A 42,080-nucleotide genomic window follows, 5' to 3' on the forward strand; every position below is an offset into this window, starting at 1 on the left:
GACCGAGAGTTCAGCCTTGTGACTGGAAACGTTATGTACGGGCTTTCACCGTGATTCACGTTTCAACGAATCGCACCGACCCAGCCCGTGAGAATTTTCAGATGCAGATTGAGGTTTTGTTAAGCCTGCGACCTCTAAGATTGTCAAAACCCGTGCCAGCACTCAGCATCTAATTCTACAATTTCTACCGTGACAGAGCGGGTGTGGCACTAAAAATCTAGGCGGGAAAACGCTTGTTTCCCTATCTAGGACTTGGAAGTGCTACCCGTAGAGTTGATTAAAAATAAAACTCTTATTCTCTATAATTTTTTCTAATTTGAATAATTAAATAAATCTTAAATACTATGAAACCAAATAAGTTCATAGCTAAAATATTTTAATATATTTAGGAGCGAGTTGTATGTTTCAGTATTTTGTAATGATTCCTTCCCTTCTTGAAGAAAAAGAGGTAGACAAAGACGTAGACAAAGAAAAAGTCAAGTCGATGCAAGTTGCTAAGTACAATTTTAATCTGGGCTTACAAGTAGGGGATGACATTGAGCTGATTCTTCACTACGGTGACGAATGCTTTTCGTTTGGAAGTAAGGTCGTGAAAATATTAAAAGTTATAGAAAATGACAAAGAAAGACTTGATGATATTTTCAAAATTGAGGCTCATGTAGAGATTTCGGACAAAGAAGATGTTATAAAAGTTCGAGAAATTCTTAAGGGGCTGAATTCATCGTCTCGCTCTGGTTTCCATCCAATGGGTTTTTCTAGCTAGTGAGGAGGGTAAATAGAATTTATCAGTTTGCGGGCAATCTTATGTTCAAAAATCTTGTGATTCGTCTAATCTTCACTGCCGGAGTTTTCTTTCCTTCTTTTCCTGGTGGGAGCGTTGCTACTCCGTTGCTCCAAGTTCAAAATCCCAACACATATCCAGAGGCTGACAAAAATGGAGACTACCACATTGTCAATGGAAAGAGTGGAGTCATGCCTTGGGTGTGGGAAGTCGTAGATCCAGAAGGTTTGAATGTTCGCTGGCAAGATAGGACTGGTCAAAGTAATCGAATGGATATGATTGATTTGCCTGTTGATAGGATTATGCCCACTGGAGAAAGATTTGATGCTGTTGGAATTTTTCTTGACCGACGGGGAAAACCTTGGCTATGGGTGGGAAGCCATTCATTCGGTCGAACTCGCTACTGGGTCAGAGCTAATACAAATTATGTCCGACCGATTCAAAGAATTAATCGCGACTTAAAGTGATTAATAACTGCTATAAATGTTTGATTTTTTTTAGAATCAGGGATAACGAATAAAACCCACAACACGTAAAGTGGATTATCCCCGCCTATAGCAAGGTTTTGGAGTGAGTAGGAAAATTACCCTTTCCCCGCCTAAACCCCTAGCGGGATTTTTTCGACGGGCTATTAAGTCTTTGCCGAAGTGAAAAAATTTAGAAGACCGTCGGAAAAATAGTCGCCACCCCTACCGATTTCTGCGGTGTAAGCACACCCACTGTTAGTAAGTACCGTAAGCGCTTACAGTCAGAGGGCGTTTTGCCCGAAATTCAAGAGCGACCGCAAACTCAACACCGGGAACATTGACACCCAAGCCAACCATAACGAGAAAATTCTCAAAATTGCCAGTGAGCTAGACGCAAGGGAAATTGAAGAAATTATTGAACTACTAAAGGCAAAGCTCTAAAAACGCACCCGGTTAGGCTTTTGTCAGAGAATAAAGATTAACTTGTCCACCACATCACTGGACAAGTTAATCTTTATTCGATCGCACTCTTTAATGCCAGCAACTGTAGAGAGCGGACTTTCAGATAGCCACTAAGCGAATTTAAGGCGATCGGGCGATCGACTAGACCCCCTTCCAGCGCCGGAGTAACCGTGCTGTACCAGTTTTAAGCCCTGGGTTAGGATATGGGAAGTTAATGGCGATTAACAATGATTTGGGATGTGAGCTCGTGATACCCGATTCTTAACAATACGGAAAACCCTAATTAGCTTCTTAAGAGCGAACGCTAGGATTAATAAATCTTTTTGCAAAAAGTAATTATGAGCAACATCACTCAAAATGAAGACTCCCTCGTAGAAAAACTCAAAGCGACTGATAGCAATAGTTCTGATATAATTTATAATGGTTTCAAAGCAGTCGCTAGCTCTATACCAGCACTCGGGCCGTTAGCGGAATTCTTTATCGATACCTATATTGGTCCTCCGACAACGAAAAGGATACGTAATTTTTTAGAAACTGTAGTTGAAAAATTAACTGAGCTACAATCTAAAGTTGAATCAGTTAATTGTGAAAATCCGGTTTTTTTGACAACTTTTCTCCATGCGTCTCAGATAGCTCGCCACACTCATAAGGAGCAAAAACTTGAAGCCTTGAGGAATGTAGTTCTCAATTCATCTATTCCCAGCTCTGTAGAGGATGATGTTTTAGCGATATTTCTCAACTGGATTGATGGTTTTACTGCACTTCATATCTCTACTCTAAAACATCTTCACTACTTAGATAAATATGCCATAAAAGAATTAGACACGTATTTTCCTATGTTGGAACAAAATAGAGCTATATATAATCAGGTTTTAAAAGATTTGGCAGATCGGGGTTTGATAAATTTAAGAGAAAATTACGTTACGAAAGAAGATGCGGATGGTGATATAGCCTTGCAAAGGTTGGGCATTTCTAGATATTCAACTCCTCTTGGTGCAAATCACATATCTCAAAGAAGGGGAGGAAAAGAGAGAGAACTAAAAACGGTTAGGCGCCAAGAAGATATTGATAAGCTCCTTAAAATGAATCGTTTATATGGTCAAGAAAGTAAAACCACAGAGTTAGGAAAGCAGTTTATGGAGTTTATTGAGTACCCGTCTATTCAAACTGAACTTATGTAAAATTTATGACTTTTAAATCGCTCTCTTTAAACCAGGATATTTCTCTTACTATACATTTATAGAAATGGTGGTGTTTAATGAAGCTGTAACAGTTTTGAGTCGTAAATAAGGAAAGTTGCGTATCCCCGCCTAAATTTTTAGTGGTTCACCCGCCCTGTCACGGCGGTAGCCGTAGAATTTAGGAGCTGAGTGCTGGCACCGACTCTGCTTACCTTTGAGCTGCCATCAAAATATTTGTAGCCAAGCTACAGCCACGTTGCACTCAAGCTGCACTCAAATGGTGTATTTTGACCGTCCCAAAACCGCTCAAGCCGATGCGGTGCGAGTAACAATTCAACCTCCCAGGGACTGACCTAGAAGGTTGAACAAACCACTTGGGGTTAAAGCTTGAGACAATTTTGTTATCCCTATCAAAACTGCAAGCTCATGAAAATTCCATCATGGCCCGCGTGGTTTCCTCATCCTATCTCATGGTTGAGAGGTTTTGGACTTACTTACGCTTTCACTTCTACGGTCAAAGGTCAGTTTCCTGTACAGTCGGCTGAAAGCCTTGCCCCCATTTTAATTGGGGGTTGGCTCTGGGTAGCGGTTCTATTTAGTTGGTTGCACTGGTTTTCTGTCTTTGTTGCAAATCTACTGCTGACACATTTACCTCAAAAACCTTCACTGGATAATTTTCGCCAGCGTTTAACTACTTGGTCGAACACAAAGCAGCCGCACTGGAAAGAAGGGTTAAATGCCTTCATTATTAGCTTCGTGACCTCTATTCTCGTAGTATTTGTTGTATTTTCAGTAGTTCCTGCACCTAGCAGACAGGAAGCCTACAACAACGACTCTTACGAACTGAGACAGTTCATGATTCACGTAAGGTTTACTCTAATTCCGATCGGAATGACCATAGTTTCCGCCTACCTCTACCAATACGATCTGTGGGCCCGTCAGCGAAAAGCTGCCAAGCAAGAAAGGCGATCGCAGAATTCCAGCGCACCTGCTGTAAAACAAAAAAGGCGATCGCCTGTTGCCAAAAACTTACCCGCTCCAAATCCCATAGAACAAGGGCTCAACCAACTGAGCGCCGATGCTGGGGCAACTCGGATGCGACCTGTAAGACCAGCAGCCCCCGAAGTTGCTGACTGGTACGTGTTCCGCTCGGGTAAAGCCGAAGGGCCGTATACCGCATTGCAACTCTGGGAGATTCAGAAAATTACAGCTCGTACAAAAGTTAGACGCGGAGAGGGTGACTGGCAACGCGCTGGTGAAGTTTCAGAACTGACCAAATATCTTACAAAACAATAGAGATAGCTTGCTTTTGGAGTCTAAAAAAGGGTTTGAGTGCTTTTACGCTTTGTTCTAATTGTCCGGCGATCCTAGTCGGTGTTGTTCTAATCCTGGTTAGTCAGCTAGCCGTAAAAGCGCCCTTTTCCGGTAGAGAGTCAGAATCCGTCGTTCGATCGTCAATCTCTGATTGACCAGTTTGGGTCACGGCTTCTATCAAATCCCGGAATTTTTCTTCCAAGTGCTATCGGGCTTCTCGTCCGAGTCGCGAGCGTTATCAAGATTTGAACCAGGCTCAGGATAATAAATTAAACTAGAGCTAGGTTAATAACTTCGTAATTTTCATGTTTAACTGCCATTTTGGCAATCTTAGGCTAAATGGCTAGGTTAGTCTGAAATTGTTAAATTACAGAGCAGGTTTACATTATGAAAGATACTCAACAACATCTACTTATTGAAGATATTGATTACTGCAACACAGTTTGTGAAGAAACCAAAGCTATTAGTGGCGGTTTTTTCAGGAAACTGGCTCCCACATTTTTCAAAATAGGTAAGGCAGTATACACGAGTGAAAACAAAACCGTTCAAGATGTAATTGAATTCATAAAGTTTGGAGTTTGATGTCAGAATGTCTGTCCCTCCCAACGAATCTGACTGGGGAAGGCTAACATCTCAGTCTATTTGCCCGCCGTTTCGTACAAAATGGCGAAAGAGGAAGCTGTGGCAGTGTTGGAAGATGCGATCGAGCGTGCCGCAGATGAACGGGATGCGAGCACCATCGGGAGGTCGCCTGCAGAATTCGTTAAGCTCGATCGTCCGCTCTAAGCGACGTGCTACCAACTGCCGATCAAACCTCACTGCTCTGCTTCAGGTTTAGGTTCCTTGGGTTTTTTCTCAAAGACTTGGATACTTGGCTCTAATAGCACAAAGCCGTTAGGGGTTGATTCACCCATTTTGCCACCGATAGCAGCCACCCACATGGGATAGTTGGCAGCAGCATCCTCAAGCTTCTTCCATATTTTGGGCTTAACACTAACGGACACTATCCGATCGTCACAGTCAAGCTCAAAGGTTTTCCAGTTGTCTTTGTTAATCTCTACGTTATTCGGTAGTTCGTTAATTTTGATAATAAGTTCAAGCTTGCCAATTGTCATAGATAGTTTCGTTGGTTTTCTGGTACTTTGTCAGCTTTGTTATATTTTCCAGCCTAGGGGTTGAAATCGCTACAGCTTCATCAGGATAATCTAATTTTCCCATCTATGACTCGAAACTGCTACGGCAAGGTCAGGATATAATAAATAACTTGTTGCGCTAGCAGGTTTTTGTGCTGGTAACTGGTTGGTAGAGGAAAGAAAGCAACAGCGAAGGTTGGTAAAATGGATGAAGTCGTCAAGAAAGTAGCTGCTTTGGGTTTACCAGGTATCATCCTGGTAGTAACGATGGCTGCGACAGGTTTGACAGGAGCGGCTGCAATCACAGCAGCTCTAGCATTTCTAGGTGGCCCGGCAGGAATGCTCGGAGGCATTGCCGTACTAGGTTTGACGGGATTGATTGCAGATGCCTTAACAAAAGTAGGGTTAGAGGACTTGCTAACAGCAATTTATTGCCAAAGGCGCTTATCTGAGCCACACGGGAAACTTTTAGATGAGATTGAGCAATTATCCCTGTTTGATGGCGATATCAAAGAAAGGCTCAAGCAAACAGTGACAGATGGATGTGGTTGTTCAGCAGCCAGCGCTGCAAACATTTCAGATGTTACTAGGGAGGCTCGCGCCATTTTAGAAGCTGTCCCAGGAATGACACCAGCACACCACAGGGATTTTAACAGCTCCAATCCGATTATCAGACTTAGGGATGGAACAGCGGTTAGGGCTTGGAAAAACCCCCTCGGCGTTGACCACATTTTTTTAGCCGATCCCGATGGCAAAATGATTTACGGTGGCTTCGTAGGCTGGATTCACAGCGAGGGTTTGAATCAAGCAATTTCGCAGATGAGAAGCAACTTGACTTGACATATCACTCGGACAAGAATGGCGAGATCCTTTGGCGGTCAGGAAACTGAAGAAAAATCAACCTAAACCAAGAAAACCACAATAACTCAAGGAAAGTCAACGTAAACCAAGAAAACCACAATAAATCAAGGAAAATCAGCCTAAAGCACGGTTTATCTACTGGTAAACCGGGCATAAACTATGAATGACCGAGGTACCGCATCAAGCCGATCGCCCCTGGTTGTCTCTTCAGTTTTTAAGCAGGGAAGAGACAGGCTAGCATTGATGATATTGCTAGTGGTTAGGGGGGCGCTAACCAAAACGGTTCCGGGCACAACTTCATTCCTTTCTTAAGTAGCCATTCGGGATTGACAAATTTAGAGTATGAGTTTTGTGGGGCAGGTTTCAAAAGGGAAAAAATTGAGGGGTATTCTTCGGCACTAATAAGATTGTATCGTTTGCCATCAGGAGAAATAAAGAAAATAGACCGATTTTCCACAGGTGTCACAATACAAACCAGGGTTCCGCTCTTTACCGTCAGTGGCCAGTCTTTCCCAAATTCTTTTTCTGTAATAAACCGCTCTCTTTTTTCCGTCGTGCAACCTCTCGCCAACAGCAACAAACCTATCGTCATGCACTTCTTAAAACTCATTTGATTTATCCCTCAATCCCTCTTTTTTTACTAAGTTTACAATGAATTAACAGGTTTTTTATTATTCAACTTTTGCTCATGCAGTTTGAGTTTGAGCATCCAAATGTTACAGTTCGGACATTCATTTGGTGCTTTTATAGTCTCGACAGGCAATATTAGTACGAGGGAGGACACAGCCGCCGCCCTTCTTCTATTAACACGTCCGTACTCATAAACGCGGGTGGATTCTTGGGGTCGCGTTTGGTAATAGGATAGATTGGAAGAAGATTTTTTCTTAATGGCGCGGGGTTGCCCTGAAGTAAATATTCTTTGCCATCTAGTGCAACAAAAAAAATAACGTCTCCGTTTTCTGAATAAAAACAAGCCACTTGACCGCGTGGCACTGTCAAGGGCCAAGCATCACCGAATTTCTTTTTTGACACAAACCGAAACCTGTCGTCTACACAACCTGTTACTAGCAGCAACAAACTCATTGCCACATATCTCTTCCAATTCATACACTTCACTCCGATACTTTTCTTTTTTGGGGTGCAAAAACTCTAGCTAGGATATAGCGGAGATACGGGCAAAATAGGACACGATATAAAGTTTTGTACTCAATCTCGAACCGAGTCTATAACTCAAGTTGTGCAACTTTTAAACAGCACCTATTTATTACCAATTGGGTGCTTTTTAAAAGTTGATAATTTACGGTCAACACAAATTTTTACTATTGGGGGCAGAGTCTCTTCCCGTCATCTATCAGCACTCCAAGATACCTCTTTGAGCGTGGGTTTACAGGATCTGGCAAGGTAATTGGATCAATCGAGGGATAGCCCGCAGTTATGGCGAAACCGTTGACGGCATATTGGTTTCCGTCAGGTGCAGTAAAAATGACAGCCTGGTCTACGCAAGATAATATGCCGTTCGTCACGGTAAGTGGCCACGTTTTTCCATACGTTTGTTGGTTAACGGTTATGCTTGTCTCTTCCGCGCAACCTGTCGCTAGCAGCAACAGAGACATTGCCATGCACTTCTTCCAACTCATTAGGCTTGTGTCCCAATTCCTTGCTTTTCTTAAGTCTGGCATAAGATAGTTTGGATGAGTTCGGATATACGTTCATGGGTAACAGCGTCGGCGGGGAGGCTAGTAACGATTGAATTTGCTGCTCGATCGGCTCAAAATGAGACTGGCAAAGCTAGGTCAGAGACAGAAGACGGAGCAACACTCGACAAGCCGCTTAAACTCTGCAAATTGCACCTCGCCGACAACCACGTAAGAAATTTATGTTATACCAATTCACTATGAATTCGTACCCAAGCTAAAGCCAACCTTACCCGTTCCGGTGATTATATAATCGTGAACTACCAACGCTCTGTTTTGGGTCAGGGTAAAAGCGGGCATATTTCTCCCCTTGCTGCCTATCACGAGCCAAGCGATCGATTTCTGATTGAAGACGTAGCCAGTTATAAATATCCGCCTGTATGGGCTTCTACTGAAAATCTTTGGAAAGCAATGAATACTACTGATTCAACTTCCAAAAAGACACGCGGCTATCTCGTTGTGCACCAATAAAATAGATAATTAGGCATTGCATAACGGGGCTTCAACACTTACTCAAAAATGGCAAGAGTGCGGGTGCGACCAAAAGGAATTGGAACATTATGCTATCTTTGATTTGAACTTTATCAGTTTTAAAAAGCATTATGCCTAAATTTTTTGCCATTGTTGTAGCAACCATTCCAGAGTATTACGACTACAAAATCGCTCATCCAGAACACGACCCAAATCAGCTAGCTTGGTTTCGCGAGCAACAGGAGAAAGGAATACTACTGTGCTGTGGGCCGTTTTTTCCCCATGATGGAACGGGACTTTGGATGATTCAGGCAGAAAGTGTGGAAGAGGCTCAAACAATTGTTAACAGCAGCCCGCGCGCGCGGGATGGTATGTTAGCAGAATCTACCAGAGTAGTGGAGTGGCAGGTGCATATTGGGCGTGAGCGTTTTGACGATAGTAAATAGGCAGGGGCTATATATGTTTTCCCATCACTATTGCATATCGTTACTGCTGATTGCCTGCGAGTTTGGCCAGCGAATCAAAAAGGCGATCTGCTAGCCTGTACCCGCTTAACGGTATGCCGCAGCAGTTCAAGACTTTAAAACGCCTTGAGTTGATTTTCCTACGCCGCCTGCTTGATAGAAAACGGCCATAATCCGGCTCATCGATTCACTGCAGACACATCGGTCTTGAGTGCCAGCATAACAGGAGTATTAGCCACTTGTTCAACTCTATCTGTCGTTAAATGTCGCTACCTGTGAAAAGACCTTTCCTTCAGGACTTACGAGCAGACAAAGGCATTCATAATAGGGGATCATTCTGAAGACCTCAAGTCGAGGTATAGATTGCTGGATATCACCAAATAAAGGGTATCAGACGAGTGCTGGCTTGTTGATACTCTTGATAGTTTTGGTACTTTTGAGACATTGACTCTTCTTTGGAGAAAATACGCTGTATGTAAAGTAGAGCAATTAAACTTGGTAGTAAATAAGACCAAATGGAACCCGCCACAACACTGAAACTTAGGTATCGCAGCAAATCACCAAAGTAGTTAATATTACGGGAAAAGCGCCAAATCCCATCACTAACTAAACCCGCTCCCTACTGCTTTGCCGTCAGTTTTTGAATGTCAGCCGTGGCATTGATTAGAGAGCCAAAAAAGAAGAGCGGCAGCGCAACAGCAGCGGCTGTCCAAGAGATAGGCTCCGGGTTGGTGAAGGCTACATATCCAGGGAAAGAGTAAAAAACACCGACAAATAATAGACTGAAGATGAAGCCAGTAACTCCGATCGGTTCGCTGAATATCTGTTGTCGCCGCAAGGGATAAAACCATTGCTCAACCAGCCACCACAGACAATAACTAATGTGTAAACAAAGATAGATGATTTGGCGCAGGTCTTTGATGCCAAAAATTAAGGCATAAGCAACCAATAATAAAATGGGTAGTGCCCTGAAGGAAAGGATCAAGATGATAAAACAAAACCGAATTCAAAAAAAAGTAGGTATCTAGAGTTGTAAACTAGCATTATAATGATGTACAAAACTCCCAATTGCAGCAATATGATTTTCCAATTTCTTAGAAAAGGATAAGCTCTTTCTCACCAATCGAGATACTCGTTGTCGAAGGGTGCAGTTAAATCGCTCGATATAGCTGGTACAACCACTATCTTTGTCTACACTATAATGACGTTTACTGGGCAATACAGAATCATAAGCACTCCAATGGTCAGTATAAATTACAGCACATTGACGGTAAACAGGTGGCATGGAATTCCATAAGGCACTCTTCTGATACTGCGCTACGATCTCCAATATGTACACCAACAATTTCCCTAGTCTGGGCATCCAATGCAAGCCAAACCCACTGCTGATTGCCTTTATTGTCAACAAACGACCATAACTCATCCATCTGAACATTCAGGCGCTTTTTTGGCTTGGAACTCACCTCCACTTGCTTCTTAACAACAACAGCTCGGGCATTTACGTACCGCTGCACTGTATCTTCTGATACTTGTAATACCCGAGCAATTCCGGCTTGAGAAATACGTTCAAGTAACATCCGCTGGATTAACTCCTGTTGTTCTTTCGTAATAGCTTTCCACGCGGGATTTAGAACAAATTGACGACCACATTCTCGACATTTGTAGTTTTGTTTACCAGGCCGAGTCTGACCGTTACGACTAACTTCTTCGGAGCCACAATTGGGGCAAGAATTAATTTCTACTGTCATATCACCAAAGGGAAACACTTCTCTCTAATAGTAGCTTAAGTTTACTCCATCCTTTCCTTCAGGGCACTACCATAAAATGGTGAGGACTTTTGCCGTATTAATCGCGGTCAGTTGGGTAATCCCAGAACGAGTTGAACTAGCTGTGTTCTCCATTGTTTTTCCAGAAATAAACGCCATTGTATGTTCAACAAAGGGCGAACGCTTGATTAAATGGGAGCGCACGCGCCTCTTAGTGGGAGTGCGATTGGGGGGATACTTTAGCCGCAACGTCCGGTTCAATGGGCGATCGCATAGCCGCTACTTTGACTCTTCGCCGTACTTAAGTTGTGGTCAAATGCCCCCCCTTACGGCTCTTAAAAACTGGGTCATCCCAGCCCGCATTACCTTTGAGTTTAATCAAATCCTGGCCTCAAAGCAGCAGTTAAAGTGAGTTTCCTGATGTAAGAAAGGGTAGAGAGTGCAGAGAGGGCTCCCCTTACTTGGTCGGGCCGCACTTCTAAGTATTTCTGCAATTGTTCTAAGTTGCGGTGGCCGCTGATTTCTTGAATAATCCGCAATGGAATACCCGCGTTGCTCATCTGAGTGAGTGCTGACCTTCTGAGGCTGTGGGTGGAAGCGCAGATGATGCCGACTTTTTCGCAGGTTTCTTGGAATAGGTGAGAGGCGGCTTCTGGGTTCGCGTGCTTCCAGCAGTGGTTGAGGTGGCGGCTGGGGAACAGGTAGGGGAGTGAGGGATGCTCGTAGGTTTCTAACAGCAGCCTCAACTCTTGAATAATCGGGATAGTGCGGGTGCCGAGCTTGCCTTTAGTGTTGCCCTTGCGGATAATCATTTCGGAGCGGATGACACCCGCCGGGGTGAAAACATCGATGACTTTCAAGCTGCACGCTTCGGCAATGCGGCAGGCGGTGTAGAGACAAACTCCAAAGAGGGCGCGGTCGCGGTCGCTCTGCAAACCTTCGTTGAACAAGAGTTCGATTTCCTCTTGCGTGAATATCTTGGCCTGCCCGTGTCCCTCTATTTTCATGCTTGGTGTATACTCGACCCGATACCACAAAGTTTGCCGCAAATACTGCATTACTGCATCGGTAGGCGGGGATTTCTTAATACGGCGGTTCAGAAGTGGGTAAGTTTTAGAAGGCGATCGCACTCCTGTTTATTGATATGTTTGGTAAGGATACAAGCGCTGCGTTTGAGGTGAAATGATGCCACTGAGAGCATTTTTTGCAGGCCGAGAGTTATTAGCCCCTCTGATGTCCGATGAAGAATGGCTCAATTTGAAAGCTCAGCGCCCAAAAGTTAGACTGTGCTGTTGTGACTCAACTGGATACTTACGCACGTCTAAGCTCGGCACCAAGCATTTTGTTCACGGCAAAGACAGGATTTGTAATTGGGCCCCGGAAACGTGGCAGCACCTATTAGCCAAGACTGAAATTGTTCGAGTCTGCCAGCAATTCGGCTACGACGCAAAAACGGAAGTTTCAGGCTCTGATTGGAGAGCGGATGTTTTAGCCACCAAAACAGACCGGGGAAAGTTAGTCAAGCTAGCTTTTGAGGTGCAGTGGAGTCCGCAAACTTTAGAAGAAACTGCTGCAAGGCAAGCCAAATATCAGCGGGATGGCATTCGCTGCTGCTGGCTGTTTCGTAAACTTCCTACATCTCCTGATTTTAGTTGCCAAGACTTACCTATGTTTAAATTGTGGCTGGAATCAAAGGATGCTCTAATGGTTGATGCCTCTACCAGAACCCTGACGCTTCCTGAATTTATGGCAGCTCTGCTATCAAGGCATTTTAAATTTGCTTCTCATTACCAAGTCTGTCAAACTCAGGAAGTTAAGGTAATTTTTTTTGCTGTGTTTTGTTGGAGATGCCAACAACAGCACTACCTTTATTACCTTCCCAACTTGTTTTATTATTCAAAGTGCGGTGAAAAAATATATGATGGAGTTTTTGGGTATCCCCATGACGAAAAAGATTATATATTTAGACCTGAACTTATTCAAGCAGTCAAAAACTATTTAAAAACAGAGGCAGGTCAAACAATCCGCATGGGAGAGATCAAGAAACGGTACAGTAAAACAGTCAGGCGCTCTTATATGTCGTTTGGATGCCAAAAATGCGATGCCATTTGGGGCGACAATTTCTATTTTGAGGCTATGTCCGAAGCTTGGTATGGTTATATTCCTAGCATCGAACATGAGCTGCAAATAAGCTTAAATCCTCCCCTTAATTTGAATTCACGACCTCATTGGTGCTATTCACCCACAGGTAGCTTTTGCGACGGTTGAAGGAGGAATAGTATTAACCACAAGTTAGAGGACTCGCCGAGCAACAGAGTCACACTGTCGGTAACACGCTGTGAGCCCAACTCCCACAGCAGAGCGTACTGTGATACAGACGTGAGTGACAATCACGCGGGAGTTAGGGAGGAGGCGTGAACCCACAAAGAAGGCAGTGAGCAAAAACGTGGTGTACTGAGCTTTTCCCTTCTGGGTACGAGGAAAGTTGAGAGTAAGGTAAGAGTGTATGAGTTTTTTCTTAAGGCGGAAAGTTTTTTGCCGGGTTAACCATTTAATATAGCCATAACCCAACAAAAATTAGGTTTATGGCCCGTGTTTTGGAAAGATTGCTGCAAATTGACTCGCTACTGCGGACAGCGCAGCGGCAAACAACAGCAACAATAGCTGAAGCCTTAGAAGTTAGCGAACGAACAATTCGTAGTGACTTGGCGTTCTTGCGCGATCGCTTTAACGCCCCACTAGAATACAGCCCCAAGCAGGGTCATTATTACACCGATTCGGAATGGCGGTTGCCGAGTATTTCCCTTTCCCAAGGAGAGCTGTTTGCTTTGACCTTGGGAGCTAGGATGCTAGAAACTTACGCTGGTTTTACCTATGCCGACGAGTTACGCTCTGCTGTCGAGCGATTGAGTGAGCGACTACCAGAGCAGACTTGGGTTGATATGCAACAAATCGCCGACGAAAGAGTTGTCTTTAGAACTGGAGCAGAGACTTATCCTGACCCAGGAATTTGGAAACGGCTGATAGAGGCGTGTCGTAACTCTCATCGGGTGTCGATGCGGTATTTCACCGCGAGTCGGAATGCTGAGTCAGAACGAGAACTAGACCCTTATCTTCTTCATATCTATAGAGGGACTAACCCCTATATCATTGGCTTTTGTCACAAACGCCAGGCTATTCGCTGGTTTCGGGTAGACCGTATTCGAGAGTTGCAGGTACTCAAAGAGAAATTTGTCCAAGACCCTAACTTTAATGCCAAAGAGCATTTAAGCAAGATTTTTCAAAGTGAAGTCGGAGGCACGCCAGTCCCGGTAACGATTTGGTTTGATGCCTCAACTGCTCCCTATGTCCGAGAACGCCGCTGGCATCCCACACAAGAAATTCAAGAACATCTTGATGGTTCGGTGACATTGCAATTAATTGTGGGGGGACTCAATGAGTTGAAACGTTGGATTTTGGGTTATGGGAAGGGGGCTGTGGTCAAGGAACCATCAAAGTTAGTAGAGATGATGCGAGAGGAAGTTGAGGGGATGAGCGAGCAATATATTAGAGGGCTAGAACCATGAATTTTTTGGAGATTCAATTTGCACTACGGGGTAAAACGTTGCCTGCGGATCATGGCTATGCGCTGTATTCCGCGATCAAGAAATTACTACAAGAAGCTGAAAATGAATCAATTCCAAAGGATTTACCGTCAGAGGTTCGCTTGTGCAGTATCCCCGGCATTCCTGATCGGGCTGGCATGATTTATCTGAATAGGGGTTCACGATTGAGACTGCGTTGCCCATCGGATCAGATGCAAATCTGGTATCGATTCCTGCAAAACCAAGTCTTTGATATTCGAGGTCATCTAATTCGATTAGTTCAGCCAAGAATTACTCTGCCGGAAGCAAGTGACACTGTAGCATCAAGACTGGTGACGTTTAAGTTAGATGCGATCGATCATGCGGATGTGCCCCGGTATTTTCTGGAGTCTTGTCAAAAGGGATTGGAACGATTAGAAATCAAGGGACAAGCATTTATTCCCAGTGATGCTAATGGCGATTTAGCGCGACGCACAATACAGGTAAAGGATAAGAAAATTCTTGGCTATGGTGTGGTAGTAGAAGGATTAAGCCAGGAAGATTCCCTAAAGCTGCAATGGCATGGACTAGGTGGGCGGCAACACTTTGGCTGTGGCTGGTTTTATCCCGTCAAAGAGGTGCCGGATGCCGCCTGAACTCAAACAGCAAAATCGGTTTCGGTTATTAGCAAAGTCATTTGAGAATGGCTGGAAGGGTTCCTACAGTCTGATTGGGCATACGGCAGATGTGGTGAATGCCATGACAACCCTAGTGGAAATTTTGGGCGATCGCCTGATTGTTCAGTTTGGGTTGACCTGCAAAGTCACATTTCTATTAGCAACGGCTCGACTGGCTGCTTACCTACACGACTGGGGTAAAGCAAATAATCACTTTCAGCAGATGGTTCGTGGCAAGCGCCAAGCATTGAATGAACCGCAAATGGTTCGGCATGAAGCGCTGTCGGTTTTATTGGCGCTGGAATTTCGCGAGTGGCTAGAACAGGGCGAGGGCGATTTTTTTACGGCAGTTGCAGCAGCAGGTGGACATCATTTGAAGCTTGGAGGAAAGGCTGGAAAGCTGGCACCGGACTTATTTGAAATTCGCGCCAGTGGAGACGATCACATTTATTTGTATACGGCACCACAATATTTCAAAGACATCCTTAAATACGGTGTAAAGAAACTGGGATTGCCACGATCACTGCCACAATCAGTGCGAAATTTACCCAGTAATTGGACGGTAGCTGATATTACCCAACGGCGCTCGCGGATTGAACGAGCCTTTGCCGATTGGGAACCAGAGGTGAAGCTATTGGCAGTGGTGAAATCACTGTTAATTGCAGCTGACTCTATCGGCTCAGCATCTGGACAAAACGATCGCAGGGATATCCAAAAAGTTTGGGAGGGCTTGAAAAGCACGCTCACTGAACCTGATTTACAGAATGTGATTAAGGAACGGCTTAAGGGTAATGCAATGCGTCCGTTTCAGGTTGACTTGGGTAATGCCTCATCACGAGTCACGTTAGCTAGGGCGGGGTGCGGCACAGGGAAAACCCTTGGGGCCTATAACTGGGCGAAAACCCATGCCGTAGGACGTAAGTTATTTTTCTGCTATCCCACAACAGGCACGAGTACCGAGGGATTTCTGGACTATGTGCAGGATGAAGTTGAATCGGTGCTGCTGCATTCGCGGGCGGATGTGGATTTAGAACTGGCGAGAACCCGCGAGGAAGAGGATAACGGCACTGAGCTTTTCATTGATGACGCAGGCAAACTGATGCAAGCGTTTGAAAATGAAACGGCAAAGAAGCTGGATTCCTTCAAGGCTTGGGGGGTGAAGGTGAGCATTTGCACCGTTGATACTGTGTTAGGTTTGCTTCAGTGCAATCGTCGTCCGCTGTACTGTTTCCCGGTGATAGCCCAAGCTGCTTTCGTATTTGATGAAGTCCATTGTTACGATGATGCTTTGTTTGGGGCATTGCTGCGGTTTCTGGAAATGGTGAAGGCTCCAGTGCTGCTGATGTCAGCATCATTTTTGCCGTGGCAGATTGCAGCAATCGAAAAAGCAGCCGGTGAAAAAGTCCCAATCATTCCGGGAGATGCAGAGCTAGAGCAATATAACCGTTATCAGTTTCATCTTGTGGAGGCGCCAGATTGGGAGCGAGTTGAAGCAGAGCTTGCTAAGGGTGGAAAGGTTCTGTGGGTCTGCAATCAAGTAAATGAAGCAATTGAGGTTTATCGAACAGCCAAAAGCAAGAACCTCAATGCGGTGCTTTATCACAGTCGATTTCGGTATAGCGATCGCGTTGAGCATCATCGGGCGGTGTTAGACGGGTTCAAAAAAGATGAGCCAGTGATTGCAATCGCCACTCAAGTTGCTGAAATGTCACTGGATTTGTCTGCCACGCTCCTAGTGTCGCAGCTTGCTGACCCAGCAGGATTGATTCAGCGGCTAGGACGTTTGAACCGGAATTACTGCGGTCATGCGCTGGATGCAATGTTTTATCCACCACCAAACCGATACCCCTACGAGCAAGAAGAAATTGATCAGGGCAGGATATTAATTCAGTCATTTGATGGAGAAGTGAACCAGGCGCAGCTTGCTGCGTGGTTAGAAAAAATGGGCATCCAAGGCAAGCCTAAAACCCACATGGTTTTATTAGATGGCAAGTGGCGTACCTATTCGGCTGCACTGCGAAAAGCAGGCTACACTGTAACGGCTTTGCTAGAGCAAGATATAGCAATAGTGGATTCAAACAAAGCAAGTGAGATTCCACGTTACACAGTGCCATTGGCTGCGAAAAAGACAAAGGACTGGCCACGACATAAAAAGGGATTTTTGATTGCGCCCAAAGAGGAATGGACTTACTCAAAAGAAATTGGCGCACAGGAGGTGAAGTAGAAAATGTCTGAATTTACACTATCAATCTTTGATCCGAATACATTGCTGCCCCATCGAGCGGGAATTGCAGGCTTAGCGCTGGCATTGTCAGTGATGCCGCGTGAGGATGCACCGTTAACTTGGGAGGTAACAGACGATGAGGTGAAGTTGGCATGGGATAAGGTCAGCGATCGCGATGCTGTGACGTGGCTAGTTCAGCAGACTTATCAAGTTACAGCCGACGGCTATCTAGATGTACCAGCTTTAAAGCTCGATAACCAGGGGCACTATACGTTTACTGAAGGAGTGTTGTCTACATTCTTGCAACACAACAGTAAGCAACGCAGTCGTGATTCTAATGCAGTGGCAAAGACCTTTCAGATTGATGAAGGGCAACCTGAAATTCGGGTAGAGTTTCGTTCATTGCTCAGTTGCTATTACACCGAAGATATTAAGGAGGCTTTCAATACCAAAGGTGCATTCAAAAAAGAGATTTCGCTCAAGGGGCATCACCTGCCTGGGTTGATTGAGTGTTTCGTCAATGGAGCCTATCAAGAGTCATCCACAGGATTTCTAGCGTTGCTATTTTTGCCCTTGGCGTGTGGCTATTACAAGCTACCGAATTTGCGCTCAGCCGTTGTGATTCCTGAAGTGCAAAACCTGAAGCAATGGGTGAAGCACAAGCAAGATTTTCCAGGGCGCACCTACCGTGATTTCCGTAGCAGTGGGGCGGGAGAATCAGCACTGAATTTTCTATGGCGAGAGCAGACCTTGGGCGATATAGGTCTAGCACAAGTAGATTACTGCGAGGTCTATCAACTAGGAAAGCAAACCTGGGATGACAATCAGAACTACCTTAAACAAGCAGTCTATCGTGTGCAAGTGGATGAGGACTTGTTGGCTCTATATCGGTCTGCCAAGGTGCTGTTCCCGCCGCAGGTGAAAAAGACTGACAAGGGAGAAACCTGGTTGGCGATTTCCAAGGTGCTGCCGTGGATTTGTGACAACTTAGTGACTGGAAATGCTTGGTATGGGGGATTCTATGAGTTTTGCAAGCGGAATGGTTTTTATGAACGCAAAGGATTAGTGAAAATGACAGAGTATCTCAATACTAGGGAACAGGTGCTGTTTGATGCCGTGCAAGGTGCATTTAGTGCGTATCTGCGTGGGCAAATTTTGCAGGCTGAAAAGCAAGGTCGTCCATTGGATTACGGACAAGTCACAGATAAACTGCTCAATCGTCTGAAACGCCCGAGCACCCAACGAGACTTTGCTCAAACCTTGGTTGATGTCTTGACTCAATATCGCAGCAAAGAAATGAGAGCTGTCGGACCACAAATTTATCACTGGCTTCATCATGACGAAGCAAATTGGCGACAAGCGCGAGATCTGGTGTTGTTAGCGATTGCAACCTATACCAGCAAAAAGGGGGATGCGCTGGATGGTGCTAAAGTACCGCTCGAAACGTCTTCAGAATCTGAGAGCTACGGCGATGATTTACTTGCCTCCTAACTTGTTCACAACTTATTTCTAAATCAAGGACTATCAATCATGTCTCAGCATTTGTTCGCAACCATTGTCACCTCTACTGCTGTTGCTGCCAATAATCGTGGGGAAGGCGATGGCAGCACCCTATCTACGTTGCAAAAAATTACCCGTGGCAACGATCAATACACGACTGTGAGTGCTGAAGCAATTCGCTGGGGATTGCGCGAATACTTGCAAAATTTGGATGCAGCCCAAGTAAATCGCACCTTCGATCCAGATAAAGAAGCCTATAACCTGAAAAATGAACGCTTCAGTGCTAAAGATTTCATTGATGATGATTTGTTTGGCTATATGGATGCCAAGAAAGGCAAAGATAACGAAAATGCGACGACAAAACGGCGTGGAGCATTGGAAGTAAGCCGTGCCATTAGCCTCGATCCTTTCTGGGGTGATATTGCTTTTGGGTCTAAGGGAGGTACAAAAGGTAAGACTTCGATCCACAGTTCAGAAGTGCATTGCACTGCTTATCAATACACGATCGCCCTTACACCCGAAAGTCTCCAGGATGCTAGTCGTGCAGCTTTGATACTTGATGCCATTGGCGCAGTACGGCATGTTGGCGGAAACCACGCCCGATTTCTCTACGACTTCCGTCCAGAATCGATTGTGATTCGAGTGACGCAAGATCCTAGCCCCTGGATTATGGATAGCTTTAAGCGGATGGGTGACACCGTAGGGTGTCCGAAGTTGCTGCGCTTGGTGGAAGTTGGTGATGTGGCAGCTAGTGAATTGATCGTGGCAGGTGAGATTGTGGATACCCTCTATGGGGAGCAGTTAAAGAAGTTGAATGTGACGGTTGTTCGTGGAGTTAAGGAAGCGATCGCTGCTGCTAAAGCCTTGCTCAAAACGGGGGTGGCTGCTTAATGCTGCTCTACCTTGAGTGCCCCTGCACCAGTTTTCCTCGCAGCTTTGCACGAGATTATAAAGAAACTTACTGCTATCCCCCCCCTTCAACGATTTATGGTTTCCTACTGTCCCTGATTGGTGAAGTAGATATGGCTGCTCATTTAGGTGTAAAGCTTGCCATTGGGCTAATTGGTAATGAACCAGCGATCTCTAGAGTTGTTCGCAAACAGCGACATCACAAATTTAGTCGCGCTCACTTAGGTACTTATCCAACGAGTAAATTCTCGAAACCTAATCACCATGAGTTATTAACCGACCTACAAGTTGTAGTCCAAATTGATTCTAGTGAAGATTCTGCCTCAGTCACATTAGAAGAAAGGGTAGCGATCGCTCTCTCTACTCCTGAAAAAATTACTCGATTTGGTGGCTTGAGTCTGGGGGAATCTTGGGCACTGGTTAATGGAATAAGACTTTACCGAGAAACAGATGGAATAATCCGATGGTTAATCAAGGATAATCGAGGTTTAATTAGCTTACCTGTTTGGATTGAACGTAAAAGGGGGCAGGGAAAATTTCAACGCTTTAGCTTGAGTTGTAATAGTTTCTCTGAAACCTGTTGGGTTCAGATTCTAGCGTCTCAACCGACCGCTCAATCTTCTGGTTTCAAGGCTTCTAAACTTAGTGAAAAGTCTGGGTAATGTATAAGTTATCAAGCATTGAGGGTAATCTTCAATTAAGTCTCAAAAAATTTGAACATTGAAAACTGAATATTTATCTCATTTAGGTCTTCAACCACCGCTATTCCTAAACCTTTGATGCCATTAGGCGTTGAGCACGTCGTCGTTCGACGGTATGGCGCTCCTCCAGGATTCCTACACCTTTGATGCCGTTAGGCGTTGAGCACAATACGACTTTCCGCAAGGCCAATTCGGACACAACATTCCTCACCCTTTGATGCCATTAGGCGTTGAGCAATGTGCCGAGAATTCTATTCAGGTATCTTACGCGCATTCCTAAACCTTTAATGCCGTTAGGCGTTGAGTACAAAACAACTAACATTCCTGGTTATCCTGTTATTATTCCTAAACCTTTGATGCCGTTAGGCGCTGAGCACACAGTGACGGGCGCTCCCGCAGCAGCGATCAAAAATTACTAAACCTTTGATGCCGTTAGGCGTTGAGCACGTCGTCGTTCGACGTTATGGCGCTCCTCCAGGATTCCTACACCTTTGATGCCATTAGGCGTTGAGCACACTAACTCGTGAAAGCATTTTGCTCCTTTGGTATTACTAAACCTTTGATGCCATTAGGCGTTGAGCACTATTTGTACTCGTCGATCGCCCCGATCGGAGTAATATTTCTAAACCTTTGATGCCATTAGGCGTTGAGCACCGGAGTCAGCGCCAGCAAATTTCGATCAAGTCTGACATTTCTAAACCTTTGATGCCATTAGGCGTTGAGCACTCGGCAAGAGCGATCGCATTTTTGGCAGCAGCATTTCTAAACCTTTGAGGCCATTAGGCGTTGAGCACAAGTCCGGCTGCAGCGGTGCGTGCAACTTCGTAGAATTTCTAAACTTTTGAGGCCATTAGGCGTTGAGCACATCGTTAATGCTTTGAAACCCTTTGTTATCATGGGTATTCCTAGACCTTTGATGCCATTAGGCGTTGAACACTTTACTTGCAACGGCGTACCCGGAGGATCGCAGATTCCTAGACCTTTGACGCCATTGGGCGTTAAGCACGATTTACCCGATAAAATCATTGATACTCGCGCTATTCCTAGACCTTTGATGCCATTGGGCGTTGAGCACGATTTACCCGATAAAATCATTGATACTCGCGCTATTCCTAGACCTTTGATGCCATTAGGCGTTGAGCACGCATTAGATGGACTGCATGGCTGGCTTTAGTGAATAAATTCCTAGAGCTTTGATGCCATTAGGCGTTGAGCACTTTGTGTTGTCGGGAAGTGCGATCGCCCTCTGGCTATTCCTAGACCTTTGATGCCGTTAGGCGTTGAGCACGTTGCGTCTGAAGTTGTCAACCCTTATAATTGCAAGGTTATTCCTAAACCTTTGATGCCGTTAGGGTTGAGCACATAACAGATTTTCAGCGCTTTCAGCTAGATCATATTATTAAACCTTTGATGCAATTAGGCGTTGAGCACGGTGGTGGCAAAGGCATGACGGCTACCCACGCAACATTCCTAAACCTTTGACGCCATTAGGCGTTGAGCACGATGCGCTCCTTCGATGTCTGGCACATCTACTAATTACTAAACCTTTGATGCCGTTAGGCGTTGAGCACTGATTTGGTATCACATCCACGGCATCGCCCATACTATTACTAAACCTTTGATGCCGTTAGGCGTTGAGCACCAAACCTTGAAAGACGGAAAACCTGAGACTCAAATTCCTAAACCTTTGATGCCGTTAGGCGTTGAGTACCACCGCGTTACAGCTAAGACAACTTATCAAGAGATTCCTAAACCTTTGATGCCATTAGGCGTTGAACACGAGCTGCGGGAAAGATTGAAGAGGCTGATGCAAAAATTCCGAAACCTTTGCTGCCATTAGGCGTTGAGTACGTACCAGTGAGCAAGAGAGGAAATCCGCTGTCTGAATCGGTTTCTTGGAGCCATTCCTGTAATTGAAGATGGTGCTGATTTCCACTTTTCCTCCGCCCTTAGTGACAAAAGAGCGATATATTTGACCTGCATATGAATTTTAGAGGGCTAAAAAAGGAGAAAAAAAGCGATTACCAACTTTTAGCACGCTATATAGAACCCATTTGAGATCTAAGAGGCCAGCCTCTTAATCATCAATCTAATAAAACAAAGATTCATCTTGGCAGTGGCATTATCTAAAGTTCTCTCGAAGTTTTTAATGAGAATTTTACACCTTTCCATCCAAGAATTCGAGCGCTCGATGACCCACCTGGCTTTAACTGGCACAAATCCCGATTGCCCTTGAGCTTCTTTTTGTTTTTTTGAGGGTTTTTCCGAGAGTTCAAACTTAATTTTGGTCAGAATCTGTGGGTAAATTTTCTTTAACTCAGCAGTCAAATGGTCGGGGTGATATCCGTGGTCTAGCAAGATAGTGACTTTGGGAACATTAACGGGTTTAGACTTGAAATAATTGATGTTTTTGCTTAACATTTCAATTAAACCTGCATCATCTGATAAGCTAGCTTTCGTGCAGTGAGTAAAAAATGGAAACCCAAGCGTATCAACCGCTAGATGTCTTTTAATACCATTGGTTGATTTGTAAAAACAATAACCTTTCGATGCAATACTGGCATTACAGGTATTTTTAACTGCCTGTGAATCGATAATCATTAATCTAGTCCACTTCGGTTTTTTTTTTACTTGCGATCGTACTTGAGAATGCAAGAGTTTCATCAATTCTTCAAGCACTCCTTGTTCTCGCCACTGCTTGTAATACCAGTATACGGTTGAATAGGGAGGTAAATCTTTTGGTAGGTCTGCCCAATTGCAACCATTCTTGAGCTGGTAGAAGATGCCATTGAAAATTTCTCTTTGAGTCCAGTTAGGTGGGCGAGTTTTCTTTTTCAGTGGCAATATTTGATTGAGTAAGGGTGACAAAGTTTCCCATTGGGCATCTGTGAGATTAGTAGAGTATGGCATTATCCGCTCTGAGTATTTTGATTGTAATTTTACATTAGCCGATCGCCCGTGACACGAGCCAATCGCCCGTGGCACGAGCCGATCGCCCGTGGCGCGAGCCGATCGCCCGTGGCGCGAGCCGATCGCCCGTGGCGCGAGCCGATCGCATCTCTACGGGCGATCGTCAAAAGATCTCAAATGGGTTCTATATAGGGTGCTTGCGTAAGTCCTGGGTGAATTTCTGGTGGTCTGGTGCATGGGCATTGTTAAGCTTTTTCATATACGAAGAAATCAGCTAGTGAACCAGTTTTTGTATTACCAATGAATGGATATTTATTTGGTATGTGCCTTATGAGCTTCCATTCTGGTTTCACATTAAACACCCATTTACTAAAATTCCGATGCTTAACGTGACTAGCTTGATATTCTAACTTTATTTCAGTGTTTGACGAATAAACTATGACATACCTTTTAGATGAATCAAACAGCCTATTCATATAAGTAAAAAATACCTGCTCCTCAACAAGATGATATATAACATCTAGAGACAAGGTTAGATCACCCTGCTCTTGAGTATATTCGCTCATCAACTTAAAAGTCTTTCTGGCATTCTTGGCAAACAAACTTTTACATATAAGTATGGCCTTAAAGCTTATATCAAATCCTATATAAAATGGATAGTTGGCCAGTTTTAACTGATTTCCATCCCCACATCCGTATTCAATCACTTGCTCTATACTGTTTTGCAGAACAAACTCATTTATAATCTCTGCCTTGAATTCAGCAAGCTTACCATAAGAACCATTTCCTGAAGTTCTTCCAGAATCATATCTATTTATCCAGTAATTTTCAGATCCGATAAATGTCTTTGAATAGTTATATTTGTATAACATTGATTGCATTACCTTTCAAACAAGACTTAACATTTTCAAGCAGCTCCTCACCAAGTTTGCATAAACTTTCTTCTGTTCTAAATGCAATATGTGGAGTAACAACTACGTTCTCTAAGCAAGCCAATTCATGTATCGAGTAATTGGTTTTATTACCCGTTGGTTCCTCTTCAAAAACATCAAGTGCTGCTCCAGCTATTAAATTATTTTTTAAAGCTTCAAAAATAGATTTTTGATCGATTAGATTGCCTCGGGAAGTGTTGATCAAGTATGCACTTTTCTTCATCAAGGCTATGAGCCTTGCATTAAAGAAGTGATGTGTTTTATAACTTAATGGAATATGCAAACTAATAACATCAGCATTGCTAACCAAACTTTCTATTTCAGATGATGAGCTTTCCTTAGTTATGTAGTTTACATTCATACCTAAAGAGCAAGCAATTTTTCCAACTCTTGTTCCGACGTTTCCTTTTCCAATTAAACAAATAGTTCTTCCCTTTAACTCTATGCCTGTATAGAGGCTCTTTCGCCAATAGCCATTTTTAATATCAAGATTTGCTTCAACAATTTTGCGAACTATAGAAAACAGTAGTCCTATGGTATGTTCCGCTGTAGCATCACTACAATACGTAGGACAGTTAATAACTTTTACCTTATGACTAGCAGCTAGCTCTAAATCTACATTATCATACCCAACATTTGAAGTAATCAAATACTTTAGATTTGCTGCATTTTCAAAAAATACCTTTGATACTTTAACTCTATTAACAATTGCGATAGCTGCACACGCCACTCTATCAACTATCTGGCTATCATTTGGTAAGTCTTCATAGAATACTGTATTTGCACAAGATTGCAATACTAATTTGTGTTGAGGAAGTATATTAAGTCTATCTACACAGACTACAGTATTTTCTTTGTTAGAAATAATCATTTAACAGCAGCCCTCCTAAATTTTATCTTTTTTATAATTAATAAATCTATCACGTTTATACTTGGTAGGCACACTACTTAAATCCTCGATTACATGAATTCTCTGTAACCATCTATCAAAACCATCATATGTTGCTACAAACCTAGATCGTCCATGCAGGCATCTTCGATTATCAATTATCAGCAAATCACCTTTATCGAGGTAAACAGATTCACAAATTGTATTTACTGTAATATTTAGTTGATGAAGGCTTTCATTGGCATAGCTATTAGGACTCGTCAAAAAATCAACGTTAAACCTTATAGAGAGTCTATTTTGGTACTCATAGAACACCGAATACACCATACTTTGCTCTATGTAAGGTAGATCAAGCTTAGGGTAAAAGATTTTGCTTGATAATAAATCTTGATGTTTTTTGGAAATTGATTGATATATATTTTCTGCGTTTACTATAGTGGTTTCTGCCTTACGCTCCCGGTCAGGTCTAATACAACTTAAAAGTAAAAAATCAGGGGTATAAGGATGAAACATTTTCTCTGTGTGTAACTGAAGTGCTACCTGAGAACTTGTGGCAGAAAACTCCATTTCATGACCAGGACAAGGACAAACGTCTTGGAAAATGTCCCGTTTCTCTACACCTACTACATCTCCAAGATTTTGACCAATTATGCCAAGAAAAATTTCACTGTAAAAAAACCTTGGACTTTTACTGTTTAACTGATATTTCTCCTGATATTTAAAACTATAAATTTTCGAGTCTGATGGTAGGGATTTTAGTAGCAGGCAACCTCCATTAGTCTTGTAACTAAAATGTTTAATTGCATGAATTAACTCATCTGGTAATTCCTGGACTAGAGAATGACATTCTAGTAAAAAGTTATCCAGATCTTGATAGGGATTGCTTCTACATCGGCCAGCCAAAGCTAGTAATTGATTTGTAAACTTTTGACAATCTATTGTAGTAATCGTAGACTTCATATAAAAAATCCTCCAAATCTTTCCTTACTCACAAACTCCAATAGGTTACAGAATAAGGAAGGGTTTCACTCCTAACTACTGATTTTATGTCCATCAAAACTCCATCACTCTTTAATTTAGATAATATGAATTCATCAAGTTTGTCTATAAAAACTCGATGGGGAACTGCCAAAATAATAGCGTCTAGACTCGTTAATTTTTCCCATTGAACTAGCTCTAAATTGTATTCCCTTTTAACAGCATTGAAATCAGCTAGAGGATCATAAATTAAAGGGTTGATGCCAAAATCTTTCAATTCTGATACTAAATCTGGAACTCTACTATTACGAATATCACAAAAGTTTTCTTTGTATGTGATACCTAATATTCCTACTGTTGCATTTGCTATACCTATATTTGCTTGAACTAATAAATTGATAAGTTTCTGTCCTAGATATTGAACTATACTCTGGTTTACTCGGCGACCTGCCAGAATAACTTCTGGGTGATAGCTAAGTTCTTCAGATTTCGCTATTAAGTAATAAGGATCAACTGCAATACAATGTCCACCTACTAAACCTGGATTAAAATCAAGGAAATTCCATTTTGTTTTTGCTGCATCTAAAACATCACGAGTCCGTATTTCTAGCTTGTCGCAAATAATAGAAATTTCATTTATTAAAGCAATATTCAGATCTCTTTGCGTATTCTCAACAACTTTAGCCATTTCAGCAACTTTAATAGATTTAGCTCGGTAGAGCCCAACTTGAATGATTTTTCCGTAAACTCTTTCTATTCTTTCTAATGCATCTAGATCCTCTCCAGCAATAACTTTAACAGTTTTTTCTAAGGTATGATTTTCATCGCCTGGATTAATTCTTTCTGGCGAATAGCCTACTTTAAATTCCGTGCCTTGTTTCAAACAAGATTTATTAGCAATAATTTTTCTACAAATATCCTCTGTAACTCCTGGGTAAACAGTTGATTCATAGACAACAATACCTCCATGACTAATGACAGAAGCAATAATTTCTGATGCTTCTACTAGAAAACTGAGATCTGGTTGATTATGAGCATTTAGGGGAGTTTGGACAGCAACTATAAAGAAATTCCTGTTTTTAAGATCACTTGCATTATCGGTAATCCTTAAGTTAGACTTTACCACTTCAGGATTGTTGCGTAATTTGTTAGCCTTGTCTGGATCAGTGTCAAATCCAATAGTAGAAAAATGTTCTGCTAAGGATAAAGCAAGAGGTAATCCTACATAACCAAGCCCAAGAACAGCAATTTTTTCTTCCACTAAAGTCATGAGCTATACCTCTCTTAAAAAGCTTAATTTTATATGAGATATTAGAAACATAAAAACCAGCCAAATGTAGCATAAAGACGTTATTTGTTTACGATCCCGATTTGCTCTTATGAGATAAGAGTTCGCGATCGCTCTTAAGTATTTCTTAGATGATTTTTTGCGAACATTTAGTTTCTTCTCCGCTTTCATTGAAACCAACCCAAAGTAATATGCTAGAAGAGTTTTGTTTGAAGTAATAGTCTTGTTACTATGGTTTTTCCTATAAACTGAATAGTATCCTGGTTGATACAGAACGATTGCACTATCTATCAGTATAGATAATATAAAGTCTCTGTTCTGTCCAGCTTTGAGATTTTCATCCCATCCTTCTTCACAATTAATAGCACTTTTTCTAATAAGATATGCCTGACAAGGCATACATCCGTAGGATAGAACAGTTTCCAGATAATCCTCGTGAAAGCCAGTAGCACCAATAAGATCAACTGGAGATAATTTAACTTCACTATTACTCAAGTGAGTTTGATAATAAACATCTCCATATATTACATCTGCACCCGTTTCTTCCAAAAGCTTGATTTGTCTCTCAATTTTTTCTGGCAATAAAAAGTCATCTGCATCTAACAGTTGAATAAACTCCCCTTGAGATAATGCCAATCCTCTATTCCTCGCATGATTTGCCCCTTTATTAAAACCTGTTTCCCATACTATTTCATCTTTGTATTTCTTAATAACATCCAAAGACTTGTCTGTTGATCCATCATCAATAACAACAATTTCGATATTTGAATATGTCTGATTAAGACAGCTTTGTATAGCTTCCTCAATCCATATTTCAGCATTAAAGCAAGGTATGATAACAGATACAAGTTTGTGGGTCATATTATTCGGATTTATTTAATATTGTTAACCGTTTTCCAGCCCATATCAATGTAACGTTGGCATATTCCATCTCTAATGTGAAAATGCTCTGAAGCATTTAGAAAAGATGCATTTTCATCTGTTCCATAACCACAATCTCGCTCAGGTACATTGCTCCAAAGTTCCTTATCTTGCTCTGGATGTGGTGGGACAAATGAGCTTATGCCACCATGCTTTTGTGCAAGATACGAAAACATAATGTCTTCGCCATTATTCCATGTTAGCGGTTCTTCATACCATAAATACTTAGCCCACTCTTGTCTGAAAAACCACGTCTGACCTACTAAATCTACTTTTTCGTTGTTTGGTGAATGTACTCCGTTCCAACCTATTTTTAGGTTGGGGCGATAAGCTTTAGCTTTAAGTATGACTCCACTTCCTCCAAGTATTCCATTAACGTTATTAATACTATTCAAGCAATTTTCAAACCATTTGTTGCCAGGTATGATGTCATCATCCAAAACAGCAACAAATGGAGTTTTTACAAGTAGTGATATCAAGAATCTTCCGTGAAACTTAGTATTCCAACTACATACATAAGTTTTTATGTTCCTTGATTGAGGCAAATGCTGATTCAATCCAATATGATTATACCAAACATGGATGTCCTCGTACTCAATCTGTACTGTCTGACCAATTAAAGCATTAATTTGTCTTTCTAGATTGCTATTTCTTTTGTAGACATTCAAAATCACACTAATCATATCATATGTTGTTTTTTGAAATTTTTAGTATTAATGATTAGACTGTTAATATTTAGTTTGAATTCCGGACTTACTGAAAACCAAGTCTGCGTAAAGGTTAGAAAATCTGTCTAGTGGTAGCAATTGCTTTACACAGAAACTAAGCTGTGCATGAGAGGAGGAGAACGATTAGATGAATATCATATCATGCGTCACACGTTTTACACAGTTCTAAATCAGCCCGGTTACCCTTTTTAAGTTCTTTTCTGTAACGCGTAAAAATTTCATTCTCCCATATTTCTTTTATTGGTGTTGTCCTTACATCGCCAACTTCAACATGACCGAAATAGTCATTACAACATAATACAACCTTACCCTCATAGGTCACAGATAATTGAGAAAATGGTCTAAAACAAAATTTTTCTAACGGAAGCTCGGTAGCTGTATTAACTAAGCCAGCTCTGTTATTGATTTTTGATATATCAAAAATATTAACACCAAAATGTTTTTTCTCCTCATTATCGAGACACTCTAATACTTTTTCAATGTTTTGATTGATTTTTCCATCATATTGAGATATGTTCGCATAGTCTAATCCTTCTTTCCTTAAAAGGTTCCATAATTCAAAATTCATGAAATCTCCATTAGTATTTATATATATATAAGAAGAAGGCAGATTTTGTCTTATATATCTGATAAACTTAGGCAATCTTTTATCAAGTAAAGGCTCGTTATATTGATTAAATGTTACCCTTCCAATAAACTTCATTTTCACCATTTGATCTATAATTTTATAAAATACATCTTCGTCAAGAAAATTATTTTTTCGTGAATTTTCGGAATTAGGACACCAAGCACATTTTCTATTGCAAGCTTCATTGATCTCAATTGCTAAAGTCGTTATCGGGGGTGTGCCAGGGTATGCCACCAAAAATATGTCAAACAGCTTACGTATAGCTTTTTTAAGCCATTTAACTTTTATAAGCTTACCTTTGACTTCTCTAAAGAGAGTTATGTGATTTTTCTCTATCCAATGACGTAGCATATCGCCTCGCCTCCTTTTCACTTTTTGTTTTTTTATCTAAACGTCCTTGAGGTCAGCTCCACAAGCACTGAGCTAATCCAGCGTAAGCTAGCTTTTGTTTCATTAATACTGTCTGATGAGGCAATAATATCATACTCTCCGGATTACGAGAACAATTTTTCTCGGTGGAGATGGGGGCACAAGGTGCGGTAAGAGGTTTCAATGTCCGATTCTGAAACCCGTCTTTACCAGAATCTTTAGCTGGTTGACCGCCCTAATCCCATATCGTAGCTGCTTGCCCCGAAGAATCAGCAATCACTTGTTTTTGGTGAATGACTGAGTTGAGCACGGCTTGATGGTGGGTGTAAGTTTTCCTAACAACTCCATTGCTTCGGTTTTGAGCTTTGTGCCCTTCACCGCACGGCTGAGAAACATCACCGCTTGGGGCGGGCCTTGGCTTACCGATTGAGCTTGTTTGATGAGTCGCACTGCATCGGCGGCTCATTGTACGTCGATACCGCTCGGTTGCACCGGCACCAAGCCTAAGTCTGCCCTCATCAAGATAGCCCTAGTTGCTTCACTCAGCCCCGCAGGAGAGGAGCATCCACTACTAAGTAGAACTTGCAGAATAAGCCTCCAACCCTTACCTCAAAAGACTTTGGCTCGTTTTAACGCCCAAGAGCGTGTAACAGAAAGGTTGAGGGCGATTTCCTAGGGGATAGCTTCGCTATGCGCGCTCATCGCCAGGTATCAGTTGCATAAATCTTGAATTATTCAACCAGACATCTAGACGTTTAGATGATTAAATAAACCGCTGGTGATGTGGCCCGCGACAGTATTCACACGTTCGAGAGAGCGAATAGGGGCAAACTCTTGCAGTGCAGCAACTGCTGGATTTTTGGGAAGATCCACCTCCTCCCATCCCGCACAACCGAGCGCTACGTTGTTATCGTTAATTAGCCGAGCCAACCCGCCCTATAACTGGCTAGATACGGCATCATCTTAAACGTTCAATCATTCAAATGTCTAGACATTTAGATGATTACAGGATAAAGTTGAGTTAATCAACGTATCGATAAACCTATGATCGTGACAATCGCCTCATTCAAGGGCGGAGTCGGCAAGACAACTACAGCACTGCACTTAGCAGCTTATCTGCAAACCAAAGCACCCGCTTTGTTAGTAGATGGCGACCTCAACCGCAGTGCTTTGGATTGGGGTGCGCGGGGTTCCCTCCCGTTCAAAGTGGTGGATGAAAAGCAAGGAGTTCGCTTTGCCAGAGATTACGAGCACATCGTGATAGACACGCCGGCTAGACCAGACCCAGACGAACTCAAAACTGTAGCTGAAGGTTGTGACTTGCTGATTTTGCCGAGTTCTCCCGATGCGATGGCCCTCACCGCGATGGTGCAAATGGTGGAAGCTCTGCATTCCCTAAAATCGAATTACCGCATTTTGCTCACCCTCATCCCACCCGCTCCTAGCAAAGTCGGGATTGAGTCTCGCAGAACGATCGAGAAAGCCCAGTTGCCGATATTCAAAGCTGAGGTCAGGCGGCTAGCAGTATTTCAAAAAGCAGCGCTCGCCGGGGTTCCCGTAAGTGCTGTCAAAGATGCCTACGCCAAAGCTGCTTGGGGTTGTTATGCCGCTGTCGGCAAGGAGATATTGCCGTGAGCCGCTTTGATGATTTGTTAAAGGCCAAGAAACTCAAACCAGGCGAACCAGATCTCGCCCCTGCACTCGCTCCCGCACTCCCCAAAAGCAAAGACCCAAACTTTGTCAGGGCCACGGTTTACCTGCCCAAACAAATGCACCGCGACCTCAAATCTGCTGCCGCACAGTCAGGTGAAGAAATCAGCGAGCTGGTTGAAAAGTCCGTCGCTCAATACCTCCAGCAGCTTAGTGCCACTAAAAACATTTGAATGCTTGAATGTTTGAATGATTGAACATTTGAATGTTGCGAGTTTTTTCTCTTATTTGCAGCAGTTACCTTTCCCGTCAATCGCTGCATTTTTGAGTTCGTGTACTGTTGGGTGCGTATGTTGGTAAGCTGGCACTGGACTCGTAAGGGAGCGGTGCAGCATGAAAAAAATATGGCCGTTGGGGGCGATCGCTCTGATTTTGGGGATGATGGCTGGCTGTAATCTGACATCAGCCCCGCCATCTTCACTGCCGCGAGTTTCTCCTAAACCAAGAGTGCAGAAACCCACAACGCAGCCACCGATCGCTTCGGCAACCAACAACCGCAACTTACTCCTGGGCAATCCCAGCAATGCCGTTCCCAGTGTTGCCAGCAACATCGACAACTACCTGATGGTGAAGCCGCAGTACGTGCTTTCTTACAACAGCAAAACTAAGACCGCTAACTGGGTTTCGTGGCAGCTCAACAAATCTTGGATTGGAGCAGCCGATCGCCAAGACAACTTCCGTCCCGATGATTCCCTCCCCGCTGCTTGGTACAAAGTCCGTCCCAACGATTACACGGGAAGCGGTTACGACAGGGGACACATTGCACCCAGTGCCGATCGCACCCGCAATGAAGCGGATAACAGCAGCACATTCCTGATGACCAACATGATGCCTCAAGTGCCAGAAGTTAACCGAGGTTTGTGGAATGATTTAGAAGAGTATTGTCGAGAATTGGTGCAGCAGGGCAAGGAACTTTACATCATTGCCGGGCCCGTGGGGAGGAAAGGCAGCATCGGCAGAAAGGAAAAGATTGCAGTGCCGGCAAAGAATTGGAAAGTTATCGTGGTGCTGGATAGACAAGGATTGGGGATGCAGGGAATTGACGCAAATACCAGGACGATCGCCGTGATGATGCCTAACGATGCCAGCATCAAAGGCAAAGGATGGAAAAGCTTTCGAGTTCCCGTGGCAAGAATTGAACGCGAGACGGGGCTGAATTTCTTGTCTAATGTGTCGCCACAGGTTCAACAAGTCATTGAAAGTAAAGTGGATGCTCAGTAATTAAGTTTCCACTACTTGAGTAGAAAGCCCTGCCCAATCGCCACCGGGAGTCATCCCGATGATGTAGACATCAATCTCAATGCTGCCAACTCGGTAAACCTGTAAGTGCGATAGGTTCTGCTTTAGGATGCTCACCAAGTTCTGAAAGCGCTTCGCCGTTTCCTCTTCCTCTTCATCGTGCCAATCTTCTTCAGCAGTGGGGGTATCAAAGAACTCGTCCACACTCACTATTTCTACTGCAACGTCAGGTGAATGTTTGGTAAGTTGCAGCAGCTTCGCCGGAGTGAGTTCTCCTTGTGCCGGCCAATGAATGACCTCGAAGGGAGCATCGGTTTCGCTTGCGAATAGTAAGCCCTCGGAAGCTTGTTTGAGTTGGGTGGCGATCGAGTCGGTCATGATTGCGGTGGTTTCTCAGCTTTACTGTGATTGTACAGTTGGTGTTGGCTGAAACTAAAGACTTTTTGGCAGGTTCGGATCTTCGCGACAGGTTGAGAGCGGTAATGATTCTCCGCCCCGAATTTCGCTAATTCTCGATCGCTCCTTATCTGTCACCACATCCATACAAGCACAACCATACCCATAATAACCATTCGTTTTGACGTACTCTTTCTCATTAGTAGGAAGATTATCATCCATTCCTTTAGCTTCATATCCCCCTTGCTGCGAGATAATCCAACGACCATCTTTGTCTACTAAATACCAATTCCTAGGCGTGGGATTATGCAACCATCCGCACCTAGTCTCAACTGCTTTAGCAGGAAGGACAACGATAAAAAGAGATGAAATAATAACGGATATAAACAAGTTTTTCTTCATAAATTTAAGTTTAGTCAGTTTTTACCCAACTATAGCAGCAAATTCATCAGCACTGATTAATGCCGGTGAAGCAAAAGCTCAATCCCGCAGTCCCTACTTGTTTGATTGCGAGAAAAGTTGGAGTTCCCGGAACTGCTGCTTATCGACGGAGAATTGGCGAAGGTAAGAGTAGAATAGCACCCTAATTTCCTCCCAATTACTCAAGCATACTGCACGACTTCATCAACTTGAGCGGATGCTAGTGGACAATGAACCAGAGTTTACAAAGGTGACGTTGCAGGCGATCGCTCTGGATATCCTAAAACTCCTAAAACTGCTTGTGGTGATGACGCTGGGTGAGTTTTGGTGTTTAGTTACGTCCCGGCAACCTTGGCAACTTTCTTCGTCGGTCACGATATCGATCGTCCTCACTCTCCTTCAACTTCCACCTGCAACTCATACACCCTCAAACTTGGATGTTCGCCAATCAGCCGCCAGCCATATCCTTCAACCGTTGGGGTAGGTCGCGCTCCCTGGCGGTACAGGAATATCGGCTCGTTTCTCATCAATGCGGTGAATATCTCTCGCTCTCTGTCTTTGCCATCATCCCAAATCAGGTGAGCTTTACTGAAGTACCCCGCGCCCATCAAACTAGCAAAGAGCCATTCCATGAGAGCTTGCTGCTCGTCTTGGTTAAGCGTGGATTGACCATAAGTGTCGATTATGGGTATTTTGGATTTGGGCTTGAGTGATGCGATGAGGGCAGTAACGAGGTTGAGGTACTTTTTCATTGGTCGGTGGAGATGCGTTTACTTCGTAGTATGTGATCGCTGTGACTTAGAAGTGAAGCCTAATTATGGTTGAAAATAATCCTCCTTCAAGTAGGTTAACTTTTTATCTCTAACCAATTAGAGTTGGAGTATATTTTTTTAGTCCAGATACAATAGCATTTTTATGCTCACTAGACAACAATCTCACAACTTGTTGTTGATATTGCCCAGGTAGTAAGCCAAAAAAATGCGAAATTCTAGAAGGTAAACCTTTATTATTGTAAAGGAGGAGAGCTTTTTCATAATCCTTTGATACAAGAACGTTTTTGTACAAACTAAAGTTATTTTCATAAATTTTATGAGCATCAATAGAAGCTACTAAATCATCAAAAGTTTTCACGAAGGAAGTTTTTTCTATACTTTTTTTGGCATTAAACATATTTAACTTGAATTGAATTTCTGATGCAGAACGTTGTGCTACTTGATATTCTAAATCTTTCTCCAGTTTATCAATAACAAAGTCAGCAACTCGCTGACAAATGTCGGACGGGTTAAGACCGAGAAAAGTGGCAACTACTTCTAAGAGTTCAGGAACACACAAAATATTCTCGACTTCAGCTACGTTCAATGGAAATATATTAAAATTTTTCCAAGAATCAATCTGAGCTTGATGTCTGTAGTCCATATCAACAATACCAAAAGCTTCAACATGATGAAGGGCTGAATTGTCTCGCATAGCTTTAGTTGCCTCAATTATTTTGTCACAGCCACCACGAGGCATTATCAAAAATTCGGGATATACCGCTTCATAAATTTTGTAATCTAAACCCCCTTTATCACTTTCGACGAAGAGAACTTTTTTCCGGCTACCTAAAATTTCTAATAAAACTGGTTCTGGTAAAGCTTCAGCTTTTGGAACTTCATCCCAGTTCCAGTGGTTACCATCGTAACTTTTAAGCCATATTTTTTTAGCACCTACTCTAGAAGCCGCAAAATCAACGTCATGGGTAATATAAACAAACAGGCAGTTAGGTTGTGCTTCCTCAATTTTTGACCAAAGTTTGCTCATTAAGGATTTGTGAAGGTGAATTTCAGGTTCATCCACAATTACAATCGAATCAGGCGGTAGGCATAGGCATTGCGCCATTAAATAGAGAGCTACCCGTTCTCCATCACTCATTTCTCTTCCATGATAGACATCATTGCCAGAAATTAAAACATTAATTTTGCCATCTTCAATAACGAGTTCTCTATGAGGTAAAATATCTTTCCAAATATTCAGTAATATTTCATCAGGAGAATTTGGTAGTTCAGGACGCTCATTCTTGTCTTCGCGCTCCATTTCTCTAATACGTTTAGCTAGTTGGCTATCTCTTTGATATTTTTTAGCAAAAAGAAGAGCAAGCGCTCTTTCGTAGTCATTTAATGCAACGGTTACACTCAACGTAGGGCGCTGCTGACCACCTGACCACCTGTTAACCATCTTTGTTTGAAGTAGCCCCCCCCAAGTTTGGGGATTTTGGCTAGTACCCAACAATAATTCTTTTTCGGCTTGCTCTAAGCTCTTCAATTGCACGTATTCCGGGAAATCTAGCGACTTTTGCGCTGAAATCCTGTGAACTTTTTCAGGATTCGACTGATTCTGCTCTATCCACAAACCAAGCCTACTTTTTCCAGCACCATTAGCTCCTATGATTACCACTGGCTCGCAGCAAACTAAAATTTCAGGTTGGCTGTTTGCCTCTTTAGGAGGAAGTATCAAATTTTGGTTCAACATTACGAAATAAAATAGATAGGTAAGTTAATTGCCAACTTAGATATATTAATGCAATTGTTCCTAGATTTAAAAGTGTGATTTTTATGGGTTTTACTTCCCGAACGGTTGCCCCCACCACTGCCAGCATTCTTTATTGAAAGGCGATCGCCACTTGTAGATAAGCTCGGACTCTAGTTGCAGCCGCTTTTTTCGATTGCTCGGCGCTCCGTACCAAAATGCTATGGCTACACTCACATCCAGGGAATAACGCCGATGCAATTCGATGTAGTTGCCAATGTACTTATGACAATCGTGGCTCATCCATCGTTGCTTGGGGGTGCGGTCAGTTTCTCCTACATACAGCAGCAATGGAAGCTCGTTGTCAATAACAAAATAGAGGCAAGTACGATCGCCCCAATCCGGTTTCTCACAGAATGAGAGATTGTGCAATTGCAGGGCAAACGGGTCTATGTTGTTGGGTTCACAAGGATTTACTGCTAGCTCGAATAGACTTCCCTGTCGCGGTTGTGGCGCACTTTCAGATTGTTGGTGTTCAAAAATGCGTTGTTTCCAAGAATACAAAGCCTCGGAACTCATCGTTAGTTGAGGAGATTTAGCGGAGCAGGGTTTGGGTTGCGGAAAAAGTTCGAGTTGCTGCACAGATTTTAAGATTGTTGGACGATCGCTGCTGGAAAGTGTAAGCTCAATAGAATTCTGCCAAACGCCACGCTCACGGTAGTAATGTCTCCAAATATCGCACTCATACTCTCACAATTATACCAAAGTGATGACATTGTGCGTAATGTCGTAGTCGCGTATTCTCGCCCTCTAGTCTGGTCATGTAACTTTTATAGATAATTTGGTCTTTATCGGGAATAAACCTTGGGTAAACTAGCCATCTATCTGTGATATAAAAGTAACATTTTACTGAAGTCTTAGAAGCTTTGAGAACAGCTATATCTTATAGATTTGTGCGCTGGCTACAACAAAATATGGACGCTCAAGCTGCATATAAAGCCAGTTGGGGTTTTGTTTGGGCTTAAAAGTTGTTTAAGTCCCGTTAATTTTTGGGGAGCACTAAAGTCAGTCATTTGCTGTACAAAATCAGGTGTGTACTGTACAAAAGAGCGTGAGAATACAGACATTTGCAGGGACTGGCCTCTACCTGTTTTTATCCGAAAATATCCGGCAAACGCCTGCAATTTCATGTCCCTTTACTGCTTTTTTGTGCTGTTCGTGCCTTTGCCTGTTGTGACTGGTTATGGCTGTTCTCTCTTGGTAGCAAGCAATGGTTTTGCGATCGCAAACCGTGACTAATGCGTCCAGACGAAAAATATCCACCCCCCATGAATATTGAGCATACTGCTTACCCGCAGTTCAAACCTTATTGATATAGAATCAGGAACGACGGCGATGATCGCGACTGAAGCCCAAATACATCAATAAGAGCGGTAAGGTATGGGACAGGCACGGCCAACTATTTAGTTGTTGAAATATATTAGCGATCGCTCTTTACGCCTAAGTAAGTCGGCGCTTTAAAACGCAACTATGTAAACGATGTAAAGTGTTCAAATGCTCTCTACTGGCTGACTTAAGCCTATTTACATACTGTTACATTATTCGGTTTAATCCCGCCTACCTACTTAGAAATTACTACCTGGACTAATAGGGTGGAGAATTATAACCGCCATTAATAGCTAGGAGTCGAGCGACTGCTGTAAACCAAGTCAGGGAATAAATGTTTAGCCGACTGTCAAGCTTTATCAGACAACAACAGTTTAGCCGATTGCAAAGCGCGAGTCCGACAACAGCAATTTACGCGACTGTCAAGGCTGGTATAACGGCTACTATGTTGCCAATTTTCTCATACTCCTTATTTGATTTTTTATTCAATTTAGATAACGGCAACCTATAACTTTCCATTCGGACGTTCGGTAAGCGGGGTTCCCGTCGGACTTCGGCGTGAGGCTTCGACCATGAGCTTAGCCGAATTGTGGCTCGATTGAGCGCAAGCCGAATGTCGCTCAGTCGAGCCGCATAGTTCACGGCGAAGCCTTCCTTTCCCCTCCCCAAATAATCAGCTTTTTCTACCCTTCCCCTTCCTCTTCCCTTCCTTTTTCCACCCTTCCCCTTCCCCCTCCCCCTCTTGCAAACCTTTTAAGAGATGAAAAACTGATAAATTCCGAGCGCATAGAACCCGATTTAAGGTTAAGGAAAGTGGCAAACCTGCGCAAGTCATTCGTCAAAGTGAGACGGAATAAATAGTCAGCAATAATGGAGGCTATCCCTTGATTAATTGTGAGACTCTGAGCGTTAATAGTGGCTAACTCAGCACAAGATAAATAGGTATTTGCCAGTTCTTCAGGCTGGGATTTTCTCAAATTGGGGCACTGCCAAATAGGAGAGGGTAACGCTCCCATAATGCCTGTTTTCTCAAATTGATCTAGGTGAGTAATTAACCCCTCACCACAATTATGACTACCTAGTAGAATTTGACCGCTATCAAAGTTATTGCCAGCATCAAGATACCAGATTCTTGGAATATCAGAGTGGCGGTTACTTTCTAGTGTTTTGCCGAGGGAACGACGAGCCGCACTATTGTCAACGCAGCCAGTGATAATTACCAAATCATTCCAGTATGATTTTACCAATTTGGGGTCAAAATAGTCAGGAATTGCACTAATTTCTAGCCCCCAGGTAAGATTGTAACGCAAAGCAAGAGTAGCGGCTTTATTCAATCCCAGTTCAGATTGACAAAATCTCTGCCTTCCCAAGTTTTTCTCTTCAACAATGTCAGGGTCAACAAAGGCAACATTGACATTTTTACCACGTTGTTTGAAAACGTAAGCTAATCGTGCTAAACTTTCAGCTACATAAGAGCCAGTGCCCCCACAGCCAACGAGCCACAAGTGTAGGTGAGAGTAATCTTTGAGGAGGAGAGGGGTAGAATTGGCGTACTCAAAGTCGAGGTTTAAGGGAGTTTTGGTAAGCATCGGTGATAAAATATGGCTCTTCAAATACAGAACTAGCTTTAATTAAGCTATAGTGTCCGAAAATTCCGATTCTGACTAAAATCTCAGGATTTAAAGTATTAACTTTACCCAAGACTGCATAGAGTCTAAACCCGCGCTCGTCAGCATCATCTGTGCTACTAAAGAAAGCAGGCATTTCTCCGTGAGAGTGGCATTCAATTAAGGCAGTTGAGCAGGATAAATTATCAAGAGGTTGGCAGCTTGTTCGTGTAGTTGTTTGGAGTGGAATTGTCAGTTGCCATTGATTGCGGCTGTCAAGGGATAGGTGAAATAAAATCTCTGTGAGATTCCCACTATTATCTTTGCTAAATGCAGATTTTGTACACATAGAAAGGAGTAATTCTAATGGTACTGAACGAGTGTCAAGGTACAAGTACGGTTCTATAGATGGCAACCCTTTGATAGTATTGGGCGCTGAATTTGCAACAGGAATCATTGCCTCTAGTCCGGGGCGAACTGAACGCACAAACACGCCGTTAGAAGCTGTAACGTATTCGCAGAATACTCCAGTAGCAATGGGAGGCAAGGGAATAGAGGCATGAATGTGGTTAAAAAGTTTTAGCATTAACTTAAACTTGGCGGTTGAAAGAAAAATGTTGAGTGCAATCCCTAGATAGGGTTAGCAATCAATAAAAGGTGTTCTATTAAAGAGTTAATTGACTGGTTGCACCTGCTTTCAACTAAATCTTTAACAGGATAGGAACGCCTTTTTTTCAAGGCTAAACTTTTCAGATGTTCTCTGACATCTTGGGGAAACTTTCGGCTTTTTTGGCTGGATAAGTCAGCATTGAAAGGAGTAGTGATGAAAGTTTGCCAAGCAATATCAATGGTTTGAGTTGAAGCAACCGGGGGAGTATTTTGTCCCCAGCAAATTAAACCGTTTGGGTGGATATTTGGTAAGGGAGTATGGTAAGGTTTCGCCTCTGGGTTGAAGGTGGCGACATCAGTTGCCCATACCCAATATTGAGTGTTCTGTCCTACCAATACCAAAGCGGTTAGCGGAATAGTAATCGGTTCAATATCATCAAAGTGGAGGTTATATTGAGCAGGAGGTATGAATTTTACTACCCAATTTCCTTGAGAATTAGTTCCCCACCTTATGACTCCTGGAGGCATCCAACCTGTATCAATTGGCTCGTGAGAAAATGCAGTTCTCAAACTGACAGAGGAGAGTAGTTTGTAGTGTTCCTTTGTCCCTTCTCGATAATGGAACAGGTATTGTTCTTTGATGAACAGTAATTCAGCATCAATTTCTGTTAGCTGTCGGGGAGCTATTTGCAGAATTTCACGGAAGGCTTCTCCTGACAAATGTTGCATACATAATAGCTTAAAATTGATAGAGGTTATAGAGCTAACCCGATAGGTAAGGTTAGCTCCTACTTGAAAATTAGTATTCATTCGATTTCATTAGGGTAGCAACTCTCCAAGTTTTATCCGAGTTTTCTGGGCATTCTGAACTCACTTCTTGGTTGTCCAGCCAAGCTTTTCTGTCAAAATAATCAATTTTGAAAAAGTAGTTTTTGCTATCCAGTTGAATGGCAAAAAAATCTCGTTCTCCGTAGGGGTCGTTGCCTGATTCAAAACTGTTAAAATCTCTTACTAATTGCAGTAATTTTTGTTGGTATTCAGGAGGAAGAGCTTTTACAGTTTGAGTGATCCGAATTTCACCAATTTTGGTATTTCCTTGACGCAACTGGTCATTGAGACGTGCAATTCTTTCGGTTGTTGTTAGAGTTTCAGTCATGGTTAAGACCTCAATTTCCAACAGCTACAACCGCACTAGCGGTTGCTGCTTCACAATGAATACGCTTAAGCGGGGAGCTCAGCATTTTTAGACTTGAGAGTTTCAATCGTAATTATTTGGATTCATAGGTAATTCAAATTGACAAAGTGCTCTTGTTCCAGAGTTCAAGAATTTGCTGAAAACGTCGAGGGCGGTCAGTAGCAAGCCAGTCGATAACCTGTTGAGCTTGGGTTATTACTTCTTTAGCACTTTGCCATTGCGCTGATAAAGATATCAAGTTTTCGACTGTCCATTCTCTAAATTGATACTCGTCTTGAGCGCAGCCGTCTAGCCAAATATTACCTGTTGAATAATTGAGGAAACTTAGTACAATTGGCACTGATTTTATGGGAAAGTCAGCCAGAGAGCAAAGCTCTTGGAATTGCAGATAATTGATACTATCGGGTGGTAAAACGTGAGAAAATAAAACGTTAAATTCCTCTTCATACCAATCTTGTGCGTCATTTTCAGTTAGCCAATCTAGTCCTTTAGAAGTTAGAGGCAGCAAGATTTGCCACTCAGGGGCTAATGACTCAATATCATAATCTTCATAGCTCAACCAATCTAACCCCCAAGGCTCTATCAGGAGTTCGTCGAGGCGTTCTTCTTGGGCTATTTCTAATTGCCAGGGGCTGATAGGGATAAGTTCTGTTTCGTCAAGCAGACTAAAAAATTCTAATTCGCGGGGGCTATGAATGTCAGGACTATCAGAGTAAATAGAACTGGTACTGGTGGTAAATTCAGTTGGAAAAAAGTGTTGGTAAAGGTTTAGTATTTGAATACTATTAAGCGTTTGCTGGAGAAATTCAATCGCTTCAATTGGCTTGGTTACTGGGTAGGAGTGTCGCAAACCAGCGATGGCTTGCGACACAGACAAAATGGTTGCAGGCATTAAAAATTCAGGGGAATTTGGGGATGTGCAATAGCTGGCGCAAGTTGCAGTTGTTTGAGAGTTGCTTTAAATCGCTGTAGTTCTTGTTCACCTCTCGCTATTGCTTGAGAGATTTCTTGAGTGCGACTTGCTAAGGTTAGCGGAGTAACATAACCGTTGATAGATTCACATTGGAGAGCCCAAGTGAGTTGGACAGCTTGATTCGGTTCTTCTGGTGCTGCCATAAGTGAGGAGAGTGGGGAATGGGGAGTGAGCAGTACGCATAGTTCTTTTTTCCAATCTTCTTCTACACCCTTTGTCTTGGCTTGTT

The 42,080-nt window shown here is 42.8% G+C and carries 50 protein-coding genes and 2 pseudogenes; 21 read left to right on the top strand and 31 right to left on the bottom strand.

Annotated features, from left to right (window positions below):
- Positions 1–400 precede the first annotated feature (400 nt).
- The 6 genes from QUA90_RS23740 (at position 401) to QUA90_RS23765 (ending at position 4,991) form a co-directional block, all read left to right on the top strand.
- Positions 401–763: a hypothetical protein gene (locus QUA90_RS23740; RefSeq protein WP_333448081.1), complete on the top strand. Its 363-nt coding sequence runs from the start codon at positions 401–403 to the stop codon at positions 761–763.
- Between the two features lie 41 nt (positions 764–804).
- Positions 805–1,248 carry a hypothetical protein gene (locus tag QUA90_RS23745; protein ID WP_333448082.1) on the top strand — a complete coding sequence of 148 codons (444 nt, stop codon included), beginning with the start codon at positions 805–807 and terminating at the stop codon, positions 1,246–1,248.
- A gap of 800 nt (positions 1,249–2,048) precedes the next feature.
- Entirely contained in the window at positions 2,049–2,891 is an 843-nt protein-coding gene (locus tag QUA90_RS23750) for a hypothetical protein (protein WP_333448083.1), read from the top strand.
- A gap of 426 nt (positions 2,892–3,317) precedes the next feature.
- Positions 3,318–4,187 carry a DUF4339 domain-containing protein gene (locus QUA90_RS23755; RefSeq protein ID WP_333448084.1) on the top strand — a complete coding sequence of 290 codons (870 nt, stop codon included), beginning with the start codon at positions 3,318–3,320 and terminating at the stop codon, positions 4,185–4,187.
- Positions 4,188–4,592: 405 nt separating this feature from the next.
- Positions 4,593–4,787, top strand: coding sequence for a hypothetical protein (locus QUA90_RS23760; protein ID WP_333448085.1), 195 nt, complete (start codon positions 4,593–4,595; stop codon positions 4,785–4,787).
- Positions 4,788–4,868: 81 nt separating this feature from the next.
- The gene (locus QUA90_RS23765; RefSeq protein ID WP_333448086.1) at positions 4,869–4,991 is read left to right on the top strand and encodes a hypothetical protein; all 123 of its coding nucleotides are present in this window, start codon (positions 4,869–4,871) and stop codon (positions 4,989–4,991) included.
- 29 nt (positions 4,992–5,020) lie between these two features.
- Here QUA90_RS23765 and QUA90_RS23770 read toward each other — a convergent pair whose 3' ends face one another.
- Complete coding sequence (locus tag QUA90_RS23770; protein ID WP_333448087.1) at positions 5,021–5,320, bottom strand: hypothetical protein; 300 nt, start codon at positions 5,318–5,320, stop codon at positions 5,021–5,023.
- Positions 5,321–5,542: 222 nt separating this feature from the next.
- Between QUA90_RS23770 and QUA90_RS23775 the strand changes: the two genes are divergently transcribed.
- Positions 5,543–6,178 (top strand): hypothetical protein, encoded by a 636-nt coding sequence (locus QUA90_RS23775; RefSeq protein WP_333448088.1) that lies wholly within the window; start codon positions 5,543–5,545, stop codon positions 6,176–6,178.
- A gap of 280 nt (positions 6,179–6,458) precedes the next feature.
- Here the strand turns inward: QUA90_RS23775 and QUA90_RS23780 are convergent, their stop codons facing one another.
- The 4 genes from QUA90_RS23780 to QUA90_RS23790 all read right to left on the bottom strand — a co-directional run bounded on the left by QUA90_RS23780 (position 6,459) and on the right by QUA90_RS23790 (position 7,912).
- Complete coding sequence (locus tag QUA90_RS23780) at positions 6,459–6,809, bottom strand: hypothetical protein (protein WP_333448089.1); 351 nt, start codon at positions 6,807–6,809, stop codon at positions 6,459–6,461.
- Between the two features lie 155 nt (positions 6,810–6,964).
- The gene (locus QUA90_RS23785) at positions 6,965–7,306 is read right to left on the bottom strand and encodes a hypothetical protein (RefSeq protein WP_333448090.1); all 342 of its coding nucleotides are present in this window, start codon (positions 7,304–7,306) and stop codon (positions 6,965–6,967) included.
- A gap of 212 nt (positions 7,307–7,518) precedes the next feature.
- Positions 7,519–7,818 carry a DUF2511 domain-containing protein gene (locus tag QUA90_RS30525; protein WP_445300140.1) on the bottom strand — a complete coding sequence of 100 codons (300 nt, stop codon included), beginning with the start codon at positions 7,816–7,818 and terminating at the stop codon, positions 7,519–7,521.
- The gene (locus QUA90_RS23790) at positions 7,757–7,912 is read right to left on the bottom strand and encodes a hypothetical protein (RefSeq protein WP_333448091.1); all 156 of its coding nucleotides are present in this window, start codon (positions 7,910–7,912) and stop codon (positions 7,757–7,759) included. The genes QUA90_RS30525 and QUA90_RS23790 overlap by 62 nt, the downstream gene beginning before the upstream one ends.
- Before the next feature lie 185 nt (positions 7,913–8,097).
- On the opposite strand from QUA90_RS23790, the gene QUA90_RS23795 reads away from it, so the two are divergent.
- Both QUA90_RS23795 and QUA90_RS23800 read left to right on the top strand, forming a co-directional pair.
- Positions 8,098–8,364, top strand: coding sequence for a phytochelatin synthase family protein (locus QUA90_RS23795; RefSeq protein ID WP_333448126.1), 267 nt, complete (start codon positions 8,098–8,100; stop codon positions 8,362–8,364).
- A 131-nt stretch (positions 8,365–8,495) separates the two neighbouring features.
- Positions 8,496–8,810 carry a YciI family protein gene (locus tag QUA90_RS23800; RefSeq protein WP_333448092.1) on the top strand — a complete coding sequence of 105 codons (315 nt, stop codon included), beginning with the start codon at positions 8,496–8,498 and terminating at the stop codon, positions 8,808–8,810.
- Between the two features lie 391 nt (positions 8,811–9,201).
- On the opposite strand, the pseudogene QUA90_RS30530 reads toward QUA90_RS23800, so the two are convergent.
- From QUA90_RS30530 to QUA90_RS23815, 4 genes and pseudogenes are all read right to left on the bottom strand, one after another.
- Positions 9,202–9,435: pseudogene (locus QUA90_RS30530) on the bottom strand (methyltransferase family protein); the annotation flags it as partial.
- A 12-nt stretch (positions 9,436–9,447) separates the two neighbouring features.
- The gene (locus QUA90_RS23805; RefSeq protein WP_333448093.1) at positions 9,448–9,777 is read right to left on the bottom strand and encodes a hypothetical protein; all 330 of its coding nucleotides are present in this window, start codon (positions 9,775–9,777) and stop codon (positions 9,448–9,450) included.
- 75 nt (positions 9,778–9,852) lie between these two features.
- Positions 9,853–10,576, bottom strand: a protein-coding gene (locus tag QUA90_RS23810; protein ID WP_445300139.1) for an IS1 family transposase whose coding sequence is annotated in 2 segments (ribosomal slippage) — positions 9,853–10,128 and positions 10,130–10,576 — 723 coding nt in all. Because the reading frame shifts where the segments join, the coding sequence is not laid out codon by codon here.
- 392 nt (positions 10,577–10,968) lie between these two features.
- Positions 10,969–11,724 carry a tyrosine-type recombinase/integrase gene (locus tag QUA90_RS23815; RefSeq protein ID WP_333448095.1) on the bottom strand — a complete coding sequence of 252 codons (756 nt, stop codon included), beginning with the start codon at positions 11,722–11,724 and terminating at the stop codon, positions 10,969–10,971.
- Positions 11,725–11,776: 52 nt separating this feature from the next.
- Here QUA90_RS23815 and QUA90_RS23820 point away from each other — a divergent pair, with 52 nt between their 5' ends.
- The 9 genes from QUA90_RS23820 (at position 11,777) to QUA90_RS23860 (ending at position 22,008) form a co-directional block, all read left to right on the top strand.
- The gene (locus QUA90_RS23820; RefSeq protein ID WP_333448096.1) at positions 11,777–12,862 is read left to right on the top strand and encodes a competence protein CoiA family protein; all 1,086 of its coding nucleotides are present in this window, start codon (positions 11,777–11,779) and stop codon (positions 12,860–12,862) included.
- 317 nt (positions 12,863–13,179) lie between these two features.
- Positions 13,180–14,160, top strand: coding sequence for a WYL domain-containing protein (locus tag QUA90_RS23825; protein WP_333448097.1), 981 nt, complete (start codon positions 13,180–13,182; stop codon positions 14,158–14,160).
- Positions 14,157–14,813: a type I-MYXAN CRISPR-associated protein Cas6/Cmx6 gene (gene cas6, locus QUA90_RS23830; RefSeq protein WP_333448098.1), complete on the top strand. Its 657-nt coding sequence runs from the start codon at positions 14,157–14,159 to the stop codon at positions 14,811–14,813. Before QUA90_RS23825 ends, cas6 begins: the two co-directional genes overlap by 4 nt.
- On the top strand, positions 14,803–17,058 hold the full coding sequence (cas3, locus tag QUA90_RS23835; RefSeq protein ID WP_333448099.1) for a CRISPR-associated helicase Cas3': 2,256 nt from the start codon (positions 14,803–14,805) through the stop codon (positions 17,056–17,058). Before cas6 ends, cas3 begins: the two co-directional genes overlap by 11 nt.
- A gap of 3 nt (positions 17,059–17,061) precedes the next feature.
- Entirely contained in the window at positions 17,062–18,549 is a 1,488-nt protein-coding gene (gene cas8a1, locus QUA90_RS23840) for a type I-MYXAN CRISPR-associated Cas8a1/Cmx1 (RefSeq protein WP_333448100.1), read from the top strand.
- 39 nt (positions 18,550–18,588) lie between these two features.
- Positions 18,589–19,449 (top strand): type I-B CRISPR-associated protein Cas7/Cst2/DevR, encoded by an 861-nt coding sequence (gene cas7i / locus QUA90_RS23845; protein WP_333448101.1) that lies wholly within the window; start codon positions 18,589–18,591, stop codon positions 19,447–19,449.
- A complete protein-coding gene (gene cas5, locus QUA90_RS23850) occupies positions 19,449–20,129 on the top strand; it encodes a type I-MYXAN CRISPR-associated protein Cas5/Cmx5/DevS (protein ID WP_333448102.1) in 681 nt (226 codons plus the stop codon). The genes cas7i and cas5 overlap by 1 nt, the downstream gene beginning before the upstream one ends.
- A gap of 934 nt (positions 20,130–21,063) precedes the next feature.
- Positions 21,064–21,342 (top strand): hypothetical protein, encoded by a 279-nt coding sequence (locus QUA90_RS23855; protein ID WP_333448103.1) that lies wholly within the window; start codon positions 21,064–21,066, stop codon positions 21,340–21,342.
- Positions 21,343–21,816: 474 nt separating this feature from the next.
- The gene (locus QUA90_RS23860) at positions 21,817–22,008 is read left to right on the top strand and encodes a hypothetical protein (RefSeq protein WP_333448104.1); all 192 of its coding nucleotides are present in this window, start codon (positions 21,817–21,819) and stop codon (positions 22,006–22,008) included.
- Between the two features lie 221 nt (positions 22,009–22,229).
- Here QUA90_RS23860 and QUA90_RS23865 read toward each other — a convergent pair whose 3' ends face one another.
- The 10 genes from QUA90_RS23865 to QUA90_RS23910 form a co-directional block, all read right to left on the bottom strand.
- Positions 22,230–23,078, bottom strand: coding sequence for an IS5 family transposase (locus tag QUA90_RS23865; protein ID WP_333448105.1), 849 nt, complete (start codon positions 23,076–23,078; stop codon positions 22,230–22,232).
- Between the two features lie 29 nt (positions 23,079–23,107).
- Positions 23,108–23,245: a hypothetical protein gene (locus QUA90_RS23870; protein WP_333448106.1), complete on the bottom strand. Its 138-nt coding sequence runs from the start codon at positions 23,243–23,245 to the stop codon at positions 23,108–23,110.
- A 78-nt stretch (positions 23,246–23,323) separates the two neighbouring features.
- A complete protein-coding gene (locus QUA90_RS23875) occupies positions 23,324–23,959 on the bottom strand; it encodes a hypothetical protein (RefSeq protein WP_333448107.1) in 636 nt (211 codons plus the stop codon).
- Positions 23,934–24,881 (bottom strand): NAD(P)-dependent oxidoreductase, encoded by a 948-nt coding sequence (locus QUA90_RS23880; RefSeq protein WP_333448108.1) that lies wholly within the window; start codon positions 24,879–24,881, stop codon positions 23,934–23,936. The genes QUA90_RS23875 and QUA90_RS23880 overlap by 26 nt, the downstream gene beginning before the upstream one ends.
- A 15-nt stretch (positions 24,882–24,896) precedes the next feature.
- Entirely contained in the window at positions 24,897–25,859 is a 963-nt protein-coding gene (locus tag QUA90_RS23885; protein WP_333448109.1) for a TauD/TfdA family dioxygenase, read from the bottom strand.
- Between the two features lie 28 nt (positions 25,860–25,887).
- Complete coding sequence (locus tag QUA90_RS23890) at positions 25,888–27,147, bottom strand: nucleotide sugar dehydrogenase (protein WP_333448110.1); 1,260 nt, start codon at positions 27,145–27,147, stop codon at positions 25,888–25,890.
- A 3-nt stretch (positions 27,148–27,150) separates the two neighbouring features.
- A complete protein-coding gene (locus QUA90_RS23895) occupies positions 27,151–28,026 on the bottom strand; it encodes a glycosyltransferase (protein ID WP_333448111.1) in 876 nt (291 codons plus the stop codon).
- A gap of 11 nt (positions 28,027–28,037) precedes the next feature.
- A complete protein-coding gene (locus tag QUA90_RS23900) occupies positions 28,038–28,769 on the bottom strand; it encodes a hypothetical protein (RefSeq protein WP_333448112.1) in 732 nt (243 codons plus the stop codon).
- A 184-nt stretch (positions 28,770–28,953) separates the two neighbouring features.
- Entirely contained in the window at positions 28,954–29,793 is an 840-nt protein-coding gene (locus QUA90_RS23905) for a radical SAM/SPASM domain-containing protein (RefSeq protein WP_333448113.1), read from the bottom strand.
- Between the two features lie 294 nt (positions 29,794–30,087).
- The gene (locus QUA90_RS23910; protein WP_333448114.1) at positions 30,088–30,261 is read right to left on the bottom strand and encodes a hypothetical protein; all 174 of its coding nucleotides are present in this window, start codon (positions 30,259–30,261) and stop codon (positions 30,088–30,090) included.
- A gap of 594 nt (positions 30,262–30,855) precedes the next feature.
- On the opposite strand from QUA90_RS23910, the gene QUA90_RS23915 reads away from it, so the two are divergent.
- From QUA90_RS23915 to QUA90_RS23925, 3 genes are all read left to right on the top strand, one after another.
- On the top strand, positions 30,856–31,446 hold the full coding sequence (locus tag QUA90_RS23915) for a ParA family protein (RefSeq protein ID WP_333448115.1): 591 nt from the start codon (positions 30,856–30,858) through the stop codon (positions 31,444–31,446).
- Positions 31,443–31,694: a CopG family transcriptional regulator gene (locus QUA90_RS23920; RefSeq protein WP_333448116.1), complete on the top strand. Its 252-nt coding sequence runs from the start codon at positions 31,443–31,445 to the stop codon at positions 31,692–31,694. The genes QUA90_RS23915 and QUA90_RS23920 overlap by 4 nt, the downstream gene beginning before the upstream one ends.
- 160 nt (positions 31,695–31,854) lie before the next feature.
- The gene (locus QUA90_RS23925; protein WP_333448117.1) at positions 31,855–32,742 is read left to right on the top strand and encodes a DNA/RNA non-specific endonuclease; all 888 of its coding nucleotides are present in this window, start codon (positions 31,855–31,857) and stop codon (positions 32,740–32,742) included.
- Here QUA90_RS23925 and QUA90_RS23930 read toward each other — a convergent pair whose 3' ends face one another.
- The 12 genes and pseudogenes from QUA90_RS23930 to QUA90_RS23985 form a co-directional block, all read right to left on the bottom strand.
- On the bottom strand, positions 32,743–33,138 hold the full coding sequence (locus QUA90_RS23930) for a nuclease A inhibitor family protein (RefSeq protein WP_333448118.1): 396 nt from the start codon (positions 33,136–33,138) through the stop codon (positions 32,743–32,745).
- A 54-nt stretch (positions 33,139–33,192) separates the two neighbouring features.
- Positions 33,193–33,546 carry a DUF4087 domain-containing protein gene (locus QUA90_RS23935; RefSeq protein ID WP_333448119.1) on the bottom strand — a complete coding sequence of 118 codons (354 nt, stop codon included), beginning with the start codon at positions 33,544–33,546 and terminating at the stop codon, positions 33,193–33,195.
- A 419-nt stretch (positions 33,547–33,965) separates the two neighbouring features.
- A complete protein-coding gene (locus QUA90_RS23940) occupies positions 33,966–34,328 on the bottom strand; it encodes a hypothetical protein (RefSeq protein ID WP_333448120.1) in 363 nt (120 codons plus the stop codon).
- 109 nt (positions 34,329–34,437) lie between these two features.
- Positions 34,438–36,069, bottom strand: a complete 1,632-nt coding sequence (locus QUA90_RS23945) for a DUF4435 domain-containing protein (RefSeq protein ID WP_333448121.1) — start codon at positions 36,067–36,069, stop codon at positions 34,438–34,440.
- Between the two features lie 105 nt (positions 36,070–36,174).
- Positions 36,175–36,723 (bottom strand): GIY-YIG nuclease family protein, encoded by a 549-nt coding sequence (locus tag QUA90_RS23950; protein ID WP_333448122.1) that lies wholly within the window; start codon positions 36,721–36,723, stop codon positions 36,175–36,177.
- A 139-nt stretch (positions 36,724–36,862) separates the two neighbouring features.
- Positions 36,863–36,988 (bottom strand): annotated as a pseudogene (locus tag QUA90_RS23955) (IS1 family transposase); the annotation flags it as partial.
- 1,162 nt (positions 36,989–38,150) lie between these two features.
- A complete protein-coding gene (locus tag QUA90_RS23960) occupies positions 38,151–39,056 on the bottom strand; it encodes a ThiF family adenylyltransferase (protein ID WP_333448123.1) in 906 nt (301 codons plus the stop codon).
- On the bottom strand, positions 39,022–39,660 hold the full coding sequence (locus tag QUA90_RS23965) for a Mov34/MPN/PAD-1 family protein (RefSeq protein WP_333448124.1): 639 nt from the start codon (positions 39,658–39,660) through the stop codon (positions 39,022–39,024). The genes QUA90_RS23960 and QUA90_RS23965 overlap by 35 nt, the downstream gene beginning before the upstream one ends.
- Before the next feature lie 44 nt (positions 39,661–39,704).
- The gene (locus QUA90_RS23970; RefSeq protein WP_333448125.1) at positions 39,705–40,412 is read right to left on the bottom strand and encodes a hypothetical protein; all 708 of its coding nucleotides are present in this window, start codon (positions 40,410–40,412) and stop codon (positions 39,705–39,707) included.
- Positions 40,413–40,482: 70 nt separating this feature from the next.
- A complete protein-coding gene (locus tag QUA90_RS23975) occupies positions 40,483–40,839 on the bottom strand; it encodes a DUF3768 domain-containing protein (RefSeq protein ID WP_194060237.1) in 357 nt (118 codons plus the stop codon).
- Between the two features lie 133 nt (positions 40,840–40,972).
- The gene (locus tag QUA90_RS23980; RefSeq protein WP_194060236.1) at positions 40,973–41,770 is read right to left on the bottom strand and encodes a hypothetical protein; all 798 of its coding nucleotides are present in this window, start codon (positions 41,768–41,770) and stop codon (positions 40,973–40,975) included.
- Positions 41,770–42,080, bottom strand: a 311-nt coding sequence (locus QUA90_RS23985; protein WP_333257669.1) for a hypothetical protein, incomplete at its 5' end; no start/stop codon positions are given. The genes QUA90_RS23985 and QUA90_RS23980, both read right to left, overlap by 1 nt.

The sequence above is a fragment of the Microcoleus sp. D3_18_C4 genome (assembly GCF_036702355.1).
Taxonomy (GTDB): Bacteria; Cyanobacteriota; Cyanobacteriia; order Cyanobacteriales; family Microcoleaceae; genus Microcoleus.

What these genes read in the sequence shown, in the direction of transcription:
- QUA90_RS23965 (WP_333448124.1), bottom strand. Translation starts at nt 39,660, where the DNA reads ATGCTAAAACTTTTTAACCACATTCATGCCTCTATTCCCTTGCCTCCC.
- cas7i (WP_333448101.1), top strand. Translation starts at nt 18,589, where the DNA reads ATGTCTCAGCATTTGTTCGCAACCATTGTCACCTCTACTGCTGTTGCT.
- QUA90_RS23890 (WP_333448110.1), bottom strand. Translation starts at nt 27,147, where the DNA reads ATGACTTTAGTGGAAGAAAAAATTGCTGTTCTTGGGCTTGGTTATGTA.
- QUA90_RS23980 (WP_194060236.1), bottom strand. Translation starts at nt 41,770, where the DNA reads ATGCCTGCAACCATTTTGTCTGTGTCGCAAGCCATCGCTGGTTTGCGA.
- QUA90_RS23855 (WP_333448103.1), top strand. Translation starts at nt 21,064, where the DNA reads ATGGGTATTCCTAGACCTTTGATGCCATTAGGCGTTGAACACTTTACT.
- QUA90_RS23820 (WP_333448096.1), top strand. Translation starts at nt 11,777, where the DNA reads ATGATGCCACTGAGAGCATTTTTTGCAGGCCGAGAGTTATTAGCCCCT.
- QUA90_RS23770 (WP_333448087.1), bottom strand. Translation starts at nt 5,320, where the DNA reads ATGACAATTGGCAAGCTTGAACTTATTATCAAAATTAACGAACTACCG.
- QUA90_RS23865 (WP_333448105.1), bottom strand. Translation starts at nt 23,078, where the DNA reads ATGCCATACTCTACTAATCTCACAGATGCCCAATGGGAAACTTTGTCA.
- QUA90_RS23750 (WP_333448083.1), top strand. Translation starts at nt 2,049, where the DNA reads ATGAGCAACATCACTCAAAATGAAGACTCCCTCGTAGAAAAACTCAAA.
- QUA90_RS23790 (WP_333448091.1), bottom strand. Translation starts at nt 7,912, where the DNA reads ATGAACGTATATCCGAACTCATCCAAACTATCTTATGCCAGACTTAAG.
- QUA90_RS23740 (WP_333448081.1), top strand. Translation starts at nt 401, where the DNA reads ATGTTTCAGTATTTTGTAATGATTCCTTCCCTTCTTGAAGAAAAAGAG.
- cas3 (WP_333448099.1), top strand. Translation starts at nt 14,803, where the DNA reads ATGCCGCCTGAACTCAAACAGCAAAATCGGTTTCGGTTATTAGCAAAG.
- QUA90_RS23960 (WP_333448123.1), bottom strand. Translation starts at nt 39,056, where the DNA reads ATGCTTACCAAAACTCCCTTAAACCTCGACTTTGAGTACGCCAATTCT.
- QUA90_RS23970 (WP_333448125.1), bottom strand. Translation starts at nt 40,412, where the DNA reads ATGCAACATTTGTCAGGAGAAGCCTTCCGTGAAATTCTGCAAATAGCT.
- QUA90_RS23900 (WP_333448112.1), bottom strand. Translation starts at nt 28,769, where the DNA reads ATGATTAGTGTGATTTTGAATGTCTACAAAAGAAATAGCAATCTAGAA.
- QUA90_RS23905 (WP_333448113.1), bottom strand. Translation starts at nt 29,793, where the DNA reads ATGCTACGTCATTGGATAGAGAAAAATCACATAACTCTCTTTAGAGAA.
- cas6 (WP_333448098.1), top strand. Translation starts at nt 14,157, where the DNA reads ATGAATTTTTTGGAGATTCAATTTGCACTACGGGGTAAAACGTTGCCT.
- QUA90_RS23755 (WP_333448084.1), top strand. Translation starts at nt 3,318, where the DNA reads ATGAAAATTCCATCATGGCCCGCGTGGTTTCCTCATCCTATCTCATGG.
- QUA90_RS23875 (WP_333448107.1), bottom strand. Translation starts at nt 23,959, where the DNA reads ATGCAATCAATGTTATACAAATATAACTATTCAAAGACATTTATCGGA.
- QUA90_RS23885 (WP_333448109.1), bottom strand. Translation starts at nt 25,859, where the DNA reads ATGAAGTCTACGATTACTACAATAGATTGTCAAAAGTTTACAAATCAA.
- QUA90_RS23745 (WP_333448082.1), top strand. Translation starts at nt 805, where the DNA reads ATGTTCAAAAATCTTGTGATTCGTCTAATCTTCACTGCCGGAGTTTTC.
- QUA90_RS23800 (WP_333448092.1), top strand. Translation starts at nt 8,496, where the DNA reads ATGCCTAAATTTTTTGCCATTGTTGTAGCAACCATTCCAGAGTATTAC.
- QUA90_RS30525 (WP_445300140.1), bottom strand. Translation starts at nt 7,818, where the DNA reads ATGGCAATGTCTCTGTTGCTGCTAGCGACAGGTTGCGCGGAAGAGACA.
- QUA90_RS23765 (WP_333448086.1), top strand. Translation starts at nt 4,869, where the DNA reads ATGGCGAAAGAGGAAGCTGTGGCAGTGTTGGAAGATGCGATCGAGCGT.
- QUA90_RS23880 (WP_333448108.1), bottom strand. Translation starts at nt 24,881, where the DNA reads ATGATTATTTCTAACAAAGAAAATACTGTAGTCTGTGTAGATAGACTT.
- QUA90_RS23780 (WP_333448089.1), bottom strand. Translation starts at nt 6,809, where the DNA reads ATGAGTTTTAAGAAGTGCATGACGATAGGTTTGTTGCTGTTGGCGAGA.
- QUA90_RS23925 (WP_333448117.1), top strand. Translation starts at nt 31,855, where the DNA reads ATGAAAAAAATATGGCCGTTGGGGGCGATCGCTCTGATTTTGGGGATG.
- QUA90_RS23895 (WP_333448111.1), bottom strand. Translation starts at nt 28,026, where the DNA reads ATGACCCACAAACTTGTATCTGTTATCATACCTTGCTTTAATGCTGAA.
- QUA90_RS23975 (WP_194060237.1), bottom strand. Translation starts at nt 40,839, where the DNA reads ATGACTGAAACTCTAACAACAACCGAAAGAATTGCACGTCTCAATGAC.
- QUA90_RS23940 (WP_333448120.1), bottom strand. Translation starts at nt 34,328, where the DNA reads ATGAAAAAGTACCTCAACCTCGTTACTGCCCTCATCGCATCACTCAAG.
- QUA90_RS23760 (WP_333448085.1), top strand. Translation starts at nt 4,593, where the DNA reads ATGAAAGATACTCAACAACATCTACTTATTGAAGATATTGATTACTGC.
- QUA90_RS23915 (WP_333448115.1), top strand. Translation starts at nt 30,856, where the DNA reads ATGATCGTGACAATCGCCTCATTCAAGGGCGGAGTCGGCAAGACAACT.
- cas8a1 (WP_333448100.1), top strand. Translation starts at nt 17,062, where the DNA reads ATGTCTGAATTTACACTATCAATCTTTGATCCGAATACATTGCTGCCC.
- QUA90_RS23930 (WP_333448118.1), bottom strand. Translation starts at nt 33,138, where the DNA reads ATGACCGACTCGATCGCCACCCAACTCAAACAAGCTTCCGAGGGCTTA.
- cas5 (WP_333448102.1), top strand. Translation starts at nt 19,449, where the DNA reads ATGCTGCTCTACCTTGAGTGCCCCTGCACCAGTTTTCCTCGCAGCTTT.
- QUA90_RS23825 (WP_333448097.1), top strand. Translation starts at nt 13,180, where the DNA reads ATGGCCCGTGTTTTGGAAAGATTGCTGCAAATTGACTCGCTACTGCGG.
- QUA90_RS23775 (WP_333448088.1), top strand. Translation starts at nt 5,543, where the DNA reads ATGGATGAAGTCGTCAAGAAAGTAGCTGCTTTGGGTTTACCAGGTATC.
- QUA90_RS23785 (WP_333448090.1), bottom strand. Translation starts at nt 7,306, where the DNA reads ATGAATTGGAAGAGATATGTGGCAATGAGTTTGTTGCTGCTAGTAACA.